At 33.9% G+C, this 57,671-nt stretch carries 49 protein-coding genes, 1 pseudogene and 1 riboswitch (2 of these 51 running past the window's edge); of the genes and pseudogenes, 12 read left to right on the forward strand and 38 right to left on the reverse strand.

Annotation, left to right across the window (positions count from 1 at the left end; translation table 11 throughout):
• Together LPC09_RS12120 and LPC09_RS12125 are read right to left on the reverse strand one after the other, a co-directional pair.
• Nucleotides 1–363 carry the 5' portion of a hypothetical protein gene (locus LPC09_RS12120; RefSeq protein WP_231309583.1) on the reverse strand. 216 nt of this gene lie to the left of the window's left edge, so the window shows 363 of its 579 coding nt (coding positions 1–363); it begins with the start codon at nucleotides 361–363; its stop codon lies off the left edge, out of view.
• Nucleotides 364–499: 136 nt separating this feature from the next.
• Nucleotides 500–661, reverse strand: coding sequence for a hypothetical protein (locus LPC09_RS12125; RefSeq protein ID WP_231309584.1), 162 nt, complete (start codon nucleotides 659–661; stop codon nucleotides 500–502).
• Nucleotides 662–840: 179 nt separating this feature from the next.
• Here LPC09_RS12125 and LPC09_RS12130 point away from each other — a divergent pair, with 179 nt between their 5' ends.
• On the forward strand, nucleotides 841–1,071 hold the full coding sequence (locus LPC09_RS12130) for a SunI/YnzG family protein (protein WP_231309585.1): 231 nt from the start codon (nucleotides 841–843) through the stop codon (nucleotides 1,069–1,071).
• 56 nt (nucleotides 1,072–1,127) lie between these two features.
• Here the strand turns inward: LPC09_RS12130 and LPC09_RS12135 are convergent, their stop codons facing one another.
• The 5 genes from LPC09_RS12135 to LPC09_RS12155 all read right to left on the reverse strand — a co-directional run bounded on the left by LPC09_RS12135 (nucleotide 1,128) and on the right by LPC09_RS12155 (nucleotide 7,332).
• On the reverse strand, nucleotides 1,128–3,854 hold the full coding sequence (locus tag LPC09_RS12135) for an AAA domain-containing protein (RefSeq protein WP_231309586.1): 2,727 nt from the start codon (nucleotides 3,852–3,854) through the stop codon (nucleotides 1,128–1,130).
• Nucleotides 3,812–4,894, reverse strand: coding sequence for a DUF4011 domain-containing protein (locus LPC09_RS12140; RefSeq protein WP_231309587.1), 1,083 nt, complete (start codon nucleotides 4,892–4,894; stop codon nucleotides 3,812–3,814). Before LPC09_RS12140 ends, LPC09_RS12135 begins: the two co-directional genes overlap by 43 nt.
• Nucleotides 4,895–5,157: 263 nt before the next feature.
• The gene (gene mscL / locus LPC09_RS12145) at nucleotides 5,158–5,541 is read right to left on the reverse strand and encodes a large conductance mechanosensitive channel protein MscL (protein WP_231309588.1); all 384 of its coding nucleotides are present in this window, start codon (nucleotides 5,539–5,541) and stop codon (nucleotides 5,158–5,160) included.
• Between the two features lie 215 nt (nucleotides 5,542–5,756).
• Nucleotides 5,757–6,410 carry a DUF1801 domain-containing protein gene (locus tag LPC09_RS12150; RefSeq protein WP_231309589.1) on the reverse strand — a complete coding sequence of 218 codons (654 nt, stop codon included), beginning with the start codon at nucleotides 6,408–6,410 and terminating at the stop codon, nucleotides 5,757–5,759.
• Between the two features lie 172 nt (nucleotides 6,411–6,582).
• On the reverse strand, nucleotides 6,583–7,332 hold the full coding sequence (locus tag LPC09_RS12155) for a hypothetical protein (protein ID WP_231309590.1): 750 nt from the start codon (nucleotides 7,330–7,332) through the stop codon (nucleotides 6,583–6,585).
• 86 nt (nucleotides 7,333–7,418) lie between these two features.
• Nucleotides 7,419–7,501: riboswitch (cyclic di-GMP riboswitch) on the reverse strand.
• A 177-nt stretch (nucleotides 7,502–7,678) separates the two neighbouring features.
• Here LPC09_RS12155 and LPC09_RS12160 point away from each other — a divergent pair.
• A complete protein-coding gene (locus tag LPC09_RS12160) occupies nucleotides 7,679–8,200 on the forward strand; it encodes a hypothetical protein (protein ID WP_231309591.1) in 522 nt (173 codons plus the stop codon).
• An 11-nt stretch (nucleotides 8,201–8,211) separates the two neighbouring features.
• A complete protein-coding gene (locus tag LPC09_RS12165) occupies nucleotides 8,212–9,180 on the forward strand; it encodes a methyl-accepting chemotaxis protein (protein ID WP_231309592.1) in 969 nt (322 codons plus the stop codon).
• A 202-nt stretch (nucleotides 9,181–9,382) separates the two neighbouring features.
• On the opposite strand, the gene LPC09_RS12170 is transcribed toward LPC09_RS12165, so the two are convergent.
• On the reverse strand, nucleotides 9,383–9,559 hold the full coding sequence (locus tag LPC09_RS12170) for a DUF2187 family protein (RefSeq protein WP_231309593.1): 177 nt from the start codon (nucleotides 9,557–9,559) through the stop codon (nucleotides 9,383–9,385).
• 364 nt (nucleotides 9,560–9,923) lie between these two features.
• On the opposite strand from LPC09_RS12170, the gene LPC09_RS12175 reads away from it, so the two are divergent.
• The gene (locus LPC09_RS12175) at nucleotides 9,924–11,180 is read left to right on the forward strand and encodes an ATP-binding protein (RefSeq protein ID WP_269217431.1); all 1,257 of its coding nucleotides are present in this window, start codon (nucleotides 9,924–9,926) and stop codon (nucleotides 11,178–11,180) included.
• Nucleotides 11,181–11,446: 266 nt separating this feature from the next.
• On the opposite strand, the gene LPC09_RS12180 is transcribed toward LPC09_RS12175, so the two are convergent.
• The 8 genes from LPC09_RS12180 to LPC09_RS12215 form a co-directional block, all read right to left on the reverse strand.
• Entirely contained in the window at nucleotides 11,447–14,395 is a 2,949-nt protein-coding gene (locus tag LPC09_RS12180) for a Tn3 family transposase (RefSeq protein WP_066194381.1), read from the reverse strand.
• Between the two features lie 89 nt (nucleotides 14,396–14,484).
• A complete protein-coding gene (locus LPC09_RS12185) occupies nucleotides 14,485–15,051 on the reverse strand; it encodes a recombinase family protein (protein ID WP_066154495.1) in 567 nt (188 codons plus the stop codon).
• Nucleotides 15,052–15,255: 204 nt separating this feature from the next.
• Nucleotides 15,256–16,593 carry a glucose-6-phosphate isomerase gene (locus LPC09_RS12190; RefSeq protein WP_066154493.1) on the reverse strand — a complete coding sequence of 446 codons (1,338 nt, stop codon included), beginning with the start codon at nucleotides 16,591–16,593 and terminating at the stop codon, nucleotides 15,256–15,258.
• Nucleotides 16,594–16,833: 240 nt separating this feature from the next.
• The gene (locus LPC09_RS12195) at nucleotides 16,834–17,325 is read right to left on the reverse strand and encodes a hypothetical protein (protein WP_031538332.1); all 492 of its coding nucleotides are present in this window, start codon (nucleotides 17,323–17,325) and stop codon (nucleotides 16,834–16,836) included.
• Between the two features lie 346 nt (nucleotides 17,326–17,671).
• Entirely contained in the window at nucleotides 17,672–18,565 is an 894-nt protein-coding gene (gene gnd / locus LPC09_RS12200; RefSeq protein ID WP_031538333.1) for a phosphogluconate dehydrogenase (NAD(+)-dependent, decarboxylating), read from the reverse strand.
• Between the two features lie 198 nt (nucleotides 18,566–18,763).
• Nucleotides 18,764–20,236, reverse strand: a complete 1,473-nt coding sequence (zwf, locus tag LPC09_RS12205) for a glucose-6-phosphate dehydrogenase (RefSeq protein WP_066194379.1) — start codon at nucleotides 20,234–20,236, stop codon at nucleotides 18,764–18,766.
• Between the two features lie 96 nt (nucleotides 20,237–20,332).
• Complete coding sequence (locus LPC09_RS12210; protein ID WP_155986760.1) at nucleotides 20,333–20,497, reverse strand: hypothetical protein; 165 nt, start codon at nucleotides 20,495–20,497, stop codon at nucleotides 20,333–20,335.
• A 461-nt stretch (nucleotides 20,498–20,958) separates the two neighbouring features.
• Nucleotides 20,959–21,324, reverse strand: coding sequence for a winged helix-turn-helix transcriptional regulator (locus tag LPC09_RS12215; RefSeq protein ID WP_066194376.1), 366 nt, complete (start codon nucleotides 21,322–21,324; stop codon nucleotides 20,959–20,961).
• Between the two features lie 204 nt (nucleotides 21,325–21,528).
• Here LPC09_RS12215 and hxlA point away from each other — a divergent pair, with 204 nt between their 5' ends.
• The 3 genes and pseudogenes from hxlA (at nucleotide 21,529) to LPC09_RS12230 (ending at nucleotide 24,073) form a co-directional block, all read left to right on the forward strand.
• Nucleotides 21,529–22,161 (forward strand): 3-hexulose-6-phosphate synthase, encoded by a 633-nt coding sequence (gene hxlA, locus LPC09_RS12220; protein ID WP_031538336.1) that lies wholly within the window; start codon nucleotides 21,529–21,531, stop codon nucleotides 22,159–22,161.
• Between the two features lie 8 nt (nucleotides 22,162–22,169).
• Nucleotides 22,170–22,727, forward strand: coding sequence for a 6-phospho-3-hexuloisomerase (gene hxlB / locus LPC09_RS12225; RefSeq protein ID WP_031538337.1), 558 nt, complete (start codon nucleotides 22,170–22,172; stop codon nucleotides 22,725–22,727).
• Nucleotides 22,728–23,085: 358 nt separating this feature from the next.
• A pseudogene (locus LPC09_RS12230) lies at nucleotides 23,086–24,073 on the forward strand (Gfo/Idh/MocA family protein).
• 563 nt (nucleotides 24,074–24,636) lie between these two features.
• Here LPC09_RS12230 and LPC09_RS12235 read toward each other — a convergent pair.
• On the reverse strand, nucleotides 24,637–26,544 hold the full coding sequence (locus tag LPC09_RS12235) for a 3'-5' exonuclease (protein ID WP_231309595.1): 1,908 nt from the start codon (nucleotides 26,542–26,544) through the stop codon (nucleotides 24,637–24,639).
• Nucleotides 26,545–26,723: 179 nt separating this feature from the next.
• On the opposite strand from LPC09_RS12235, the gene LPC09_RS12240 reads away from it, so the two are divergent.
• Nucleotides 26,724–27,077 (forward strand): ABC transporter ATP-binding protein, encoded by a 354-nt coding sequence (locus tag LPC09_RS12240; protein ID WP_231309596.1) that lies wholly within the window; start codon nucleotides 26,724–26,726, stop codon nucleotides 27,075–27,077.
• A 90-nt stretch (nucleotides 27,078–27,167) separates the two neighbouring features.
• On the opposite strand, the gene LPC09_RS12245 is transcribed toward LPC09_RS12240, so the two are convergent.
• The 5 genes from LPC09_RS12245 to LPC09_RS12265 all read right to left on the reverse strand — a co-directional run bounded on the left by LPC09_RS12245 (nucleotide 27,168) and on the right by LPC09_RS12265 (nucleotide 33,609).
• Nucleotides 27,168–27,758, reverse strand: a complete 591-nt coding sequence (locus LPC09_RS12245; RefSeq protein WP_231309597.1) for an ATPase — start codon at nucleotides 27,756–27,758, stop codon at nucleotides 27,168–27,170.
• Nucleotides 27,755–27,949 (reverse strand): hypothetical protein, encoded by a 195-nt coding sequence (locus LPC09_RS12250; protein WP_231309598.1) that lies wholly within the window; start codon nucleotides 27,947–27,949, stop codon nucleotides 27,755–27,757. The genes LPC09_RS12245 and LPC09_RS12250 overlap by 4 nt, the downstream gene beginning before the upstream one ends.
• Before the next feature lie 303 nt (nucleotides 27,950–28,252).
• Complete coding sequence (locus LPC09_RS12255; protein ID WP_231309599.1) at nucleotides 28,253–31,405, reverse strand: DEAD/DEAH box helicase; 3,153 nt, start codon at nucleotides 31,403–31,405, stop codon at nucleotides 28,253–28,255.
• 29 nt (nucleotides 31,406–31,434) lie between these two features.
• Entirely contained in the window at nucleotides 31,435–32,568 is a 1,134-nt protein-coding gene (locus LPC09_RS12260; protein ID WP_231309600.1) for a hypothetical protein, read from the reverse strand.
• Nucleotides 32,569–32,595: 27 nt separating this feature from the next.
• A complete protein-coding gene (locus tag LPC09_RS12265) occupies nucleotides 32,596–33,609 on the reverse strand; it encodes an HNH endonuclease (protein ID WP_231309601.1) in 1,014 nt (337 codons plus the stop codon).
• Between the two features lie 228 nt (nucleotides 33,610–33,837).
• Between LPC09_RS12265 and LPC09_RS12270 the strand changes: the two genes are divergently transcribed.
• Together LPC09_RS12270 and LPC09_RS12275 are read left to right on the forward strand one after the other, a co-directional pair.
• Nucleotides 33,838–34,026, forward strand: a complete 189-nt coding sequence (locus LPC09_RS12270; protein WP_231309602.1) for a DNA modification system-associated small protein — start codon at nucleotides 33,838–33,840, stop codon at nucleotides 34,024–34,026.
• Complete coding sequence (locus LPC09_RS12275) at nucleotides 34,026–35,570, forward strand: AAA family ATPase (protein WP_231309603.1); 1,545 nt, start codon at nucleotides 34,026–34,028, stop codon at nucleotides 35,568–35,570. Before LPC09_RS12270 ends, LPC09_RS12275 begins: the two co-directional genes overlap by 1 nt.
• Here the strand turns inward: LPC09_RS12275 and istB (LPC09_RS12280) are convergent.
• The 5 genes from istB (LPC09_RS12280) to istA (LPC09_RS12300) form a co-directional block, all read right to left on the reverse strand.
• Nucleotides 35,563–36,288, reverse strand: coding sequence for an IS21-like element helper ATPase IstB (gene istB, locus LPC09_RS12280; protein WP_098797386.1), 726 nt, complete (start codon nucleotides 36,286–36,288; stop codon nucleotides 35,563–35,565). The two genes, LPC09_RS12275 and istB (LPC09_RS12280), sit on opposite strands and share 8 nt — an antisense overlap.
• 2 nt (nucleotides 36,289–36,290) lie before the next feature.
• On the reverse strand, nucleotides 36,291–37,016 hold the full coding sequence (locus tag LPC09_RS12285) for a hypothetical protein (RefSeq protein ID WP_231309604.1): 726 nt from the start codon (nucleotides 37,014–37,016) through the stop codon (nucleotides 36,291–36,293).
• Nucleotides 37,017–37,107: 91 nt separating this feature from the next.
• On the reverse strand, nucleotides 37,108–37,866 hold the full coding sequence (gene istB / locus LPC09_RS12290; RefSeq protein ID WP_231307495.1) for an IS21-like element helper ATPase IstB: 759 nt from the start codon (nucleotides 37,864–37,866) through the stop codon (nucleotides 37,108–37,110).
• Nucleotide 37,867: 1 nt separating this feature from the next.
• A complete protein-coding gene (gene istA / locus LPC09_RS12295; RefSeq protein ID WP_231307496.1) occupies nucleotides 37,868–39,382 on the reverse strand; it encodes an IS21 family transposase in 1,515 nt (504 codons plus the stop codon).
• A 138-nt stretch (nucleotides 39,383–39,520) separates the two neighbouring features.
• On the reverse strand, nucleotides 39,521–40,279 hold the full coding sequence (istA, locus tag LPC09_RS12300; protein ID WP_331275801.1) for an IS21 family transposase: 759 nt from the start codon (nucleotides 40,277–40,279) through the stop codon (nucleotides 39,521–39,523).
• Nucleotides 40,280–40,337: 58 nt separating this feature from the next.
• On the opposite strand from istA (LPC09_RS12300), the gene LPC09_RS12305 reads away from it, so the two are divergent.
• Nucleotides 40,338–40,580: a hypothetical protein gene (locus LPC09_RS12305; protein ID WP_231309605.1), complete on the forward strand. Its 243-nt coding sequence runs from the start codon at nucleotides 40,338–40,340 to the stop codon at nucleotides 40,578–40,580.
• Nucleotides 40,573–40,944 (forward strand): hypothetical protein, encoded by a 372-nt coding sequence (locus LPC09_RS12310; protein WP_231309606.1) that lies wholly within the window; start codon nucleotides 40,573–40,575, stop codon nucleotides 40,942–40,944. The genes LPC09_RS12305 and LPC09_RS12310 overlap by 8 nt, the downstream gene beginning before the upstream one ends.
• A gap of 67 nt (nucleotides 40,945–41,011) precedes the next feature.
• Here the strand turns inward: LPC09_RS12310 and LPC09_RS12315 are convergent, their stop codons facing one another.
• From LPC09_RS12315 to LPC09_RS12365, 11 genes are all read right to left on the reverse strand, one after another.
• Nucleotides 41,012–43,042 carry an ATP-binding protein gene (locus tag LPC09_RS12315; RefSeq protein ID WP_231309607.1) on the reverse strand — a complete coding sequence of 677 codons (2,031 nt, stop codon included), beginning with the start codon at nucleotides 43,040–43,042 and terminating at the stop codon, nucleotides 41,012–41,014.
• Entirely contained in the window at nucleotides 43,033–46,167 is a 3,135-nt protein-coding gene (gene dptH, locus LPC09_RS12320) for a DNA phosphorothioation-dependent restriction protein DptH (protein WP_231309608.1), read from the reverse strand. Before dptH ends, LPC09_RS12315 begins: the two co-directional genes overlap by 10 nt.
• The gene (dptG, locus tag LPC09_RS12325; RefSeq protein ID WP_231309609.1) at nucleotides 46,148–47,539 is read right to left on the reverse strand and encodes a DNA phosphorothioation-dependent restriction protein DptG; all 1,392 of its coding nucleotides are present in this window, start codon (nucleotides 47,537–47,539) and stop codon (nucleotides 46,148–46,150) included. Before dptG ends, dptH begins: the two co-directional genes overlap by 20 nt.
• Before the next feature lie 6 nt (nucleotides 47,540–47,545).
• Nucleotides 47,546–48,190 carry a DNA phosphorothioation-dependent restriction protein DptF gene (gene dptF / locus LPC09_RS12330; RefSeq protein ID WP_269217440.1) on the reverse strand — a complete coding sequence of 215 codons (645 nt, stop codon included), beginning with the start codon at nucleotides 48,188–48,190 and terminating at the stop codon, nucleotides 47,546–47,548.
• Nucleotides 48,191–48,216: 26 nt separating this feature from the next.
• Nucleotides 48,217–48,489 carry a GmrSD restriction endonuclease domain-containing protein gene (locus LPC09_RS12335; RefSeq protein WP_231309611.1) on the reverse strand — a complete coding sequence of 91 codons (273 nt, stop codon included), beginning with the start codon at nucleotides 48,487–48,489 and terminating at the stop codon, nucleotides 48,217–48,219.
• Nucleotides 48,490–48,547: 58 nt separating this feature from the next.
• A complete protein-coding gene (locus LPC09_RS12340; protein WP_231309612.1) occupies nucleotides 48,548–51,157 on the reverse strand; it encodes a DEAD/DEAH box helicase in 2,610 nt (869 codons plus the stop codon).
• Nucleotides 51,117–52,379, reverse strand: coding sequence for a hypothetical protein (locus LPC09_RS12345; protein WP_231309613.1), 1,263 nt, complete (start codon nucleotides 52,377–52,379; stop codon nucleotides 51,117–51,119). Before LPC09_RS12345 ends, LPC09_RS12340 begins: the two co-directional genes overlap by 41 nt.
• Nucleotides 52,376–53,050, reverse strand: coding sequence for an OmpA/MotB family protein (locus LPC09_RS12350; protein WP_231309614.1), 675 nt, complete (start codon nucleotides 53,048–53,050; stop codon nucleotides 52,376–52,378). The genes LPC09_RS12345 and LPC09_RS12350 overlap by 4 nt, the downstream gene beginning before the upstream one ends.
• Nucleotides 53,051–53,052: 2 nt before the next feature.
• Nucleotides 53,053–54,993, reverse strand: a complete 1,941-nt coding sequence (locus tag LPC09_RS12355; protein WP_231309615.1) for a MotA/TolQ/ExbB proton channel family protein — start codon at nucleotides 54,991–54,993, stop codon at nucleotides 53,053–53,055.
• Nucleotides 54,994–55,211: 218 nt separating this feature from the next.
• Nucleotides 55,212–56,165, reverse strand: coding sequence for a hypothetical protein (locus LPC09_RS12360; protein WP_231309616.1), 954 nt, complete (start codon nucleotides 56,163–56,165; stop codon nucleotides 55,212–55,214).
• Nucleotides 56,166–56,587: 422 nt separating this feature from the next.
• On the reverse strand, nucleotides 56,588–57,671 hold the end of the coding sequence (locus LPC09_RS12365; protein ID WP_231309617.1) for a HelD family protein. The gene runs 1,226 nt beyond the window's last position; the window shows 1,084 of its 2,310 coding nt (coding positions 1,227–2,310); its start codon lies beyond the right edge, outside the window — the gene reads right to left on this strand; it ends in the stop codon at nucleotides 56,588–56,590.

Consider the following 57,671-nt stretch of genomic DNA (forward strand, 5'->3'; position numbering starts at 1 on the left):
ATCATCTGAATGATCATTTAATTCACCTGTGAGTGCTAAAATGGGACTACTTTTTTTATTAAATTTGTAGATGAATTTTAATGCATATAAAGGTTGATCTTCGAGATTAGTAATCAGATAGGTTTGACCACGTATAGAGAAAAATAGATATTCATTTTCTTCTTTAAAAACTACACATTTTACTTTTAGTAATTTAATAAAACGATTGTGATGAGGCTTTACATCAAGGAAATTTTCTTTCCCTTTTCCCTTACTCTTGCATTCCTTACAAATATGCTGCCGATGTCCTTTGCCACTAAACTTCTCATTAGCACGGTATCGATCACAGCCAAAACAGTAATGCCCATGTTTCTTTTTTCCCATTGTTACAACTCCGACCTATCAATCTTCTTCCTTGAACTTTTTTCTTATTAAGATATTTACTCCTATTGTGTTTTATTATCTATGAATAATCTATCAAAATAAACATAAAAAGAAGCATGAACCGTATTTTCATTAATTAAATTTCATCATTTCCCCAAAATAATTCTGTCTTTTCTTTTTGAATCAGCTCTTTGCTCGGCCTGCTATCAAAGTAACAATCAAATAACATATTAAGTAATTTTATTCTCTCACCATTATCCATTTCTTCAATTGTTTTCATTATTTCATCAGCAGTCATTTTTACCACCTCATATACAGTATTATTTATATACTTTATTTTACAATGAAACAATCATCCAAATACAACTAAATGTGAGTGTTAAAAAAGTAAACCAACGAAACCTTATCATTTTAAAAACGTATAAGTATGTAAAACCAATGATAGTTTATGTTTTGCGCTATAAGGAGATGTAGTTTATGTTAGGTCTAAATATAAAAAAATCAAATAACATAGTGAGTATTAAGTGGCAGTTAACGAAGGTGGAAATCCCGACATCTGAAATTATCGATGTATCTGAGGAAAAAGAAGCTATTAGAATTGGCACACCATACGGAACTACTGATAGAGTAGTAATTAAGACAACGAAAAAGACTTATATTCTTTACACCACAAATCCTACTTCCATCAAAAACAAAATACTGTCATAAAAGGAAAATATAATAGAAAAAAGGCATACAAAGAAATCTTGTATGCCCCCCCAAACCTAAACCATAACTTCCTTCTTCAAACTCTCTTCCTTCACCAACTTCTTCACAAGCTGATCAATCTTTTCGATTTCCGCACTTGAATTCTTCCACCAATTTCGGCTCCAAATTCTCGTAATTTTCCACCCTTTTGTCTCCAAGAATCTTTGTCTATAAACATCTCGCTCTTTGGCAGATGGTGCACTATGGTACATCGCCCCGTCACATTCAATACCGATGATATATTTCTCCGGTTGGTTTGGATGCACAACGGCTAAATCAATTCGATATCCAGACATGCCGATTTGGGTATCAACCTTATATCCTAGTTTTGTTAGAGCTGAGTAGACTTGTTCTTCAAAAGGTGAATCAAATACTAGATTGCTTTCTTGCTTCTTCGTGTTTTGGTTTTCATTGAGCTTTGTTAAAACAGCTTCAATTTCATCCTTTCTTACATGTGATACAGCTTTTGCGTATTCCATGTAGCTTTTAAGGAACTTTGGTCCTTCATTTTTTGTAGAGCTAACGCTAAGTTCGCTTGGTTCGATGCTTGTGACAACGTGAATTTCTTCCTTTGAACGTGTCACCGCAACGTTTAAGCGATTTTCTCCGCCCTGTTGACCGAGTGAACCAAAACGATTATAGACTCTTCCCTCTTGATTTTTCGCATAGGCAATCGAGAAAATAATAATATCTCTTTCGTCCCCTTGGACATTTTCAATGTTTTTCACAAAAACTCGTTCATCCATGTCTCTGCTCATGATTTGCTGGTACAACACACCGAACTGTTGATCTTCTTCTACTTGAGCATCGATGATATCTTGAATTTTATCTTGTTGCTTTGCGTTAAAGGTGATGATTCCAACTGTTTTCGATGGGTGTTGAAGAACTATTTTTTTTAACAAATCAACAACCGCTACTGCTTCCACTTCATTACATTGGTTAATCCAGCGTCCGTCAACTTTATGCCATTGAATCGCTGCTGGCTGACGCAATGGTTCCACGTTTGGTGCGATTTGGATATTTCCATTGTAGTAGGCATGGTTTGAAAAGTTGATTAACTCCTCTGATTTTGATCGGTAATGCCATTGCAGCATTTTTTCAGGCAGTGAACGTTTTGCCAAGTTCAACAGACTTTCCGATTCTTTAAAATCATCAACTTCAGCATCATCTTCGTCGTCTGAGATCACACCTCTAAATAAATTAGAAGGAGGTAATTGCTTTTCATCTCCGGCTACAACCAGTTTCTCAGCTCGAAATGCTGCTGGAAGTCCATTTTCTACTGTACATTGTGATGCTTCATCAAAAATAACAATATCAAATAGTTCCTTTTGCAATGGGAAAATGGCAGAAACTGTTTCAGGTGAAGTTAACCAAATTGGCATAACATCTAAAAGGCCATTTAATGAAAACTCCCGAACGAGTTTTCTTACGGGCCAGATCATTCTTTGCTTCCCAGTTTGATGCTTTAATTCTCTCATCGCTTTACTATTCGATTGCTTAACAGAATTTAATTTTTTCAAAAGGCGATTGATCAGCACTTTTACTGTGAGCTCTCGCTTTTGGAGTAATAGAACTTTAAAATCTTCTCGTACTTTCTCCATTTCTTCTGTTCCAATTTTCGTTAGAATTGGATGCTTTGATTCAATGCCATCAATCCAATGAATAAAAGCTGATTGTCTCACAATATCGACCCATTCATCAGAAAGCTGTTTATGAATGTTGTTAGACGTTTTATCTTTTAGCATATCAATCATTCTTTTAATATTCGGCAAAAACTCATCATACTCACGATCCATGTTCCGCAAATCTTCAAAGTCTTGCAGAATAAATTCATGTTTCTGCTCAATTTCCGTTAAAGGAATATCTCCCTTAGAAATTCTCTCATTATATTTTTTTACTAGTTCATCGTTAAAATAAGCTTGTAATGATTTAATTTCAGTTGACATTTTTTCCGATACTTGAGAAAGGTCAAACAAAATTTTTAAGCTTTCTCTAATTCGTGGCCATTCTTTTGATGAAGTTCCTTTGAATTTTTCACCGTTCAAAAGTTCTTCAACAATCGTTTTTCCAGTAAAAGAAGTCCACCACCATAAACGCAGCTTTTGTAAGGTTCTTTTTTCATCTGGATTCAAATCATCATAAATTTTTTCTAATTTATCGTTAATCAACCAAGTGTATTCTGGAGTAATATCATCTTGATCAAATTCATTTAAATAAGAAATACTTGTCTTTGCTTTTTCAATCACATTTTTTAAAATTTCCACAATCGTCAGTCGATCTTTGAGCTCTAATGTAGCAAATGATTTTCTTTCCTTTAAAGGATAATCATCACTTCCGAATCGGCTGTAATACGTTCCATATGAAAAAATCTTCATTAACACATCATCTAAATTGTCTTTCGTTAAAGAATGAAGAATTTCTTTTAACTCCAAAATCACTTCGATTTCATTAATCGGTTTTCCTAATGAATATAAATCAAACGCCTTATATCCATGAGGCTGCACCTCGTATAAACCCTTTGCGATTGCATTTAACTTTGATTCATATTCTTCTATTTTGGACGAAAGCTGAACCAATTCATTTTCATGGTCACTTGCTAGTTTTTCATCTTCTAGTAACGTGTTTAACTTTTTATACAATGGTTTCCGATCATTTTTTTCATCATGTAATAACGCAACATGTGAGGATAATCCTAGTGCTTCTAAGCGCTGATAAACAACATCAGTGCGGCTCTTTTTTGACAAACTAAAAGCACACGTTTATCTTGAGAAATCGAATTCGCGATTAAGTTCACAATGACCTGCGATTTACCAGTCCCTGGTGGCCCATGAACAACTAAACCACGATTGCGATCTACCTCATTAATAATTTCTTCCTGTGATGCATCTGTATCAAGAACAAAAAACTTCTCTTTTTCCGGCTTCGTCTCTATTTCTTTAGGCGTACTACCTTCGTCAAAATCAGACGTTTTTAAATCCTCACCAGCATTCAGTAATTCACTTAAAATCCCTAAATCAGCCTGTTCATCTTCTGTTGCCAATATCAAATCTTCATAATCCTTTAATAGCGCTGAATTTCCCTGAGGATAATTCCCTAATATCGCCATATTATCTAATTGAAATTGCCCCTTTTGAAATTCCGGAATTTCACTTTGTTTATAATCTTTAAACTTCTCAAGCTCCTGTTGATTGTTCCAAAGAATGTTAAAGGAATACTCTTTTAACCACGTAATTAACTTTAAAAAGTCAATAGATTTCGCTTGCTCTTCTGCTTCATCATAAATTTTCTCGTCAAGATCTAATCCGCTAAATTTTTTGAATGCTAAAATAAGTGTACGATTCAACTGAGGCTCGCCCTCATCAACATCCAGCTTCCACTGCGTACCGTTCACTTTTTCTCTCTCAAGCTTGACTGGATATAAAAACAAAGGAGCGCGTACATATGTTCCATCTAACATACAGCCAGATACGAATGGATATCCTACATACAGATCATATAACCCTGTTTCTTCCTCGATTCCCTTTACATTACGATATAAAGAAGTCAACTTCCCAGATTGAACCAAAGAGTCATCATTAGAAACATCTTGCTTTAACAACACAACATGTCCTTTTCCTTCAACTACTCGATCAACAACCGTTTTGGCATCTACTTTTTGCTTTAACTTATCAATCGAACTAATATCAAAAGCCCATTTATCATATAATTTCAAGGTCCGAATTGACCTGTTGCGTTTACTTAAATCATTTAATCGATCTTTTAATTGAGTTAATTTATCCTTCATCTTTTACCACCTATATTAAAAAATAAAAAATCATCAGTTCTCTGTCTGATGATTTCTATTAAGTCATAACTTAAATTATACCCCCTAAATATTTACAAGGAAAGACGAAATTCGACTTTGGGAAAAGTATGCAAAGAAGTGAAGAAGTTGTTTGTGAGTTTAGGTCTAAAACCGCAAGAAGTGTACTCGCGGTTTTGGGAGTCATATTTCTTTTTTTTGCTTAGTTTCAAGTTAAGGAGAGATAACCCTACTTAATTTTGGTTTTAAGGCTGTTGTTTGTTTTTTAACAAATCTCGGATCTCTGTTAAAAGCTCAATATTCTTATCAACAACAGGCGCTGGCTTGTTCTCTTTTTCTTTCCTATTGACATATTTGTTAATAATTCTTACAAAGAGGAAGATCGAAAAGGCAACTATCAGAAAGTCGACCACATTTTGTAAGAATTGACCATATTTAAGCTCTGCTTCCCCTATTTTTACCGTCAGTTTTGTAAAATCGACTCCACCCATTAAAAGGCCTACTAGTGGCATAATCATGTCATCAACAAGGGATGAAACAATTTTCCCAAACGCTGCCCCAATTACAACCCCAACAGCCAGGTCCAGGACATTTCCTTTCATAGCAAATTTCTTGAATTCATTCCACATACCTTTGTACACCCTTTCTTTTTAGATAGAGGTGATTATACTATGAAGGTGATGTGAAAACCAAATTTGGTAAAATGTGTACCCTAATATTGGAGGCTAAATGAGCCTTTAAAGTAAGAAAGATAACATACTTAGTCACATCATAAAACGCAACATAATAATATTATGTTAACTAAAAACCGAAAAAGTAGAAATCTAACAGAATTCCTACTCTTTCATTTTAAATTCTTATGTGATCCATCACAGTTAGGCATTCTTTTAGAAAGACCACATGTGCAATCAGTTAATCCTTTACCAATTAAAATTCGCTCAATACATTTCATAATCCTTGATACTCTAGTTTTTGATTGTTTTGGTTGAGAAAAATGAAGAATATACGCTCTTTGCCTTCCCGGTGTTAATGCTTCAAAAGCTGTTTTCAAGGCAGGCAGTTCATCAAATTTTTGATGAAGCTCTTCCGGTATAGTAAACTCTGAATGCTCCTTAGTCTTCACTTCTAAACCCGCTTTTTCAACCTCAATAGCTTCCAGGATATAAGCTTTCAAAATAGATTCCATTTCAATAATTTCTTGTAGATTTGTGAACCGAATCTGTCGAGCTGACTGGACATTCTCCGTTTGTTGAATGAGTATTTTCTGCGGATCCTTAAGCAAAGCACCTTTATGAAAGAGAAGTGCACAGTAGTCTCTAAATCCATGGATTAACACAATATTTTTGCCATTTAACGTGTAACAAGGATGCTTCCACTTAAATTCTTCTGTTAACTCAGAGTCCTGAACGATCTCTCGTAGCTTCTCAAACTCTTCCTTCCACTTTTTCGCGGCACTTAAAAATTCATCAACTTTTGGATTTAAATTTGTATTGTTCATTTAGGTATACCCCATTTTAATTTTAGGTCAGTAAAACAGCTAGGATTTCTCACTTTTGAATTTATAACAACACTTCTATTATATCAAGAAAGTAGATAAAATACGGTTGGGTTCGTTCCTTTTCCTTTAGTACATAAAAAAACGAGACTAAAGAATTAGCCTCGCAATTGAACTATGAATTTAAATTATTAGTAGGATTTCCATCCGCATCAGTACGTATGTAACCTCCACCCTCTTCTTCACTCAGATTGACAGAAGTATCTCCATCTCCATCTCTCCAATAACCATCAATCCATACCCCATCACGCCAATGCCCCTCTACGTAATGAGGTTGGACATGGTGAGTTCCGGGCTGTTCTGATGTTTCTATTGAAGGTGCTGCTTCTGCCTGAGCCACATGAGGTTGGACTTGGTGCACATTTGATGATCCTTCTTTTCCTGCATCAGCCACATTTTGCTGATCGGTAACTGAATCAGTACCATCTGCTCCATCGACTAAATCAATCACCCCAACAGCGAGTGTCCCTATTGCCACTGTTTTTCCGATATTTCGTAATCCTTGCTTTACTTTTATGTCATCTCCTTCTTTAATTCCTTCATATGTAGATTTTCCACTATGATAGGTATTTTTAGCAGTTTGATAGACACCCTTTGCTGTTCTACCTATTGAATCCGCCATATCGTTTAACCCTTGATCTTTTTTATGCTTATCTTCTTGAATCAATCCTGATGCCGTATTCCAAGCACCATCTGCAACTTGCCCAACCGTATCACCAGCAAATTCGGAAGCTTTTTTAACCCCATCTCCTACTTCTTTAATAAATTTACTACCTGTTACATCTCCAACAACATTGACTGCCCCACCAATTACAGTTCCTGTTGCTTTACCTGCGAATTTACCAACATCTCTTAAAAATCCCATAAACGTGTTCCTCCTCTATCTTATGTAAGCGAAAAAAAGACCCACCCAAATAGGTGGATCATACCGACGTATCATTCTCCATCTTTTTAGGCGACTCGGCTACCATAGCAGTTGCTTTAGGCCCGTAGTTTTGCGTCCCTACTTTTCAATAGGTTTGCCGTTGTCTAATGATATATATTTTATAGGATAATTTTACTATATAATAGGCGGTTTTTAAATAGAATTTTGCTATCAGACTCTAGATCTTAAAAATAAATGATTAAAAGCACATTTGAACTTGGGAAATAATAAGACCATACGGTATAATAGTAACAGGAAAAAAGACACAGGAGGATCCATAACCTACATGGAAACATCAAGAAATCAAACAGTAGAAAATAACCAATTAGCATCAGAATATGAGAAATTAAGCTCTAAACTCCTTACCATTGCCATACCTGGATTACTACTTTCATGTATTCCCATTGTATTAGCTTTAAGTATCTTTAAGATTGTGCCTTTCAAAACATTTTTTTTAGTCTGTCTAGTGATTCCTATCTTAATTGGTAGTCTTTACCTGACCTATAAAAAGTTTCACACCCTATCAAAAGGAAAGTATTTATTGTCCGCTCTTACATTCTTTATCATCTTTGTGTTTATGTGGTTTATCCCCTCATATGAAATTTGGGCAGCAATACCATTGTATCTATTACTTTCTTTAATCTACTTAAATTCTAAAGTCATGATTTTCGCTACCATTTATTCGTATATTGTTTATACAGCCCATCTTTTCCTTAACCCTTACTTTGAAAAGAACTTAGTGATGGATCAAATTGTGATTTATGTTGTTTTAACGATGCTAGGGGAACTTGCTATTGCATTACTTTAATGGGAAAACGCATGCTTGCAGATGTTAATCAAAATGAAAGTAAAGTCAGGGATTTACTACAAGAAATCTCCAAATCAGTCAATCACATTGAAGGTTTTGGAAAACAATTAACGAAAAACGTTGAAGAAACGAATACAATTTCGAAGGAAATTTCGCTAGGCTTTAACGAGATATCTTCAGGTACCGAGTCACAAGCTGCTGGAATTATGGACATTAATGAAAAAATTGCGAACACGAATGAATTTATTGTAGCTGTATCAGAAAACTCAAATACGTTAAAGGATTTATCGGTATCCACCTCAGATGTAACAAACAAAGCAAATGAAACAATGAAGGAATTAGTATCAAACTTGGAGCAAGTATCACAAGCTCAAGTTCAAACAGATGAATTAATGACATCTTTAGAGGAAAAAAACAAAGAAATCAGCAGCATCTTAAAGGCGATTGAAGACATCGCAACACAAACGAATTTGTTATCATTAAATGCCGCTATTGAAGCAGCAAGAGCCGGAGAACAAGGAAAAAGCTTTGCTGTTGTAGCAGGAGAAGTTCGAAAATTAGCTGGACATGCAAGCTCCTCAGCAACAGAAATCTCAACCATTTTAATGGATATCCAAAACCAAACCAGTGCCGTATCATCTCAAATAAGTACTGGTAAAATAGCCATTGAAAACAGTCAAAAATCAGCCGAAACATCAACACTGTACTTTGATTCTATTAATGAATACATGCTAAATGTACAAAACAAAGCAACCGAAATTCAATCGATGCTAAAAGACTTAGAAAATAATTCACAAGCAATCGGACAAAAAGTCGAAACCATTTCAAGCGTAACACAACAATCCTCTGCTTCTATTGAAGAAATGACTGCTTCACTAGAAATGCAAACAGAGCGTATCGGTGCGATCACTCATAGCTTTGATGATTTGGAAAAAATGATTGAGAGTTTGAATAAGCTGACGAATAATGATGTGGAGTAGGTATTTTTGAGACAGGTTTAAACACTTGTCTCTTTTTTTATATTATTTTTACTATAGAAAAGATGTAGATCATTTAGACTCAAGTCGATTTACGCATAATGCAAAAAAATCCCCATTAAAAGGGGATAAGAAATCTTTCTTTTCTACCGAGTGAATCGATAAAGTATGAATCCTTTAATTAAGAATAATAAGATCAGCTGCTCTATTTCTTTATTTTGTAATTCTTATGATTCACAATTGTTTTAAGTGGTTCATTTTTTTCTTTTGACATACCATAATCGACCATCACAGAATTTTCCCTAACCCCTGATACGACACCTTCATGGGTTTCACCCTCGCGTTTAAAGGAAATTACATCACCAATTTTTGCATTCACCATTCTTATCACCTCGCCTTTTTATCATGTCCAAAAGAGAGAAAAAATAGAATTCATTTTTTTATTTACAATAATGATGGACCTCCCAAGGCTCTTTAATATTTCCTTAACAGTAATACCATATAATATAATAAGCTTTTAGAATAATTTCCTAACATTATATCTTACAATGACCTCTTTCTTAACGTCTTTTATTTCTCCATCCTTTTCTTCAATTTCTTCTTGTATTCCTTCATTTAAGTTGGAAAAAAGTAATAGAAAATCCTGCATTCTATTACCAAGGTTTATGTTATTTGGTAGAATTAACATTATGCCTTAAATCAACAACCCTTGAAATTAAAATACTAATCATGACAGGCGGAGTGATATGTTTGGTTTTCAGGAACTATTATTAAATTTCCTTTTTTTAATTATTTTTATCCTTTTCATACCCATTATTTTAGAGATCCATTACACAAAAATTTCTATTCGAAAGAGATTTTGGTTGCATAATTTATCCTATTCATTAGCTATTCTTAGTTGTATTTGCTTTCCAATACAAATTATGGAAGGATATGTTTTTGATTTACGGTTAGTCGCACTGACATTTGGTGGATTATATGGAGGTATCTATTCGATCCTTACATTAGGTGGGGCCACTGTCATTTTCCGTTTAATTGTTGGCGGGTCAGGTGCAACAGCTACATTAATCGTTGTCATGTTGCTTAGTATCTTGTTAGTTTTATTGTCCAATAGATTTATGAAATCCTCACGAAATAAAAAAGTTATACTTGGCACTACCCTTTCTTTATTAGCTGCTGTCATTGCTTTATTAAATTCAACTTTACTTTTTGGTGCGACTTTGAATATTTTATTTATCATTACTTACATAATCATTACACTAACTTCTACAGCCGTTATCATTTATCTTTATGAAATCTTTAATGAGAGTATCTTAATTAAAAAGCGTTTACTGAGAGCAGAGAAAATGGAAATAGTAAGTCATCTTGCTTCTTCCATTTCACATGAAGTTAGAAATCCATTAACTGTTGTAAAAGGTTTTCTGCAAATAATGCTACAAACTGATTTACCTTTGAAAGAAAGAAATGATTATTTGAATATTTCCATTGATGAGATCAACCGTGCCAATGAAATAATAACGGATTACTTGATTTTTGCAAAACCCTCCCCTGAAAAAGAAAAGGTTCTTAATATAAAAGAAGAGATCCAACGGACCTGCAACCTTATTTCTCCATTAGCCAACATGAAAGGGATTGAGATAGAAACAGAAACACAGGACTTATATTTCAAGGGAGAGGAACAATCTTTTCAACAATGCTTATTAAACATCACAAAAAATTGTATCGAAGCGATGCAAAATACAGGATTGCTTAAAATCAAAACAAAAATGGTTAATCATAATCTTCTGTTAATCATATCTGATACTGGAAAGGGTATGAACAAAGAACAAATTTCTCGTTTAGGAGAACCTTATTTTACGACAAAAGGAAGAGAAGGAACCGGACTTGGTATGATGGTAGCCATTAACATAATTGAATCAATGAATGGCAACCTAAGCGTGGAAAGTGAATTAAATAAAGGAACAAATTTTTATATTTGCTTACCTCTCGTTGAAAATGATTGATGGATAAAAGGAGATGAAGCTCTCCTTTTATTACATTTAGTGGAACTCAGGTTTTTTGATTATTAGAATGTGCTTTTATATCTTTATTGGACAGCTATGACAATTTTATGTTTTCCTGTTGGTCATTCATCGCATGTCTAACAGCTATACTATATTACTAAGTTTCCACTCCAAGTGGGGTACGACCGAGATACATGTAAAAAAGGGTCATAGTATGGTATTGTTTACCATTTATAACCCTTTCTTGCTCTTTACTTTCTTATATACTATACAGGAATATCTCCCTCGATTGGTTGTGGAATATTTTCTAAATCGATCATATAGTCTCCGAAACGTTTTATATGCCTAGTCAGATAAGGGCTAAGCATGACAATATCTTCTTTTGAAAATACATAGCCTTCTTTAGAAAGTTCCCACAAAATAAGTGTTATATCACATACATTTTGGAATATTACTGCGTTGGCAACTAAATCATTATATTTAATTCGCTTTTCTTGTTCTTCTGGATCATTTTCTGAAATGATCCCATCGCCACCAAAAAATAGCCATTTGGAAAAGCCGTTATATGCTTCGACTTTGTTTGTACTAGCACCAATTTGCTCTCTTAGTTTTATATCAGAAATATATTTAAGCAAAAATACAGTTCTTACAATCCTTCCTAATTCCCTAAAAGCTTGATATAATCGGTTTTTTCTACTATAGTTACTTAGTTTTCTAAGTAGTGTAGAGGGTAATATTTTACCAGCTTTTATAGAAAGAACCACTTGGAGCAGATCTTGCCAGTGTGTTTCAATTAGGTCCCAGTCAACGGTATCACTAAACAACTGATCAATGTGGTGATATTTTGTGTCCTTATCAGCCCTGTAAAATTTTAAATCCTTCCAATTTCGAATACGAGGCATTAAATTAATCCCCAATAAATGTGCAAGTGCAAAAACAGGCGTTGATTGACCTTGCGTATCAGCATGTAACGTATCGGGCTGAATGTCTGATTTATTTTTCAGCAAACCATCAATAATATAAACTGCTTCCCAAACTCCACATGGAATGAAGTGACTAAAGAGTGCAATATAAGTATCTGAAACATGATGATATGCAATCCCCCCATAACCTCCGTATCGAATGTGGTATTCAGAGATTAAGTTTTCTTCGTAGAGATCAAATTTTGTTCCATCTGCAGCAGCCGTTTTTCCATCACCCCATAGTCTAGGCAAACTAAATTGATTGTATTGATTTAAAATATTACGAATAGCTTCGTCTATTTTAGATGCATTAATATGTCGCCGATTTACAAATGAAATCATGTGTGGGGTTACTGCTTTTTTCATGTGCTTAGAAGTCTGTGTTGGTCCTAAATTACATCCGTATCCAAAAGAAGTAATGATATAACGTTCCATTGCATTTTCAAGCTTAGGATCTGAACCAGATAATGGTCCAAAATGCCGTGTCCAATTTGTCCAATGTTCTACATTACAAAGAATATCTAAGACATTTCGTTCAGGTAACCGTTGAGAAATAACTACCTCTAACGCCTTACTTGTCTGAGGTTGTTCTTTTCTCATTATTTTTCTCAACGTTGGTTCTCCATTTTCATTAATGATTACCTGGCCGTTATCAGGGTAGTTTAAATCTACTTTTTGTGCAGTATCTCCTAGCCAGAGCTTTAATTGTTGAACAAAATCCCCTGAATTTGAAGAAAAGCCAAGTTCCTTACAGTATTCATCTACCATAGGTTTACACTCATCCCAAGAAAGGAGCTGTTCACGGTAATCAGCAAAATTCTCTGATCCTTTTACACAAAGGTCTCCCGTTTTTAAATCGCTTGCAAGATAGGAAAAAATACAGATTTCAAGGTGTTTACGATGGATTAAGTTATTTTCTTTAGGTACATAAATCGTTTTTTTCCACTGTTCACTAGCAAATGAAAGATCCAAATCTATTTGTAGATTTTCAATTTTTCGGTTCTCATTATCACGTAAAAATTGTAAAGCTTCTAAAAGTGATTGATCCTGTGTGGTTGAATTAATTTCAATCATACTAATCAATCTAAAAAGAGTTTTCCTGTGGCTTTTATAGAACTTCCATAAAAGAGGAAGGTAGTTATTGCCATTATATGATGAAATTGATTCACAATCTTCTTTTAATGCGTCGATACCACCTCTTCTCCCTAATAACTCCCTTATTTTCTGACCAGTCAAGGTATCGTTCTCATTTATACTTGTGGCATTTAAGACTTCCGCCAAAACAGATATAAGATTTTCAGTTTTTGATCTATGTTTTTCTCGAAGAAGTTCTAGCTCCTCTTTGCCTTTGTTATGTATTGTTCTGACTCTTTTGAGAAACATCTCTACCAAACTATCTATAGCTGAAATTTTTGAGCGATAAATCATACAAAGTAGCAGCATATATCTTTTAGCTAAATTAAAGTCTTTTAATTCTGATGCATCAAGCGCTTTTGCTTCTAAAGCGAAGTGTTTAATTTTTAAATTTGGAATATCCTCTAGTAAGCTATCAATTTCTTCTATAAAATCAGTTAACAGAAGTAACCTATTTTGTATTTCTTTCATATGCGAAAGTGTTGCGCTTTTTGGAATTTCTTTTAATAAGTTATATTCAGAAGTCCGATTATCATTTTTAGTAACTAGTAATTGATCTAATTTTCGCTCAATTTCAGGAGTCAATTTTGAAAATACTGAATTAAATAACTGGTGATTCACTAATGTTCTTATACGACGAGCCAATCGATCTAATGTACTAAAAGCAGGTAATTCACACCTTTCTTTTATTAATATTTCAATGGATACGTTGATAAGATCGGCTGGATTGTCCATTACCTGTGTAGCCTTATAAATTGAAGTAGTTGCAATATGTAAGGCTTCTTTTCCATAAGGACGTACATTGAGGTAATCTCTAATTGCTTTTTGATGTCGGTAAATTGATTTACTATTGTAATTCGGTTCAACACTAGCAGAGAGATTCAAACAGGTCCGAATATGAATCATGATCTCTACAGGAATATCTTTCGGTCGAGGAAAGTAACCAAGTCGTTGGAAAGACTTTAACATAACTAATAGACTTAGAACTGAAACAGGTCCTCTAGCAACTTTATGCGCAAATTGGTTTTCTTCAGGTGTAGGGGAGTAAACATCACGAAGTTCTTTTGAAGTAGGACGTTTTTTAAATCTTGGATAAGCCGTACGTTCTATAGATGCCAAATTACCAACTCCATTCAAATTAAGTTGGGGGTGGTGACAGAGTAGCTGCCCTAGTCCGTCACATAATTCCCTAAAAATATAAGAGATTATTAATTTGCTTCTACTAGTTTTCTTTTATTAATCGCTCGATATAATGATCCCTGTGAAAGTCCTGTACCTTCTACAATTTCTTTTACCGAGTATTCTTTACTGTCATACATCCTCAAGGCTATTTCAATTTTCCCTTGATCCACTTTAGGCCTTCCTAGTTTTTTTCCTCTTCTTTTACTCGCTTCTAACCCTTCTTTAACTCTTTCTACAATTAAATTTCTTTCTAACTCTGCGATGACACACATCATTTGAAACATGGCTTTTCCCGTTGATGTTCTTGTATCCATGTTCTCCTTAATAGAAACGAACTTTACACCAGTATCCTCGAATTGCTGAATAATAGAAAGAATATCAAGTGTTTTTCTCCCTAAGCGTGAAATACTTTCTACTACAACGGTATCACCTTTCCTTATTACATCTAGCAATGAGTTAAGTCCATCTCTATCCTTTGTAGTCCCAGTAAATTTCTCTTGAACCATTTTTTCACAGCCGTACTCAGAAAGTAATATAATTTGTCGGTCTAAATTTTGGTCAACTGTCGAAACTCGAGCATAACCGATTATCATAAAGAAGCCTCCTGCACAATTTAATAATCTAATTGTACAAGAGACATCATTTTTGTAAAAGTATTTGGTAAAACTTTTGGTAATTATTTTTGGTAACCTATAAAATTAGTAAAATCAAGCATCAGTATTTCTCATAAATATTGTTACAAAAAATATGGTTTTTGGTAACAATCTTTTTATTAATACAAAACCAATCAGATATAATTATTTTGATAAACGCTCCATGAGAGTAGCTTTTTCTGCTTCAAAACCAGGTTTGTCAAGTAAAGCAAACATATTCTTCTTGTATGCTTCGACTCCAGGCTGGTCAAATGGGTTAACTCCTAATAGATGGCCACTAATCCCACATGCCTTCTCAAAAAAGTAAACCATCTCACCGTAAGTGTATTCATTCATTTCATCCAGTTCAATCACGAGATTAGGTACTTCTCCATCTATATGGGCCATAAGGGTACCCTGAAATGCACTTTTGTTGACTTCATCCATCGTCTTACCTGCCAGGAAGTTTAATCCATCAATATTTTCTGGATCCTCCTGAATAGTCACTTCAATTCGAGGTTTCTTAATCTGTAAAACCGTTTCTAAAAGGTTTCGTCGACCTTCTTGTACATATTGCCCCATGGAATGCAAATCCGTTGAAAAATCAACGGAAGCAGGGAATAGCCCCTTTTGATCTTTTCCTTCACTTTCCCCAAACAGCTGCTTCCACCATTCCGATACGTAGTGAAGGGAGGGCTCATAGTTAACAAGCACTTCAATTGCTTTTCCCTTATTGTAGAGTACATTTCGGACCGCAGCATACTGATAGCTCTCATTTGTCAATAAATCAGGATTGTTGTATTTACGGGCTGCTGCTGCTGCCCCTTCCATCATATGATCAATATCAAGTCCTGCTACGGCAATTGGTAAGAGACCAACTGCTGTTAGCACAGAATACCTTCCACCTACATCATCCGGAATAACAAACGTTTCATATCCTTCTTTGTCCGCGAGCTTTTTTAATACGCCTTTTTCCTGATCAGTAGTGGCAAAAATACGTTTTCTCGCCTCTTCTTTTCCGTATTTTTTCTCCATATAGTCACGAAAAATACGGAAAGCAAGGGCTGGCTCTGTCGTTGTTCCTGATTTGGAAATGACGTTAACAGAGATATCTTTCCCCTCTAATAGTTCAAATAAATGAGATATATAAGTAGAACTGATATTGTGACCGGCAAAATACACTTTTGTCTTATCGTTCATTTGGTTATGAAAGCTATGGGACAAAGCTTCTATAGCTGATCTTGCACCCAAATACGAACCACCAATACCAATTACAACCATTGCGTCTGAATGTTTCTTGATTCTTTCAGCAGCTTGTTTAATTCTTTCAAATTCACTCTTATCATAGTTTAGTGGCAAATCGACCCAACCAAGATAATCAGAGCCGGGGCCTGTTTTTTCATGTAGCATTTTATGAGCCACTTTTACAAATTCACTTAGATTATCTACTTCACTCTTTTTCATAAATGCTAATGCATTGGAGTAATCAAACGAAATAGTCATACATTACTTCCCCTTTCAATCAAATTTAGCTTAGCTGCTTCAATCGGAGATCCTTCTCCGTAAAAAAGATCTCTCGGCATAGTAAAACGTTTCATGTTAGTGCATTCTCCTTTTCTACAGTATATAAGGGAAGTTTTTAAAAACACATTTAAACTCCCCCTTTTCAATTTTGAAAAATCCTTAGTGGGACCGTGTAATTATCAATAGCGTACATTAAAAGACAGTTAGTATTAAGAAAACTCAATGGTCCCTCTCTACATCGGCACTTAGTATGTCTTCTGTTTTGATTTCAAGTAATATTTCCAAGAATCTTATCGTTCCTAATACTTTTCGAGTGTCTCCCTCATTTTGAACATTCTCCATTTTCTTTTGTTGGATCAGTTCACTTATTACTTGCTTGAAAGCATTGGTTTTTATAAGCCATTCTCCAACCAGTAGCTTAGTTGAGTCTCTCTCGTGTTCGGTTTTGACAGCAAATAAACTTTCGGTATCTGTCTCTCTTAACGTGATTGAATTAAAATCTTCGCTCATTTGAATCCGAAAATAATTCCTTTCACTATCATAATATTTTCCGTCCCTTAGAAGAAAATACTCTATCCCTAATACTATTTCATAAAAGGGCTCATTATCTGATGGAGAATGGAGTTCTTTTACTTCGATATTCTTCACCATGTCTAAATAGGTTTCTAAACCATATTGTGTGTTAATGATTTTTGCATCCAATACGTTCATGATGTCACACCTCAATATTGTTTTATTTTTTTGGCTCTGTTAAACTTGTCTGTTGGCTCCAGGTGCTCGCTTTCCGCGGGCGAGCCGGGAGCCTCCTCGGCGCTGTGCGGCTGCGGGGTCTCCCTTGTCATGTTTTTCCCGCAGGACGTTGAATCATCATCCGTGAATAGGCACCGCACGAGAAAATGTGAATGCATTTTCGAGGAGTCTCGCTCCTTCCGCTTCAATCAACATAGTTAGCACTATCAACGACTTAAGTAAATCTACCAATTTTTGGGATATACCAAACTAAAAATCCAATGAATTTCCGGCTCATTTTAACGAAAGACATATACAGCAGATGACTTTATGATTTTTCCACAGCATGTCCGCCAAATTCATTACGAAGGGAAGCTACCACTTTACCTGTAAATGTATCATTGTCTAATGAACGGTAACGCATTAGTAAAGACATAGCGATAACAGGGGTAGCTGTTTGAAGATCCAAAGCGGTTTCAACTGTCCATTTCCCTTCCCCAGAAGAATGCATAATGCCCTTAATTTCATCTAATTTTGCATCTTTAGAAAATGCGCGTTCTGTCAATTCCATGAGCCATGAGCGGATGACAGAACCGTTATTCCACACCCGTGCCACTTTTTCATAGTCAAAATCGAAATCGCTTTTTTCCAGGACTTCGAATCCTTCACCAATGGCGGCCATCATTCCGTATTCTATTCCATTGTGGACCATTTTTAAGAAGTGGCCACTACCAGATTTCCCAGCATATAAATACCCATTATCTACAGCTGTATCTCTAAAAATCGGCTCGACAATGCTCCATGCTTCAGGATCTCCACCAATCATATAACAAGCACCATAGCGAGCACCTTCCATCCCCCCAGAAGTACCGGCATCCATAAAGCTCACTCCAACTTTCTTCAACTGTTCGTAACGACGAATGGATTCCTTATAATGCGAATTACCAGCTTCAATGACGATATCTCCTTCACTTAGAAATGGTGTGATTTCACTAATAACTGAATCAACGACGGAGTGTGGGACCATTATCCAAACAACTCGTGGCTTTTCTAATGATTGAACAAGATCTTGTAAACTGGATGCTCCTTCAACTCCGTATTTTTTAATTTCTTCAATAGTATTTGTATTTAGATCAAACGCCATTACACGGTGTTTATTGTCAATTAAGTTTTTTCCTAAGTTCATACCCATTTTCCCTAATCCAATTAATCCTACTTTCACTTGAGTTTCCTCCTTTAAATTACAAAAAATAGCCTGTATTATTATGCTACCCATTTGTTGTTCTTCATGGTCTCCTTATGGAACCATAAGGATTCAACAAATACTTTAAGTTCCTTGGGTAAATCGCGTAACAATTATCTGTCAAATCCAACCTCGGTTTGCTCTCTTCATACCAATAGCCTTCCAGGGAGGTGCGGATTAAACTCCCCCCCTAGTTTCCCACCATTTAAAACCATCCTCCTCCAATAATTGCGAAGCAGCTTGTGGCCCCATCGAACCGGCTTGATATAGGTGGAGTGGAAGGGCATTTTCCTCAAACGCCTCTAAAACGGGCTGTACCCATTTCCAAGATAATTCAACTTCGTCCCAATGAGCAAAGAAGGTAGAGTCCCCACGCAGAGCATCAAATATTAAGAGTTCATATGCTTCGGGCACGTCTTTTTTACTCGCTGAAAAATCAACAACAATAGGTTCTAATTTTCCATTTATCGGGTTTTTACTATTTAACTGCAACGAAACACCTTCATTAGGACTTACATTAATAACTAATAGATTGGGTTCAGCATTTTGGATTTCATTGGTATACAAATTCTTTAATGGGTTTTTGAATTCAATCACAATCCGCGTTAATTTTTCCGTCATTCTTTTTCCTGTCCGGATATAGAATGGGACCCCGTCCCAGAAGGAATTATCAATCCATAGACGAGCAGCGACGAATGTATCGTTTTTAGAAGAAGCATCAACGCCAGGTTCTTCTAAGTATCTGACTACTGGTGTACCGTTTATTTCACCTGATCCATATTGGCCACGAACGACGTGGATACCTACAGTATTTTTCTGTAATGGTCGCAGAGATTCCATAACTTTTCTTTTCTCATTACGGATATCTTTTGCACTAATCTGTTTTGGGAGATGCATGGCTGTCATCATCAACAGCTGTAGCATATGATTTTGAACCATATCACGAATAGCGCCTGCTTGGTCATAATAACCAGCCCTCTCTTCTACACCAACCGTTTCACTAGCCGTAATTTGCACATTGGCAATAAACCGATTGTTCCAAAGTGATTGCAGCACAGGATTGGCAAATTCCAAGGCTTCAAGGTTTTGAACCATTGGTTTTCCGAGATAATGGTCAATCCGGAAAATTTCATCTTCTTCAAAAGCTTTGCTTAATTTTTCGTTTAAATCTTCAGCAGATTTTAAGTCATACCCAAATGGTTTTTCGATAATCAATCGTTTCCATCCCTTTGTCGAACCTAAGCCACTCTCCTTTATGTTTAAAGCAATTACATCAAAGAATTCAGGAGCAACAGAAAGATAAAACATTCGATTCTCTTCAATACTCTGGTCTTTTTCATTTTGTTGAACGACTTCAACTAACTTCTTATACCCTTCAGCATTCGTGAAATCTAACTGGCAATAACGAAATGCCTTTACAAACTCTTGTTTTTCGGATTTATCATTTATCAAGTGTCTAGAAAAAGTGTATAGCGAGTCTGTTACATGGTTTTGAAAATCAACATCAGACATTTCGTCTATTCCTACACCAATGATCAAAAAAGAATCTGGTAATTTTTGATTCAAATATAAATTAAACAAGGCAGGGTAGATTTTTCGCTTAGCTAAATCCCCAGTTGCCCCAAATAAGACAAACGTCATAGAATCCACTTTTCATTCCTCCACTTTTTCAAAGCATTTTCAAATAGAAAAATGTCTGATTTTCTTCGTTTCCCCTACAAAACAACAAGGATTTTCGCTATTGCGTTATCCTACTTTTGGATGTAAGTTTCGTTTATTTCTCCCAGCTTGTCCGGTAATAATGATATCTCTTAATTGAGAATGTCCACATTTTGGACAGGTTTCATTATTTATGGTGATGATTAGACATCTTTCACAAACTTTTCGCTGCTTAGTTTTGAACCTTTCCATGCGGATCTCTCCTTTCGTAAAAAGCAACAACATGTATAAATTATTAAATGAAGTTTCACTTCATCTCACCATGCTTGTAGCAGTATTCCCTTAAGGTTTGGTAGTATTCTTTAAGCTCGCTATTACTTGAGCAAAATCAGTATATTACGTATGTTATACTTTTGAAAGTACGCACTTTATTAACATATAGATACATTGGTATAACATAGTGTTAAAAATAATACTATAAACTTGAATCCAATACCAAGAGTGAAAAGCCAAGGACAGCGATTATACAAGATTCGCTGCCCTTGGCTTTTTAGTAACTGATTCTTTTATTAAATGTTGTGTTTTTTCAACCTTTTAAATACGTAGAGATATAAAAAAACACGGACAGCATCTTTATTAAGATAGCTAACCGTGGTTTGTTAGTATATGAACTTTTTTACACTTTTTCGAACCCCTAGGAGAAACTCTTTTTTCTACTGAATAGACGATTTGTTTTCTGTTTCTTTTTCCAATACATTCTCAATATAATCTTTACCCCAGTCATACATAGCTTCCAGAATAGGCATCAGACTTCTTCCATACTCAGTGAGTGAGTATTCAACTTTTGGTGGAACGACAGGATAGACTTCACGATGAACAATCAAATGGTCTTCAAGTTCGCGCAATTGATTAACAAGCATTCTTTGAGTGATACCCGGCATGAGGGCCTTTAGTTCACCAAAACGTTTGGTTCCTTCTTTTCCTAGATGCCACAATACCAACATTTTCCATTTTCCACCAATAATCGAAAGAGTCAATTCTTTTTCACAATTAAACACTTTTTCCCCAAGATTCGGCATTCATTTCACCTCCAACCCTTATTATGTCCCATAGTATACTTTTTGTTACTATATGATAAAAAAGTGCATACTTTTAATTTAGTAACATACCCAGTATACTGAGTATCATACCGTTAGTAAATAGCTATCAATTGGATACAATAACACTGTGCAAAAGAAAGCTATACGGCACAATTATACTATTATATAAGGAGCGAGTAATAAATGAAATTACAATTAGCATTAGATCTTGTAGATATTCCAGGAGCCATTGAATTGGTGAAAGAAGTAGAAAATCATATAGATGTTGTAGAAATCGGCACGCCGGTTGTGATTAATGAAGGCCTTAAAGCAGTAAAGGAAGTGAAAGCTGCCTTCCCTAACTTAACTGTATTAGCTGACCTTAAAATCATGGATGCAGCTGGATATGAAGTTAGCCAAGCATCTGCAGCAGGCGCTGACATCATCACCATTCTTGGTACAGCTGAAGACGAGTCCATTAAAGGTGCTGTAGAAGAAGCAAAAAAACAAGGTAAACAAATCCTTGCTGATATGATCGCAGTTAAAGACATTGAAGGTCGTGCGAAAGAACTGGATGAACTAGGAGTAGATTATATCTGCGTTCACACAGGTTATGACCTTCAAGCTGTAGGAAAAAATTCTTTCGAAGACCTTGCAACCATTAAGAGCGTTGTAAAAAATGCGAAAACTGCTATTGCAGGCGGAATCAAATTAGAAACACTTCCAGATGTGATTAAAGTACAACCAGATCTTGTCATCGTAGGTGGCGGTATCACAAGCAAAGACGATAAAAAAGCAGTTGCAGCTAAAATGCAAGAATTAATTAAACAAGGTTAATTATAACTATGAAAACTACTCAATATTTAGCTGAAGTCGTTCAAGAATTAAGTCGGACAGTCGACTTAATCTCTGACGAAGAAGCAGAGAAGTTGGTTAATAAGATTCTGGAATCCAAAAAAATCTTTGTTGCAGGTGCGGGCAGATCTGGATTTATGGGCAAATCTTTCGTGATGAGAATGATGCACATGGGGATCGATGCTTATGTAGTCGGTGAAACTGTAACAGCAAATTTAGAAAAAGGTGATTTGTTGATCATCGGTTCAGGTTCAGGTGAAACGAAAACCTTGGTTTCAATCGCTGAAAAAGCAAAAAGTTTAGGTGGGACGGTCGCAGCTGTAACGATTTCCCCTGACTCCACGATTGGAAAATTAGCTGATATTATCATTAAATTGCCTGGATCACCGAAAGATCAATCTGAAAGTGAATATAAGACCATACAACCAATGGGGTCACTTTTTGAGCAAACGATGTTATTATTTTATGATGCATTGATCTTGCGTTTTATGGAAAAAAAAGGCTTAGACTCTACTAAAATGTACGGCAAACATGCCAATCTCGAATAGAGTACACTTTAAAAAATATGGAAACATCGTAAAGACCGCATTTATTTCTTTTATGAATTGCGGTCTTTACTGCATATTACAAATAACACAGTCCATACAGGAAAGAAAAAATAGCCTCTGATTCAGTCCCTTCTATGGCCGGATCAGAGATCATTATTGGGTGGGGCACAGCCAAGAATTTAGCCATCACTCACAGTATGAGCCCTATTTGGGTTATCACCAATATTTCACTGGTAGGCCCCATGTCTATATAAGTTTTTTTATGGGAAAATAAAATCCTATTGGCGATGAAAAACGCTTCATAAGTGTAGTAAACAAAACTCTTCGTTTTATAAAACAAAGGAATGAGGTTGAATAAATGGTTCGATTCGGCGTAATCGGTACTAATTGGATTACAGAAAGATTACTTGAAGCAGCAAATGATGTAGAAGATTTTAAACTAACTGCTGTTTATTCTCGCACGATTAGTAGAGCAGAAGAATTTGCAAGTAAATATGGAGTAACAAAAATATTTACAAACCTAAAAGAAATGGCAGTTAGTCAAGAAATTGACGCGGTGTACATTGGCTACTCCCAATTCATATCACGCAGAACAAGCTATTTTATTTTTGCAAAATGGCAAACATGTGTTATGTGAAAAGCCACTGGCTGTTAATGCAACCGAAGTAGCGAGGATGATTCAAGCCGCAAAAGATCATAACGCCCTATTAATGGAAGCAATGAAATCAACCTTACTTCCAAACTTCAAGGTCATTCAAGATAATTTACATAAAATTGGTCCTATCCGTAGATACTTTGCAAGCTATTGTCAGTATTCATCTCGTTATGATAAATACAAAGAAGGAATTGTCCTTAATGCCTTCAATCCAGAGTTTGCGAACGGTTCATTAATGGACCTTGGTGTCTATTGTTTGTATCCACTTATTACATTATTTGGTGAACCAAAAGAAGTGAAGGCAACTGGCATTATGCTTGATTCGGGTGTGGATGGTGAAGGTAGCGTCATCTTAAAATATGATGATAAAGATGCGATTGTGATGTATTCCAAAATAACGAACTCTTATTTACCAAGCGAAATTCAAGGCGAAAAAGGAAGTATCATGATTGATAAGATTCATACGGCTGAAAAAGTAGAAATTCACTACACTGACGGCACGGTTGAACAATTAACAGTCGACCAATCTCATCCAGCTATGTATTACGAAGTGAAAGAATTTATTGAATTAATCAACCGAGGAAAAACAGAGTCTGATACTAACTCATATAAAAATTCATACACCACGATACAAGTGTTGGATAAAGTGAGAGATGAAATAGGTCTTGTATATCAAAGTAATCATAAGTGAAAAAACACAAAAACCCCTACAGCGACTTGTATTATTCTCTTGAGAAATTACGAATCTGGCCTGTTTGTCGAAGAATAAAAGAAATCGTTTTAGAACTTACCTAAACTATTTTGCATCCATTCTTTTTTATAAGAGCATTATAGCATTTTCTACCCGGCTAACAAATTTTAAAGGACTTTTGCTTATTATGCAAAGGTTCAATGCTCATTTTTTAAGATGTGTTTCTTCTTATTAATTTGTGATTTAGTTTAAGTATTCCTTAATAGGAGTAGCGACAATGACACTACCCCTATTAGGATCCTACCAACAACCGCACTTTTCTGACCCCACCCTACCCTACAGAGTAAAAAGGGTTGTAAATGTAAAAAAAATCCATGCTATGACCCTTTTTTACAAGTACCTCGGTCGTACCCCCAAGTCGCATTTACAATTATACTGTCTTCAATATAATTTGTTTCTTCAAGAAGTGATAACTAATCCTCTTATGTAAAATGATTAGCTGATATTGTCCAGCTAATCATTCACTTCACTTATTCATTATAAGCTCACAATCATATCACAATTTAATTAGCTTTTTCGATTCCATCGTTTTGTTGTTTTTTTTCTTCAACTACTTCATCCAAATACTGAGTAAACTCCGATTCACCTGAATAAGACAAACATAAATATTCCTGCGCCCTAGTCATTCCAATATAAAATAATGAAACTTCTCTTTCTTTGTTATCAACCAACGGAAAAGGCATAGATTCAATGTTTACAATGAAAACCGCGCGGAAATCCAGGCCTTTGCTACTATCTATGGTACTGATTTTTATTTTTCCATCCTCTTTTTCGTAGGATCTTTTGGAAACATCATTTTCTGTAATCCAATAATATGGCAAATTCTCATCACCTAAAGCTTTTTTGATTGTATCAATAATAGGATGTTGGTGTGTACGTTTTACTCGGTAAAGAATTAACATTTCTTCATACGAAACCTTTTTCTCTTCATTCAATTTCTTAGCTTGGCGAGCAACCAGTCGCATTTCTTCAAAGAAGTTTTTTGCTTTTATAATGCCAGGCTCTGGTCCCTTTCGTTTGGTGCTCTGAGGTGCGATAATCTCTCCCTCTAGTTCACGCTTTACAACCTTATTTTTCAATAAGGAATGTTTTCTATAAAAGTTCCAAGCAAAAGTCACAATTTGATGTGTGTTACGGTAATTAATCGACAATACCTTTGATCTACCTTGAAAGCTTAACCCGGTGTCTTGAAGGTATGAGCGTTTCTTGTTGTAAATAGTTTGTGCCCGATCTTCTACTAAAAGTAAAGATTGTGTTTGTTCGTTAATAAGCAAACTAACTAATCGTAGCCAGTCCGCTTCAAAATCTTGTCCCTCATCTATTAAAACTGCATCATATGTAGGAAGAATAGCTTCTTTCTTTTCCAGCTTTTCAATGACAGATGGAAGTTGATGTTCACTAATTTTTAAATCATGTTTTAACCAAGCATGAAAATTGCGAACGGTAATATGTTTATTTTGAATCGTATTTGTGGCAGGATCAAAATCAAATAAATCTTCAGGTTCGTTTAACATATGGGTGATCATTTGCTGAATGGCATTTGCTAGAGAGATATTGTAGCAAAGTATTAAGATTTTCCAGTCAGGATTTTGCTTTGATAACATTTTAGCCCTACTAGCTAGGATAATTGTTTTGCCGCTTCCAGCTACACCACGAATTAATCGGTTTTTATCACCGATTTGCTTTGCTAAATTTTCCTGATGGAGATCCATTGTTTTAATATCATGAAGCGATAATAAAAGCTGATCTTGATATGGAACAGGCTGTTTAAACTCAGCACTAATTCGAACCTCTGGAAACAAGTGATAACGAATCGCACTTATATCTTCGTTTGAAAGTGGTTCTCTTAAACGAAAGGGAACGACAAACATATTCAAGATTTTCTCCATTAAGACTTCTTCAGAAAATGATTCTTTATCAGGATCAATTTCATCTCTCGTTAAGCAAAGGCTTGGTTCTACAACAGAATAAAGACTATGCTCAATAAAGTCTTTTGAATACATTCTAGTAAACACAACACCATGTCCATAAGGAAACTTCAACTGAAACTTATACTTTCCCTCAAGCTGAATTAAATTTTTATCTTTTTTCAAAGCATTCACAACATGAAACATATTTTCTCTTGCTTGTTTCATTGGACTTTTCACAAAGGTTTGCTCACCAGAAGATGTGACAATTTGCCATTCTTCATGATTAATCTGAAACAATGTATTTTTTGTGTAATCCTTAACCTCTAAAATAACAATACCAAGGTCTGGTCCAATAATAATAAAATCCGGTCTTCTCCCTTGAATATCTGGTTCGTAATAAACAATATAATCATCAGGTAAATAGGTCTTTAGTGTTCGAAATAATAACCTTTCCCCCGCGGTAGCCGTTGATCGAATATTTTCAGGAATTGTAACTGCCATACCAAACGCTCCAAAAAATGTATTTTCATCAATTATACTACAACTAGTTATATAGTCTTACATTTTTTGAGAAATATCGCCCTTTTTCTTACAATTATGATAAAATAAAACAGATTATTCATTGAAATCATCTAGGTAATACAAGATCAGAACCACGCGATAAGAGGAAGTGTAAAAACATGATTAAAGGACTACTGGAGAAATTAAGACAGCCTAAACAAAAATCATCAGCTGAACCAGACAGACAATATATAAGTGAAGATCAAGTACAGGCAATTGTTGATCAACGAATAAAAGAACATGCTTCAGCACTCCAGACTCCAAGTACTGATGATGAAGAACATCTTTTAACGCCAAAACAAATTGACTATGCACTTTCGTTAATTGATAAAGTTAAAGATGAATTTGTGATTGCTATTGATCCAACTAAATTGACTGTTAAGGATTTAAATAGGTTGATTGGTTATAATCGGTATAAGAATAAGGGGACTTTAGTGAATTTAGTGAAAAAGGGTGTTTTAAAAAAAGTATAAGGATTCGTAATGGTGCTTATATCTCTTAAAGAAAAAAGGTAACTTAGAATGCTTTCATTCTAAGTTACCTTTTCTGTCTATATTGACTTTTTAATACAAAAACTGCTCCTTAACAGGAAGTACCCATTGAGGTAAGTTTTGCGCTTCAAATGTGATTGCACCATTATTAATTTCAAGAACAATTTCACCGTCTTCTTGACTGTTATCAACCAGGACAATGTTATCAACCATATGTGCATATTGATATAAATGGTCAAAAGACGTTTTGCTTCTTCTAAGGATATCTTCAGTCGGGATATCATGTCCCCCATTTTTCACCCTCATGGCAACACGCTTAATATTCTGACTAACATCACTCAAAGCTACATAAAACATAGTGATTTCATAGCCCATCTCTTTAGCTTTCTCCATTTGTCGAATAGCATTTCCACCAGCAAGTGTGGTCTCAATTGAGAAATCTTTACCTTCTTTGATATATCTATATACAGATTTTATTACTTCTTTTCCAGCTGTTACCCTTTTGGATTCTGGGTTTGAAGGGTCAATTCTTCTTGCAATTGCGTCTGGATCTAGATTAATATCTACACCAATTTTGTCGATGAGTAGGTTTCTGATGGTGCTTTTTCCACTCCCATTGTTCCCAGCAAACACGTAGAACATAGGTCTGTGGCTATGACTCATGATTGATCCTCATTTGTGAGAGGAACAATATCACCATTGGGGAATTCTTTAACCAGTTTTCCATTCTTTTCGTACACAATATACGTATTATTTACTTTTGCGTCAATTCTTGCACGTTCACCAGTCATCTTCACCCATTTATCAGCCCATGCAAACTTTCTTTTTTGTACATTATTCGGTTCTTCTAACATCAGAAAACACCACCTTAGTAGAGATTATAGCAGATAATAACTACATAAACACCATTCGGATAGATGCATTTTTTTGATAATTCATCAAATTCATCAGTCGAAGTGAAAAATATTAAAAAAGAGCTTGTCAGATTATTTTGCATTGTTTTTTTGAAATCAGCATAGTCGGTATAAGAATAGGGACGGTTAATTAACGATTAAGAAAGCTGTTCTTAAAAAAGGTAATAACAGTGTTTGTCCACTGATTATTAGTAAAAAAGGATTTGGAAAATAAATTTCTAATTCTTTTTTGTAATGGAATTTTTATAAAATATTTTTATTCGCCCTCGGCACCAAGTACGATGGCATTTCCTCATGTAACGCCCAAACAAAACTCACTGGCTTACTGCCAGAATGCTTTACATAATCAACTAACCCTAGAAAAATGAATGAAGATGTCAAACCATACTCTTTCTTGTATTCCCTGACAAACAATGCAAGCTTATGATCAGTTTTCATATGAGTTCGATATCGGTTTGCAGTCTCGCTGCCTTCTGCAACCTTTGACTGTGTTTGCCAATGGAACAATGTCTCATTGATCGCATAGTCATCATAAAGTGTTGATGGAGAAAAATCTTTTTCAGATTTATTAAGAGTAGTAAAGAATACATCAAGGTTTTTCTCTTTAAAATGCTTAACTCCTTCTCTAAAGGATGGACTTGCTTCTTCACTATAATATCCTAATGCAGCTAGCACTTGGGCAGTTGAATAACGGCTATGAACAGTTAAAGGACAAGGAAAATCAAACTCATTTTCAATTTCCATTGTTACAAGTGATGAATACAAATACTCTAGTATTTCGACTATTTCATTCCTAAACTCTTTGATTGAGAGTATGGCCCATAGTCCATCTTCAATTGAAGAAAATCCCTGTTTCTTAGGATGATGTTGATAAAAAGAATAATAAAACATCGCAAGCATTAATCTTTCTTCTTCTGTTTGAGCTGTTTCACCATCAATAAAACGATTATAAAAATCAAGTAGTTTTGCTGAATTGAGATGGAATAAGTTAGGTAGACGACTTGTGATAAACTTTTCATTCTCAACCTCAAAATTCTCTTTAGCGTCAGCATGTACCATCAAGCGAGTGAAGCTTCGGTCTTTACTTTTTCCGTAAAAGTCATAAAGGGATAAATGATAATGCTTTAGAAAATTATTAAGAGTTAGCTTTAATCCTGTATCCTGTTCAAAGTATTTCATTTTTGAAATTAAATTCGCTTTTGTGTTCGCACCTGCTTTAATATTTCTTAAGATATATTCCTTAGCTTGCCTTTCTAGCTGTACAAAGCACCCTTTAGGAAGATTGAAAAATCCATTTTCAACATAATGTTCAATCGAATGCTTTGTTTTTCCTAAAAGTGCTCTAAATTTCTCTTCGAAGTTATAATCTTTATGAGCTTGTCCGATGAAATCGAGAACGGTTAAGCATTCTTTCCCCTCAGCTAGTCGTAGTCCCCTACCGAGCTGTTGTAAAAACACAGTTAAACTTTCAGTTGGCCTCAAAAATAAAATGGTATTAACATCAGGAATATCGACACCCTCATTATATAAATCAACAACAAATATAAATTTGATTTCGCCTCGAGTTAGCATATCTTGCGCCTCATGACGTAGCGTTTGACCCACATTACCATGTAGGGCAAGGGACGGAATTCCCATCTGATTAAAATAGTCAGTCATATATTTAGCATGCTCCACTGAAACACAAAATCCAAGCCCTTTTACATCATCAATTGAGGTGACATACTTATAAACACTTTTAATGATTTGATTACTCCTCATGTCATTAGAAGTATATACATTTTCAAGCTCTTTCACATCATAACCTTTTCTACTCCACTTTAATTTAGAGAGATCTACCAAATCACTTACACAAAAATACTGAAAAGGTGATAGTAATTTTTGATTAACTGCTTCCGTTAATCGCATTTGAGCTGCAACGGTATGATCAAAATAATGAAGAATATCTTTCCCGTCCATTCGTTCAGGTGTTGCCGTCAAACCAAGTAAAATGTTTGGCTGATAATGTTTAAGAAGCTTTTGATAAGATTCAGCAGCGGCATGGTGAAATTCATCAACAATAATATAATCATAAAATTCACTCGTTGTTTTTTCATATAACTTTTTACTGTTAAAGCTTTGAATACTTGTAAATAAAGTATCTAATGATGATGGAACATGGTTACCTACAAGCATTTCACCAAAGTTTGGGTCTTTTAAAATCCCACGAAAGGTATCTAAGCTTTGTTTTAGAATTTCCTCTCTATGAGCTACAAATAAGAACCTTGCTCTATTTCCATTACTTGTATAATATCGTTTGAAATCAAATGCTGATATAACGGTCTTTCCAACCCCTGTAGCCGCAACAACGAGATTTTTATAACGACCAAATACCTTCCGTTCAACCTCTAATTTTTCTAAGATTTCCTTTTGGTAATGAAATGGTCGAATATCAAAGACAAAATTCAAATCTTGGTCAGCTGCTTTCTTCTTTTTAGATAAAGCTTTCCGAAGTAACTCCTGATCTTGCTGATTTCTATAATCAAATGGTTGAAATTCTTTGTCATTCCAATAGCTTTCAAATGTAGCTTCAAATTTTCTAACGATATCAAATGAATCCTTCTCCGTTACCTTCAAATTCCACTCTAGCCCTGAAGTTAACGCAGGGTTTGATAAATTGGAAGAACCAATATATGCAGTCGTAAAGCCTGTATCTCTTTTAAAAAGGTAAGCCTTTGCATGAAGTCTAGTCCGTTCAACATCATAAGAAACCTTGATCACAGTATTAGAGAGCTTACTCAATTCTTCAATCGCTTTAAAATCAGTCGCTTCCATATAAGATGTGGTAATAACTCTTAACTCTCCACCTCGATCAGTAAATTCCCTCAATTCCTCAATGATGCACCGAACGCCACTCCACTTTATAAAAGAAACAAGCATATCAATCTGATTTGAAGTCAAAATCTCTTTCTTTAACTCCCCAAGCATGTTTGGTTCATAATTCGATCCAGTAAATAAAGAGCTTTGGGAAATTGGTGTTACTGGACGAATAACTTCATCCTTTCTAATACTCTTTATAGAATTAAGACGTGAATAAATCGAAGTAAGAACTTCTCCCTCTTCCTCAATTTGTAAGCTTCTAAACTCTTCATCATCTAGCTTCATACTAAGAAGCTCAATAATCTCATTACAGACTTTAATTTGTTGAAATAAAGCTTCAGAATCTTCATTTTGATTTTCTCTAAGGGATTTTAATGCTTTTCTTGTAATTGTAGATATGTAGGAAGAAAGCATTTTTCTAGCTTCCTCAACGTCTAACTTTTCTTTTCCTAGTTCAAATGTATCGTTATCTAGATTTGCTAGTTCATATTTTAATTTCTTATTTATAATTTCTTCGTAGATTCCTTGTTTGAGCATTGTTGCACCTCGGATTGTTTAATCATATATTATATACGTAAACTTCTTACACGTTCTACAGCTTTTCTAATTCCTTCATAACTGATTCTACCGTTTCCAAAGAATGGGGTGGAGAGTAAGAAAATTTCTCTATTATTATGCAGAGTCACTTTAAAAAGAGTATATTCTTCATGGGCGAATTTCCAATTGTCAATCGTCTCAATAACTGAGGAAAAGAAATTGACCATTTTTTCAGTTAATGTTCGGTCATAAGAGACTATAAGACCAACATTTGTACTCTGAATAATGGCGTCCTTAATTAATGAAAACCTTTTTTCGCCAACCTCTTTATAATAATCTTCTACAGTAGACCAAATTGATTTATACGGATCGATATTTCCTTTAGATTGTTTTGGTAAGGGCATAAGTTCACATAGAAAATGATTTGAGTCTTCTCTACCAAATTGCTTGGAATAAAAAATATAATCTTTAATTTCTTCAGTATTTGGTTTATGTCCCTCTAATTCTAATAAAAATGCGACCATATAACGCCATACATTAGGTCCACTAAATGATTCTAACGGTATATTATACAATTCTTCCCACACGTAACGAAAATCCATTTGAGATTTATACCTTTTACGTAACTCCAAGCTTTGTTCAAGCGTTTTTGTTTTATTTCTCCATATCTCCGCTCCACCCTCTTCAATTCCAATAAACCAGGTAGAAGCATTGATATTTCCATAACCAAGCCAGTTATATAAACATGATTGAACCAATTCTAATGAAACCTTTTCAGACTTTGTTTGTGAATCAACGTTTTCATTAAATGATCTTATATATTTTATTTCATTAGGCCTATTATAAGAGTGCGCTTTTATATCTTTATTTGACATCGACTTCATTGCATCTATGATAATTTCATGTAATTCCTCAACCGAGTAATCCTTAATTTTTATCCATCCTTGATTGTCTACTTTATAACCCTTTGTAAAGATCATGTCAGAATCCATATATTTACCGATCACATATCCGTTTCCACTTGGATGTAATTGAGTAGCGAGAGTCTTCCCTCTTTGTAAACTACCAGGATAAACATAATCAACTCTATCATTACTTATAGATTTCTCGAATAATTCATTATATGAACTGAAAATTGTTTTCTTATGTTCAAAGCTTAACATCATATCAACTCCCTGCTTAAGTGACTTCTAACCAAAATGTAACTCTCTGTGACAATTGGGACAAACAGCTATCGCATTATCGGTAGTGTCTTCTCCACCATCTGCTAGTCTTTTTTTATGGTGAACTTCTAGATAAGGACTACCATCTGATGCCCTTTTAAACGGAGCTTCTTTTCCACATTTTTCACAGGTTCCATTTGCTCGAATCAAAACTTCAGCTATAACGTCTGGGTCACGTCTAAAAGCCTTAGTAAGTACTTCATATGTATCTGGATATACAGAATCTCTGTTATCTATGCGTGATAATCTTTCCTGCTTGTTATTCTTCATCGCCTGTTTAACAGCTTGATAGAGTTCTTCCTCATCACTTAAGACTTTGTTTTTCTCTTTTAACATTTGTGCAATAAGTTCAAAATGATTATGCTCAATCTCAAATAATGTCCCCCTATGAAAATGGACTGCCTCACAGTCTTCTAAATTTCGTGAATTTATTAGACTATCCAGTTCTAAACCAAGTTCATAATCACTTATTTTTTGAAATTCTACAGAAATTTCATGATCTTCTTCATACTTGTCTGTTACCTTACAAATAGTGGTGATTGCTCGTACATCACCAATTTCGTATGCTACTGCTAAATCCCCAACAGTAATTTCTCTAAAGCACCGTGGGTTTTTTCGTTTGTTTCCATTCATATTAAGATTTGAAAATGTTTGAGTTGTGCCAAGTTTTTTATTAGTAAAAGTCCATTCATAACTAGTTGAATCAATATTTAACCAGTAAAATCTCTTCTGACTTTTAAATTCAGGAAGTACTACATATTGTCCACGACCAATTCTTTCAAAATATTTCTTATATGTAGGACTATGACCATTTTCACTTGCATTAGGTAAAATAACTCTCATATGCTTTTCGCTTGCGTTTATTTTATTTTCCTCACAAAAAAGTTTTACCTTTTCATATGTAATCGGTTCGAGTATATCCCCAGTAGCAACAGCTTTCACAATTTCATATCCTAAGCCACTATATCCGTGTTTCGCCATGTTGAAACAACTCCTATATTTATCTTCAAGGGTTCTTTATTATAGTTAATTCGACAAAAAAAGAAAGATCCCTTGTAAATTATGGGAATAAATAACCGGGATTGACTTAAGGGGATGATTAAATGGAATTACTTGGATTATGTCGAAATGCTATTTTTATTTGTCAAACCTTGTAAACTCATAGTAAAATTTTATTAGTATATAAACTTTAAAATTAGGGTGATTTAGTTGGGCCATTTACAAGAAAAAGAACTAGAAATATTAGGTCAGATTTGTAAAAAAAATAATTTATCAATAAAATCTGTATATAATTTATTAAAAACTGCTGAAAAATTCTCTTATGAAAATGTTTCTGCAGGAGCAAGAAAGAAAGAGTACCTTGATTTGATAGATTTCTATTTAAAAGGTGGTAAATAATGCTTTTTAAGAATTTAATTTTTGACAATTATAAAACATACTATGGTCATCAAGAACTGGAACTTTATATACCTTCAGAAATAAGAGAAGAAGAACAAAAGAACATTATACTTTTAGGCGGTCTTAATGGAGCTGGTAAAACTACAATCCTTAAGGCAATTTTATATGTCCTTTTTGGAAAACGTGGCATTTCTGAACAGGAGTATAAAAGACAATTTTCGAATGTGATTAATAATACTTTCTTCAACGAAGGAGGTAGAGATTGTTCAGTCACATTAACTTTAGAAACAGACCAAAAGGAAGTTTGGGAACTTAAGGTTAAATGGAGTTTCGATCATCTTAAGAGATTGATAAATGAGAACCGAGATATTACTGTATGGAAACCAGGTGCAAGACATGGTAAACATGCTTCAATAAATAATATTGAGGTATTTTATAGATTTATAGATAAGATAATTCCCTATCATGCATCTCCATTTTTTATTTTTGACGGTGAAGAGATTAAAGACATTATCTTAAGACAGAATAGTAATGAGATGAAGGAATCTATCCATAAATTAACTGGTATGGATGCCTACAATCAATTATTAAAGGATTTAATAGCAATCCAATCTAGCCTTGAACAGGAATTATCTAAATCAGTTAGCAAAAGCAAAATTGGTAATTTAAATAAAGAATTAGAGCAAGCAGATTTAGATATAAGTACATTGACAGAAAGAAAAACGAAGTTCACTCAAGAAATACAAAAAATAGAGAACTTAATTGATAAAACTAAGCAAGTACGAAATGATAAACTTGTTCAAAATTCAAAGTCGCGTGAAGTTGTAATAAAAAAACAATCACGTCTATCAACTGAATTAAACATGCTAAACAAAGAATTTAGTGGAAATTTCAAGGAACATTCAATAATTATTATCCTAAGTGATAAAATAAAGTCTTTAAAAAAGCAATTAAAGAATGAAAGTGACCAAAGATATCAAAAAGTTTTAAAGGAAGCTACTCTAACACCATATAATAACTTTATTAATCAATTACTTAACCAGAACATCAATCCTCCACTTTCGAATGGGCAATTGACTCAGTTAAGAGAATTAGGAGAAGAAATCTGGAAAAAAGAAAATAATGTAAATGTTGATCGCAACACGACTTTCAAGGAAGAGCTACACGATATCTCATCAAATGATTACAGCTATTTTATGAATTTGTCTATAAAGGATACTAATTTTATTTCATCAATTATAAATAAAATGGAAAAGATTAAGAATGATTTAGAATTTATAGAAACTGAAATTAGAAATGCACCAGAATCTGTTGATATATCAGATGAAAATGAAAAAATAGACATACTTGTAAAAAAATCCGGTGAAATTAACGTAAAATATAAATCAATTGTCTCTAAACTTAATAGAGCAAAAGAAACAAAATCTTCAATACTTAACAACCTTACTAGGCTTAACGAGCAAGGTGTATTTTGCAAGAAAAAAATGCAGAGTCGCGCAAGACTTTTTGCAGAGTTTTGCCACCCGATTTCAATACCTATCTAGCCTTAGACAGTGCGTTTGATAGTCTATAACTTCCACCATTGAACGTTAGGACGTGTGCGTGGTGAATTAAACGATCTACTAAAGCAGCTGTTAATCTTGAGTCAATAAATATACGGTTCCATTGACTAAATTCAAGATTCGAAGTAATAATTAAGCTTTTCTGTTCATACCATTCTGCAATTAGTTGAAACAATAGTTCTGATCCTTCCTTACTGAACGGTAGATAGCCCATTTCGTCCAAAATAATTAAATCTACCTTTTCAAACCTTTTTCTAAAGGAAGCCAGTTTATCCTGTTTTAACGCCTGTTCTAATTGTTCAATGAGGAGAGAAACACGATAGAATCTCACCTCATATCCCACTTCACATGCTTTTCTTCCTAATCCTGTTGCTAAATGGGACTTTCCAGTCCCTGGTGATCCAATTAATACGACATTCTGCTTTTGCTTGATAAAGTCTAGGCTCATTAAACCATCTTTATCAATTTGTGTTGGAAATCGGATTCTCTCGTTCCATTCATAATTGCTTAAACTCTTAGAATCTAAGAATTTGGCGTTTTTTATAAGGCGCTGTACCTTTGCTTTATCACGTAAACGAAACTCTTCCTTAAATAACGCTTCTAAATACTGTGTCGGAGAGTCAAATGGAATTGTTTCGTAAATTTCCGAAACATAGGCTAACCTTAATGACTTACACATTGAACGGATAGTGTCGCTCATCATTACTCACCCCTTTCTAGTGGTGCCAAAGAATCATATTCCGACCAATCTAGCCCAAAGGGATTCTCATTCTTCCCAGAAATTAAATCATAAAATTCCTCATTAATTCTCTTCATATCATGTGTTACAAGTAAGTTAACTAATTCTAATAATCTTTCTTTACGAACCACTAAATCATCAACCATTAAGTAATCATTAACTCGACCCGGTAGGTATTTTTGATACCTTGAATAAGGTACTACTCTTGGTTTTCGAATCCAATCTTTGAAGATAGATACCCACGGAATAGCCCGTTTTTTGTTCATGTACGATCTAAAATCTTCTAATAAAATTTCCCCGTCGGGGGAAACAGCTTTAAATTTATCCCAATATAATACGAAATATATAAATGGATAATTTGATGCTTTAGGAATATGTATTAATGTGCTATCAATCTTGGCTTCATTAAACTTATTCACCTTTGCTTCAACTTCTTTAAAGATTGGATAATCTTCCGTTGGCAACTCCAGTAAAAAGTCCTTCTCTATATTCCAGAGGTCCTCAATCATTACTTCTTTTTCATAGTGAAGTCTTTGTCTATCATTTTGGAGCTGTTTACGAAGTGTTTCCGTTAAATCTTCAAAACTATTCATGACTGGAGATGTTGTAAAGAAGTTATATCGAATATTGTTTTTGTCAATATTAATTTGAGCCAGAGTGATCACTTCAAAAGTGAGCCACTTTATCATTTCTAGCCCCCATTACTGGGAGGGATTGGGTGTTTGGAGGTCTTGCCCCGAGGAGGGGCAAGACCTCCAAACACCTCGCGTTCACTCCTGGTTATGCTTTAGTTTCTCCATTTTGTTTCATACTTTGTCTAAATCGATAGGATTCTCCGTTCAGTAAGTGGATGTGTGATCGATGGGTGAGTCGATCGAGAAGGGCAGCTGTCATTTTTTCATCTCCGAAAAGACTAGTCCACTCCGTAAATTCAAGATTGGTAGTAATAATAACGCTTGCACGTTCATACCTACTTGAGAAAAATTGAAATAGGAGCTCTGATCCAATTTTTGAAAAAGGTACATACCCTAGCTCATCTACGATGATCACATCAAATTTGAGCCACTTCTTTTCTAAAGCACCGAGTTTATGCTCGTCATTCGCCATCAGTAATTCTTCTACTAATTTAGACGCTGTAATGAACTTGGTTTTATAACCATTCTTTATCATCTCAATACCGAGTCCTGTAGCTAGATGGGTCTTTCCAGTACCACTATTTCCGAGAAAGAGAATGTTTTCCTTTTTCTCAACGAATTCACCTTTAGCTAGTGTTAAAAAACGATTTCGATTTAGACTAGGCATTAAACTGAAATCATAGGTATCCAAGGTTTTCTGGACTGGAAAGTTTGCTTGTTTTAGTCGCCTCTGTTTTTGATTTTCATCTCTCATTTCTATCTCTACTTCAAGTAAGGCTAACAAATACTCTTCATAGCTAAGGTTACGTTCTTCAGCTTCTCTTGCGAGAGAGCGATACTGTTTGTGAATGGTAGGCATTCTAAGCTGCTTGGTTAAATGATCCACTAGTAATTCTGTTGTCATCTTACTGACCTCCTGTTAATTGTCCATATTGAGCTACATTCGATTTTTTAACTTTATAATCTACTAGATTAGTAGGCGTTTTCTCTTTCGAAAGGTCATGGATTTTGACGTTTGCGTTTGTCAGTTTTTGAATTATTTCATGAACCACTTCATACCTAAATATCTGCGTTTGTTCCGCCTGTTGTAAAGCTTGCGTGAGTTTCTCCATTCCTATCTCCCGATGGAGAAGGAGTAGACGAATAAACTTTCGATCTCCTGCAGCACCTTCTTGTTCACGCATCTTTTGATGGAAACGCCTGAACACTTCTGGTACTTTAGAAGATTGAAAGGCACGGGCATCTCTGACAGCACGTGGTTTCTTTAATAGAGCTTCTAGATAATGATCTAAAACGGTAACCATTTGATTTCTCTCATAGGAACGAGAATGTTCCGCGATCACTTGATTTTGAGCCACAACGATCACACGATCCACAAAAATTTTTGCCCACACAGCTTGACCGACATAGCTACATGGAACAGAGTATTGGTTGGTATCAACGGTTATTAAAGATGTTTTATTTACTTGGCATGAAACAAGCCTACACGCCTCAAAACGGTTCTCTGGCAATGGGTGAAGCTGTTGTTTCTCCTTTTCCCACATAGCTAAAACTGTTTCTTTTGAGTAAGGTACCATTCGTCTATCAGCCTCTTGTAGGCACCATTCTGAAAGGTATTCATTTAATTCCTCTAACGATTGGACTTCTGGTTTAGGTACAAGGGCATTTCTTCTTATATAACCTACTGTCCCTTCAATGCGTCCTTTTTCGTTTCCAGATCGTACATTACAAAATTCTGCTTTGAATAAATAATGAGCCTGGAGAGCGATAAAAGATTCTTGTTCGAGGCGATCACGCCCCTGAAGAATTTTAAGTACAGCTGTTTTTAAATTATCGAAGAGTCCTTCAGTTGGAACGCCTCCAAAAAACTCAAACGCATGAACAAAACCATCTAAGAAAGCTTCTTGTTTTTCATTTAGATAAGCTCTTACAAATCGTAGGCGGCTTGCCGAAAGCTGAATGCAAAAGAGGTAAACACGTTGCGTTCGACCCTGTAGAATAATGTCCGCCTCTCCCCAGTCGAATTGGAATTGGTGGCCGAGTTGAAAATCAAGTGGAATGAAGACTTCCTGTAGTTTCTTTTTACGTTTGGCAACGATTTTTCGAATATTGGATGCGGAACCTTTGAAATCATACTCGTCTTCTAGTCGATTGAAGATTCTCGCAGCTGTATGTTTTTGTTTTCCCCAGCTCTTTAGATCTTCCTCAAGCCATTGATCGATAATCGGCAATACTCGCTTTGTTTCATCAGAATACTGCTTTGTACCATAGACCTTTTGGCGTTGAATGGTTGTAGGAGCTACATTTTGTTTTAAGTATTTACTAACGGTGTTTCTTGAAATACCAAGTTTTTCTGCAATTTGTCTTTGTGATAATCCTTCAACCTCTTTTAAAAATTTGATACGATGAAATTGAGCCATATTGATCATCCTTTTGTTCCTCTTCTCTGATTGATAGTTTGGTCACTTACAATCATAAAAGAGGTTAATTAAATTGGAAATCGTGTGGCTCATTTTTTATGTGATCAAACTATTGAAAAGTGGCTCAAATCTAATTTATCAAATACAAATATAACCTACTTTGTTTTCCACACTACCTTTTTCATGACCACTGCGTGGGTTACACACCTGAACTTCAAATCCATAGTGATTTTGAAATTGGATAAAGGCATCAGTTAATTTTGCCTCTTCAGTTTTTGATCTTACTTTTTTAACAGCCGGAGTTAAATTGTCAATTCTAATTCTCCTAGGAACTCCCCCAGATTGAGTGAATAAGAGTTTCAATCCTTGAAGAAAACATTCTTGATTTTCAGATGGTAATGGGGCAGCGAATGCGGCATTACTATGCGGGTACGACATAACTAAAACATGTGTATCGATAAACTCCCCATCTTTAACAACCTCCATTACCCCGAAGTCTACTTGTGCTTCACTAGGAGGATGTTCCAATCGGTCATGTCCTTTATCTATTTCTTCGTTATGACTATTCTCCCAGTCAGATATAAAGTAACAGACCGTACGATAAGAGCCTTTGAAGCCTAACCCCAGTAGTTCATTAAATATTTGCTTCTTGGTTCGGCGTAACTTTTTCTTTAATTTGCTATCTTCGAATAGCCAATCTGAAACTATTTCTCCCCATTTATCTGTATACATCATTCCATTTGATTGTTTAATCTTAGAATCTGGTAACTGATCCTCGTCAGCATATTTCTTGGCAGTTCTCCAATTAATCCCTAATGTTTCCTTTATCTTTGTTATAGATAAGCCTTTTTTGTTTCTTAGGTGTTTGATACAATTAATATCAGACATTGCTAGCATCCTTTCATGTTCCTCCACTCTGTATTGATTCGACACCATTACAGTAGAGGGACTTGGGGTGGCTGGCAAGTCTTTTTTTTTGCACCTATTAAATAAGTGCGGAACTCTGCATTTTTACTTTGCAAAGCTCTGCACTTCTATTTTGCAATACACAACTGATACAGAAATTACAGAAGAATATATTGATATTATGAAGAAACACTCTTACAAACAATATATGTTAGATTACAATGAGGAAAAAAAATATACGATTGTCAGAGATGGCTATTTTGAATTTGTTGGGGTGGAAAAAAATGTCTAATAGAAGAATGAGCTTATCAGGTTCTGGAAAAGAGATATTAGACCAGATGTCACAATTGCTTGAAATTGAAAGACCACATGGAATCAAGATAGCTCTTGCTAAAGGAATATCAAAATTTGATGGTAATTTTGATATAGATTATAGAGACTCAAAAGATAAATGGAATATCCCCGATAATATTATCAGAGATAGAGAATATCTACTTTTTAAACATTTGATCATTCAAGAAGTACAAAGGCCATTAAATGATGAAGAAATTACACAATTCATGTTATATTTTATTGAATTTGGTTTAAAAACAGTTCAAGAGGAAATTAATAATATGTCATCTATGGAAGATTACCGTATAACAGTATTAGGTTAAAAAGATATTATATTAAGAGGAAACTCAAAGAGGGTGTATCAAACTATTGGTACACCCTCTTCCTTTATTATATTCTTTCAGATAATGGTGATATTTCAACTACACTTACTGTAGGTTTAGATAATTCTCCATTTGGCATAATAACAGGCCCATGAACAATACACTGTCCTTTTTTTAATTCTGAAAGTCTTTTTTCCCAATGTTTTTTTTCTGACTGATCATTCGCAAGGCTTGTTGCAATACTTGAAATCTCCTGTTCTGGAGGAGAAAAGTAAATTTTTTGAGATGAATTTTGCAGTCTCGCTAACTCATCACTATCTAGCTGTGATTTTAAGAATTGTGTAGCATACCAAGCAGACCACCCAAACTTTCGTCCTTCAGTTAATATTCTTGCTGATGGAGATTTTTCTGTATGATCTAAATTTTGTGCTTCATCTAATATTACAGGCATTGGTTTGTTTTTATTTCCATAACGGACTGAATAATTCCATAAATCCCATAAAATAAATTCAGTAATAATAAGTTGAACATCTCTTGGATATCCAGTTAGTTGAATAACAAAAACCTCTCCATCACTATTTATTACATCATTCCATTGTATTGGATTTTTATGGGTAAATGGATTACGGTCAATTAAAGGGCGAATTTGAGAAAGAGCTGTTTTAGAATAATTAGAGCCTTCCTCTTCCATTTCATCTTTTAATTTTAATAAACTCATTTCTTCTCCATATTTTTCTAATCCGCTTAGTGTTGCTTCATAAATAGCGTTTTGTTGTTGAATCCCTAGACTTTTATACACCGCTGAAAACACACTTTTAATTCTCTCTGCTACATCTGTATTTGATTCAGGTAAAGTTAATCCACCGATATCTCTTACATTTTTTTGGAATGGATTTATAGGCAATTGATCACTATAAACAATTCTCTGTTTTAATTTATCTCCTAAAGAATCTACAAATTCCTGCTCAAGTTGGTTTGGAAGAAAACCTTCTGTGTAGTCTACAACGATACTAGGAATTCCCTGTTTTGATTTTTCTAATAAAAGACATTGCATAAAATATGTCTTCCCTTGACCTGACTTACCAGAAATAAGCAGGTGTCTATTTGCAAGTCCTTTATTTCCGTACTCCCAAAAAATTTCTTTGTTTGAATTCTCCGCTTTTCCTAGAAGAATTCGTGAATTTTCTATATTTAAGCTTTGAGTTTTATCTTCTGCCAAACTATTATCAGTTTCAGAAGTAGGAATTATCGTCTCACCATGGTATCCCGGTTCTTGTTCATTCTCATAGTTTTCAGGTGAATCAATAATATTTGTAATATTTTTATTTACTTCCTCTTCTTTACCCTCTTTGTCTTCCGTCTTCTTGTTTAAAGGATTGTAGACATATGATAATAATGCTTCTTTTACAAAATCATTTTCTTTAGTTTGAATCCATTTATGCATGTCTTCAATAGATTGAACTAAACCTAGATATCCATCAGTTTCAGTTAATCCAAGTAAAGTAATTCCTTCATCTAAATAGGCACTTCTATAATAAGCATCACGTTGAAACGAGAGTATTGCACCTTCTCCAATGTATGAGTCTAACTCATCAGATACTTCATATTGGTCCTTATATAACTTTTCAAGAATAAAATCAGATAGGTAATAATCTTTATCATCCCAAAGACCACTTTGTGCTATTTTTTTAGCATTAGAAATAAATAATTGGACAAAAAAGTTTCGATAAAACTTGCTTGTGAATTTCTTTGACTCACTATCAATTATTACCTCTTTAAAAAGTTTTTTTGTATGCTTGACTTGATTTCTTGCTTTATCTAAAACATCATTTTTATTTATCCCTATTTTAACTTCTACTGGATAAAAGTGTATTTTAAGGTCTTCATTTCTTTTTTCTAGACCAATAAGTAATAAATCATCACTATGACTACCCTTAACTCCTAAGTTTTTTGCAGTAAAAACACCTTCAGATTTATTTAAGCTTACAGCCCCTGCTACACGTAATATTTCTTCTAGAGAAACCGGTACCCATAATATATTTTCATTATCGAAATAAGACAATGAGAATTTAATAGCAGAAACTATACTTAAAACCACTCTCCATTAAAAGTATTAAAGGCTTTAATAGTATTTATAACATTTTCATCTGATCCTTCTACATTTTTCTCTTTTAAAAACTCACTAATTACTGAAAAGTACTGATTTGATTTATCTGTTACTGTAATTGCATCATAGCGATTTGAAGAAGAATACTGATCACTATAATGAATTACTACGAGATTTTTTCCATACTCGTTAAAGAATGAAAGATCAACACTTGGATCAACAAATGTTACCCAATAAGATGAGTTGAAAATCTTTTCAAGTGTTTCATCATCAGTAGTAGTGGTACGAGAAAAAATTGCCTCACCTTTATGGTACGCATCATTTCCTTCATTTCGTAAGTTGGCAGCAAGTTCGTTTAAGTAATAAGCTGTTTGTGTAAGGATGTTGTTCTCTTCAATTTCATACGCTTTTGTACCAAATCCACTCCTATAATTCTCTTTACCTTTCATAGATGAGAGTGAAGAATATAGCCCGTTAAGTGATAATCCTGAGTTCATATCTGACATTGGCTGTAATGCAAAACTTTCTTGAGCTTGCATTTTATAAAACGAGATGTGCGCATATTTATAATTATCTCTACTTTTAAAGTAAGATAACTTTTCTCTAATAAACCTTAATATGTCATTTGGTTCCATATCTTTCACTTTTAAGCTTACATTAAAATGGTCTTCAAATTGCTCAATGGTTTCTATTCTAGAAAATAAATCAAATGCACTCTCTTGTTCTTCATTGTACAAAGTTATTTCCACTCTTTTAATTGCGTCTATACCCTTAGCCTTAAGGCGTTTTATCATCCAGTTAATAATGCCTCTAAAAATCTCATGATCATTCACAATATTTATAACATTAATTTGTAATGGAGCTTTTGAATTATCAATAAATAAGTAACTAAAATGATCTTCAAATTGTTGTAATTTATCTTCAATTACTTTAGCTAAATATTGATTGGCATCTGAAACAGATACCTGATTAACTGGTTTAAATGCCATCCACTCAACTGCTGATTGCTGGTAATCTGGTTTATATAATTGTTCTCCATTATTGTATATATAAATGAAAGGAAGTAAGCTCTCAGGTGTTAATCTGTTAAGGATACTATTATCTACTTCTTCACTCGAGAGGTCGTCATTTAATTTTATTTGGTATGCTACAATTAAGGGATGAAATGGAGTTAAATAGACAATATTTGTTCCAATAACAGTTCCAAGTTTAAATAAATCTCTTCCTTTACTCCCTGCTTCATCACGTTCATCAAAGGATTTTATTTCATTTATATATGCTTGAACATAATCTTTTGCTCGTAATTCAAGTTCAGAGTTTAGAAAACATAAACTAGGAATACTATTGATTGTCTTAAAATATGTTATATACCGACTATATGCTTCTCTTAGCTCTTCACTAAGCTTGATATTCTCTTTGGTTAGTTCGTCTGCATCTAACCTTGCACATCTAAACCCTCCGTCGAGCCATGTAGATTCCCAATTAAAAAACTGTCTGTATTCAGCGTGAAAATAATACTCACTATTACCAAATATGAGTTTGTTATTATTTAATTCAAAATTCCTTTGTTTTTCTCTTTTTAGCTTCCAAATCCTTGCACCAGTTATTGGAGTAGACTCAGGTAGTTCATTCTTAAATAATAAGGGAACAACCCCATTTGTATTTAAATCTTCAATATAAAACTGTAATTCATCTTCATCATTAAAAGCTTCAGGTTGAGGTAATAATAAAAGTTGTTCATCTCTGTCAAACTTAATTATTTGGTTATTTTCAGTTATTTCTATTTCTTTTCTATTAAAACCTTGTCCAACAGAAAGTTGACTTTCATTTGTGTTTATTTCAATAAAATTAAGTTTTGAGTTAACCATATAAGTTGTTTTAAATGGTTCTAATAAATCTGCTTCAATTGGTAAAATGACAATTGAAAATTCAGCTCCTAGAGATGCCTTATTATCGTGTTTGTAAGAAAACTTTGCAAAAGTAGGATTTGTTTCATTTGCCGTTAAGGTTAATTGTATGTTTGTATTTCCTACTTTTTCAGTTATTAAGCTTTTATATGTGTTCTGTACCTTAAAGAATTCTTTATAAAGTTTTTTATCCTTCCCACCTTCAAAAGTAAAAGAAACTTGAATATTAATCTCTTCTTTTTTGTGGGGATTAAATATAATGATATGCCTTTTACGATTTCCCGCACTAGTTTCTTTTTCAGCCTTATCCCAGAACGCTAAATTATCTTTTACAGTAACTTCTTTAAGAAGGACTTTTGTTTTTTTCTTTAAAAATAAATAATCCTCATGGAATTTGTTTACCTGAGAAAAAGGTACTTCTGTCCACTCTTCTTGTTTTAATTTGGTTATACCTTCAGAAGAAAAGTTTTTTTCAAGCTCTTCCTCTGCATTTAAGCCAAAATCATGAATCCTTCTTACATTATCAAATAAATCCCTGTTTAGATTTAATCTTTCTTTTAACCGATTCCCAGTAAAGGTCGATAGATCTTCATCCTTGAACAATCCAAATTTTTTATAATCAACACTATCAATTGTCCCTTTGGCAAGTGTTGAGAAAATATCTTCAAAATCAAAGAAAGTAATTTGTTGAAGAGCTAGTTCTTTAATTAATCGATCTATATTATCAAATAAAATAATTTTCTCTACTTTGCTTAGAACACTGTCTTCAATATCATCTTTTATTTTTTTATATAGGGTATTAGGATGTAATGGCATCCCTTCTTTTTGCAGGTCACTACTTCCACCAAGTATTGAGTCTAATTGTTCAGAGACTATACTTAATAATGCCGTATTTTTCCATACACCTTTTTGTTCTCCCACTTGGTTTCTTAAAGTTACTAAAAAATCAGGCTTAACAGTTTCAGATGTAGAAGCTATTACTAATTTAATACCATTAACTTCAATATTAAAGGTTTTATACGGTTCACCAAGCTCATGTTTATACGTAAATTCAGCTACATTTTCTTGATTATATAAAGTTGATATTAAATCTTTTACATCTTCATCTTTATCAAGATGTAAGTAATAACGGTCGCCTGCTTTTACGGATGTTTCTTTAAAATACTGTAGTATTATTTCTACTATATAATTATAAAATTGGTTTGACATACTGAGCATCACCACTATCACTTTTTTTATCAATTAAGTTTTGTGAATCTAATAAATCAATAATTTCCTTTTTCGAATACCGGTCGAAAATAACACCTCTAAGTTCAAATTCGTCAAATAACTGATTTAAAGGTATTCGCTTATCCTTCACACAGACTGCTGTTAACATCAACAATGATTCATGGTTTAGATTTAGGATAGGACCTAAGCTTCCCCTGTTTTTAAGAAACAGGTTGGCTCCTAAATCCTCGATATTTTGTCCAAACTTTATACATACTTCTGTGCTCATTCCTTCTTTTAGACAATTAAAGAGTATTTGAAATGCCTCAGAAATTGTTGATGAATTGTCTTTATTTTCAAGTCCTCTCCATTCGCAATAAGTTGCAATCCAATTCTTTAAACTAGTTAGAAAAACTTGTTCAGAAGAATCTTGAACATACTCATTTAATTGAACATAGTTCATGAATGGTAATTTCCCAAAACTATTTTCAGGATTAAATGTATTATGGCTTAGTTGAGACATTGTGTGTATATGGACAAATAAGTTACTTTCTTTTTCTCTAACCCTTTTAAAACCTTCTAATTCATCAGCAGGTTTTCTTCTTTTATTTAAAGACTCCCATTCTAACCCAAAAAATAAAGGATCAACTTTTGAGTAATCTGCCTTATCAAATCTATCGAACTTCAACACTAATTGACATGCATAGATAAAGGTATAGAAATGTGTTAACAATGAAAAAGTTTTTAGAAAATAATCTTTATGGTGACTCAAAAAAATTAAATCCTCTTGATATAGTTGAGTTAGGCAAGGCAATAAAGGTTTGTATTGTTTTGTATAGCTTTCTGATTTAAGATCTTCTAAATTGTCTATTATTAACTCAGTTAATATATCGTCTCCACTCTTATCATTAAAAATCTGTTTTATGTCATTATGATCTTGAACAAAAACATCCATCATGAATTGTGCATATTTTCGTAATTCATTTTCATTACTACTATTAGAGAATGGTATGTAATTGAATAAAAATGGATGAATAGGATTTATTCTTTTTTCTTTATTATATAAATACTGCTCAATAAATCGTTTCAAATCATATTCTATATCGCTATTTTCACATTCAACTTCAGAAACAATTTGTTCAATAAAAGGATTGTCCTCTTCAAATAGCGCATCAGGATCTTTCTTAACTTTATTTAATTTTAAGTCACATATCCGACGAATATATTCTCCAAGTGTATCATTAAAATGTTCACGGATAACCCTTGTCCTTTTTGATAAAAAAGGGATAACATCCATAGTTTGTCCTACATCATGCTTATTTTTCTTTTTTAGTAAATCTTCTAAGTATTCAACATTTAAAACCTTTTCCATGAATAATTACTCCCTTTCAAAAACAAAAGCACCAAAATCGTCTTTTTTAAGCTTGTAAAAACGATTGTCGTTTGGAAAATGGACCAACATTTCTTCCTTCTTATTTCCAAAACTCATAACCTTTTCAATGAATTCTACAAACTTAATAGCTTCTTCATAATCTTTTTTATTTGGACAATATCCTTCTTGAACTCTTAGTAGTAACTGATATAAGGGAAAATCAATGTCTAAGAAGATTGTATTATTCGGATCGCCATTATGGTGAGCCATTGAAATATTAGATCTAAATGACTCTAATATCTCATTACTATTGAATTTTAGATGTTCGATTGATGGCCTTAAATTTAATGATTGTGCTAATCGGAACTTTCCATTAGGATTATTAATATAGATATAATTTTTAACAGGTGATCCTTTCCATTTAAATAGTGCATCCTTTACTTCATCATAATAATCCCTTATGCCACGTCTATTTCCAGAATTAAAAAAGTATAAATTCTTAGCAAAATCTCTATATACTTTGTCATAAATATCTTCTGCAAAATCTGAATTTGTTAGATAAGCAAGTCGAATTATTGCTTCTGACAACTTATTCATCGTATATTCTGACAAATCAGGGTTACTTAAAAATAAATCTAGCCATTTAGTGATATTAAGTCAATTATTTTAAATTATATTCAATCAGATAAGTCAAAAAAAATCCCTGTCTCATCCTTTGTTAAGAGTAATGTTCCAAAAAAATGAGGTTTATGGTTCATTCTTATTGTATAATCATGTCCAAAAGAATCTGTTACAGTTTGTTTAAAATCAACCCATAATTGCTCAAGTTCATTATCTGTCCAAGCATAATTCCTTTGATAATCTGGTACTCTAAACTTTTTATTACCGGAGGTCAAAAATGTCTTTAAAGTATGTTCTTTTGCACTAAAAAAATCAATTGGTTCAATCATTTTTCCTACTCCTCTCAAAAATAATGTTTCAAAAAAATTTTACGAAAAAAATCACGAGTTAATTTATTAATTTATTTAAAACCATTTCCTGAATCTCCTTCGTATTAAACGGAACAATTACATTCTCTGCCAATTCCCTTTTATCTTCTAGCAATTGATGCATTAATTCTTCAACAGTACCTTGCGGGAAGTTATCATTATCCGTAGTAATTATCTGATAGACATAGACATCTTTCTGTTGTCCAATTCGATACGCTCGATCTGTTGCTTGATTTTCAACAGCTGGATTCCACCATCTGGTATAGTGAATGACATGGTTTGCACTTGTAATAGTTAAACCTACACCTGCAGCTTTTGGTGATAATAGGATAATCCCGAATCCAGGTGATTGATTAAAGGCTTGAACGACTGCTTGTCTGTTTTTCGTATCTCCATCAATGACAGGCACTGAAATTCTATATTTCTGCATGAAGATTCTTTTAAAGATGGAATGTAGTTTTCTAAATTCTGTAAAGATTAGTACTTTTTCATCTTTGGCTTTGACCTCTTCAACGATTTCTAGTAGTTTATTAAATTTAGGAATTTCTTTTATTTCTAACTCTTCATATTTTGGTATAACGACTCCAGGATGTCCGTATAATTGACGGAGTCTCATTAACATATTTAAAATCGCAATTTGCCCTGTTTCTTTTGTTTCTAACATGGAGTTAGAGATGGATTTTTGTGTTCTTGATGCTTCTACATAAAATGGTGCTGTTAAATACTTCTTCGGTAACCGTTTATCTAGTACTTCACTTTTCGTTCTTCTCATATAAAACGGTTGAATGGCTTTTAATAATCCATCGTAATCTCCTGATTCAGCAAATCTTTCTCTAAATTGACGTAATGAACTTAGTTCCCCTGGTTGCACAAAGTCCATGATTGACCATAGTTCATCTAAACTATTTTCAACTGGGGTTCCTGTCATCGCTAATCGGAAGTCTGATTGCATAGCACGAAGAGCTCTTGATCGTTGACTTGAATGTGATTTTACATTTTGGGCTTCATCACAAATGATCGACTTGAACTTTACTTTGCCTAATAGTAGTTGATCAATTTTTAATGTGTCATAACTAGTGAAGACTAGATCATAACCATCAATGACTTGAGAAGACTTAATTCTACCGCTTCCTCTGTGAATATATATACTGTTCGATAAAGAAGGCGCGAATTTCTTTATTTCTTCCATCCAGTTTTCAATAAGCGCAATCGGAAGGACCACTAGGGTTGGTTTTAACATATTACGAGATTGCTGGTGTAATAGAAATGAGATCACCTGAATCGTTTTCCCTAATCCCATGTCATCTGCTAGTAATCCACCAATTCCCTTTTTTTCTAAATGACATAACCACTGAAAACCTTCAAGCTGATGTGGGAATAAGTCTGCTTTTAGTGATTCAGGTACTTGAAATTCTTCTAGTGCTAATTCATTTTTTGTATCTATTGAGTAATCAAGTTCTTGTTCATTATCTTTAATATCAAGGACATACTTATTACTCAATTTAGCTTCTTCATCAGCTGGAATGTCTAAGAGGTTTTTTCTTAATGTTGGATCAAGGTAAATCCATTTTCCTTCGTGTTCAACATACTGTTGATCAGGGTATTGTTCCATTAAGCCGCTAAGAAACTCTTCGTCATACGGAACATACTGGCCCGTTTCTGAATCAAACCATTGGAAACCAGATCCACCTGTGTTGTATGGTGCCACTCGCTCTATTGAAACCAATCCCCTTACACGATCTGAGAAGGTTTCAAGATCGAACTGATAATCATGTTCCGGCAGAACCGCCGATGGATTTTCAAAAAATAATGGAACTTCTTCACCTGTGATATGTCTCTTCTGTGATAACTTCTCCATATCTTCTTGAACAGCTTGTGTTTTCACATATCGATTTCTTTTTATGCCTTCTTTGAAACTTGTAACAGTAGATGGAGAGTTTAAATGAAGAGTCTCTTGTTCATTTACTCCAGAAGGAATTAATTCGATATGATCATGGTTATGAACCTTAATATCGATATCGTATTTGCCGACAACATGATAATTTTCTGTTTCTAAGAAATTCTCTAGTTGGATCCCTGCTTCTTTAGCTAATTGCTGGGAAATCCCGATCTTCTGATATCCATTTTCATACTCTTCCCGCATTGCTTTTTTCAATTTATATATGTTTTCTGGAAGTAGGTGGAGGCCATTTTCAATTTCATATAATGCACCATATTGCTTCCCGATTCGATCTATATTTTTCCCTTCATTATTATGAAGTCGTATTGACAGATCAGCCTCATCTGCTAAGGATTTTAGGGAAAGTTCTCCGGATAGTTGATCTGGATTGATCGGTAACCCTAAATTAGATAAAATATCTACTCCATCTTCCTCTTTGAGTACATCATAGTAACTTTCATACGGAAGAAATGAGTTTTCAACTATACCTAGTTCATAGAGCTCTTCCCATGCTACATATTTCATAAAACCTTCAAGTCGATAACAATCTTCAATTTGTTCTTTCGTTAATGGGACTTCTAATGGTTGAACATTTTTACCTTCAATTAATTCAAATAAAATTTGTACACCAGTTTCTTTAGGTACAAAGTTAACCTTCATCTCTTTCTGCTTCTTTTTGAAGAAGAGCATCTCTGTCTACCTCCCAACCAAGTTCATCACTTAGCCAATCATCAAATTTACTTTGCCAATCACCTACATGTCTCAACCAACCACCAGAGACGATTTCCCATTTATCCATTAATTCGCTTCTTTTCACTTCTTTAGGAGGTATCCATGACCCATCTAGTCTCTCTTTTTCTGCTAACATTTTATCTACTTTAGGTTGGAAATGTTTGTTAAAGGTACTTGTTTTATAAATATATACAGCTCCCGTACCTAGTACTTCTATTACTACCACATCTGAAAAATACATAATTAATGTTGATTTTCCATCTGTTACAACTACATCTTCTAGATTAACAATAAACTTCTCCCAATACTGAAATCGTTCATGATCCTTATTAACCTGTCCAAAGAAGTCTTTTATCTCAAGTTTTAATATCCAATTTGCAAATCGCTTCTTCTCTTCTTCACCAACATACTTCCAAAGCATTGGTTTACGTCGATAAGTCTTTAACTTCTCAAAAACCAGCTTCCCTAAATCTTTCACCTGGTTTAATTGACAATTCCTAATTAATCCATCTGCCATCTTTTGTTGCTCTTCATTTGTTGCTTCTTTAAAGTATTTTTTATAAAGTTCTTTTTCTTTAATAAAGAAATCTTGATCAGCAAAGTTGAAGACATCCATTAATACGAGTTTATATAATGGAAAGTTTTCGGTTAAGTAAAATGACTCTAGAACACTTAGAAAGTCATTTTCACTATAATAAGCCTTTTCTGCTAAGTGATGAACTGGGTCTTTGCTTAAGAGAAAATCACGCCACTCTATTGATTGCTCATTGTTAAAACGTTTCTCAATCCGATCTCTATGAGAAACATAAGAGTACTTCATTACATTCCAAATTTCATCAAGATTACACGTTTGATAGACGGTATCAACAAGTACTCTAAACGTTCTTTTGTCAGTAGCAGCATTATTCTGCATGATCTTAATTAACCCTTTTTTCGCTTCATCATTGAGTTCATCTGAATATAAATTAGGAACTAAAAGTTTTTGTCTTCGAGAGAGTTTCTCACTCCATTGAACAAATTCTTCTACTTTAGCAGTTTTCACAGATTCAAACTTTTTTATTAATGTTTCAATATCAGATTCATATTTTGTATTAGGATCTTCAATTACATGAGATAAAACCTGATTACGATTATCCCGCAACCAGGTTTTTAATGATGTTGGTTGATATTCATATCTCATTTATCCTTCACCAACTCTTCAATCGCTTTTATTGCCTCATCGTCTTTCAGTCTGAATAAAAACTCAACACGTCTTGAACGGTCAGGATCATATTCACCTTTGTCGTTTGTTAAAGGTTGATTAAAACTTCTCCCATTTGCTGTAATATATTTTTGTGATAGTGACTTTTCTTTAAAATCAGGAAAATCTTTACTATAGATATATTCTAATACTGAATACGCTCTGTCTTGTGATAATGCCATATTGTACATATAATCACCTTTTTTATCTGTGTGTCCTTCTATCATGACGCTAGAAATCTCATCTTTAAAGCGATCTTGTAAAAGAATTCCTAAATAGGCTGGGATAAATTCTTTCAAAAACCCTTCACCTTTTGCAGAAATTTCTGATGAATTTGATTCAAATAGAACACTACCTGGAAAGCGAATCGCACCTGTTTGTTGGTCAATTTCGATCGCCATATTTGATTCTTTAAAAGCTTCTGTTAAGGCTTTTATAATCTCTGTTTTCACATTGACTACTTCTTCAATTTCTTTTTCTTTTTGCTCTAGTAATTCACGATAATCAAGAATAACTAATGTTAAAAGTAGAGCAAAAACCATTAACATGGCACTCATTAAATCGGCATAAGACATCCAATAGTTGACTTGTTCTTTTTTCCGATATCTCACTCTTATGCGCCTGCCTTCGCCTTACTAATTTCTTCTGATAAGTCTTCTAACGTATCGATGAAGTCTTTTTGAACATCACTGAATTGGTAAACCAACTGACTTACTTGTTTTACAGCATTTGTTAATGTTTCATCGAAGTGGTGATATGTTTTTGAAAGACCGTTATCAACGTTCTCACTAAAGTCCTTTACTGATGTGTTAAGTGTTTCTCTAGTTTGCTCAAATTGTTCTCTTGTTGTAGTCCAGCTTGTTTTCATCACATCTAGTTGATTTGTCATTTCGTTCATATAAGACTTCGTTGTAGCAAGAGCTTCTTCTACTGTCTTATTCGTATTTGTTTTCATTTCAACTAGTTCTGGTAATAATTCGTTTTGTAACTGCTGCATCTGACTTAATTGTTCTTTTAAAGAATGAATGTTACCAACAACATCTTTTAATTCAGGTGCAACTGGTGTTAAATATTCAACTACCTCTTTTACATTTTGTAATAAGGTGTCTGATTCTTTCATCATAGTAGATTGAGTGACTAATGACTGAGAGAAACGATCTGTCATATCTTTAAATGAGGTACTTAAACTCTTGGAAACAGTAATTACTTCATCCATTAGATTTTCGTATTTAGTTTCTATAGCAGAATTGAATTCTTTAAACCGCTCTGTAAGTCCGTCGTACTTTTCCGCAAGGGATTGATTGCTTTTCATCACTTCTTGCTGAACCGGTAGCTGTTCTTGTGTTAAATGTTGAATTTGTTGGAATGCTCCACTTAATCCTTCCATGAAAGATGAAGCCTCTTTATAGCTACTTCTCATTTGATCGAGCTCAGATGTCATATTTTCAAATTGAGCAAACATCTTTTCCGTTCTTTCAAGTGTTGTTGATTGCGTTTGTTCAGAACTAGCAAATTTCTCAACAACTGTATTTACTGTTTGCATCATTTGTTGTTGAAGGTCTTTTGTATCACTGATGATGTTTGTAAATTGAGAAATAGATTGTTGTGTTCCACCTGTAATTTGTTCAACAAGTCGATCAGATATATCATTACTGTTAGACTTTGAAAATTCAATTTGTGTTTCTAATAATTTAGATTGCGTTTCTACACCTGATTGCAGTTTTGAAAACTGATCGTTCAGAGCTCCAAATGCATTTGATACTTGTCCATTTGATTCACGAATTGTTGATACAATTGGCTGCATAGCCTTTTCCAGTGCATCCGTTAATAAAGTCTTTAAATGATCAGCCTGACTTCTTGAAATCTTTTCTAATCGATTTAAGAACAGCTCTTCATCATCCGTACTTAATAGGTAATCCAGCTTCTCTGAATGCCAATCGATCTTTTTATCAAGCTGGCTACTAATTACTCGGTCAAATAAGGTCCATGCAAGAGATAAGAAGACACCAAAAACTGATGAATAAAATGCAACTTTCATCCCATCAAGTAATCCACTAATTCCTGTACGAAGTGCATCTGTATCACCCATGTTTAAATCTGCTAATCCCGTTGATAAACCAATAAATGTCCCTAACACACCAATACTTACATTAATTCCTGCTCCGACATCCATTAAAGGACGATATCCCATATGATAATGCATCACATCAAACCCAAAGAAAGGCTCAACACGGATGCGTTCATCTTCATTTTTTTCTGACACCCTGTTGTAATATCTTGACCATAAATCCTTATAACGCGAGCCCTTAATAATTGAGAAGAGATCATTTATCTCCTGATCAATTTCATGTGCCTGTTTATTAGAACCACGATTTATTTCACTTAGATTCTTTTTTAACCGGTCCATAACTCTCATTTCTTTTACTATTCGTGTAGTTTGAAAGAAACATAGAATAAAGAAAAGAAATAATTGAAAAACTAAAAATATATTTGTAAAGCCCTCTACACCCATAGAACTAATATTTTGGAATAAATCTTCAAAAATACTAAACAAATTGACCCATCCTCTACTATAAAATGACTATTTCTATTTTATAGTAAAAACACTATACCGAACTTGTTTTCGACAAAAACAGACATGGATTTTTATTTCCTGACTAGGAAAATAATGTTTTACACTGAAAAGGCCATATTTTTTTATAATAATGGCCTTTTGTTTCTTTATTTGTTATATAGTCCCAATTGTGAAGAACCAAAAGAAGGGATCCATCTTCACTCACTACTGAGCATTTGTGTTATTTTTATAGTCTGTAGCTCTTTTTGAATATTGCTTATTGACGTAATACTACTCTTGGATCGTTGAGCTAATTCGTTTGGTAGCTTTTGGATATTCTCTATAGACGTCTCTAAATCCTTTTCTAAACTTTCATTTGCCTCAATTTCAGAACTGCCTTCATTTTCCTTCCAAAACTGAAGTACATCTAGCGTATTCTCCCCCATTTCCTGTATTGAATTAATAATCGATCTAGTCTTATTTACGGTAATTAAAACACTTGAAGATAGCTCAAGAACTTTATGAGCTTCTATAGTAGTATTCCTTAAGTCTTCAATCTGATAAATCAAATTTGAGTTTAACTCTTGTTCAATTTGCAATAACTGTTCAATGCTTTTTTCTTTTTGATATTTTTCAAATAATAAATTTATATTTTGATAAGAATCACTCAGCTCTTGTTTAATAACTGTTAAGTTCTCCAAGCGAAATAATATGCTATCAATTTCATCTAGTTGAATCTTTGCTAAAGCTAAATTAGTAGTTATGTTACCTACAACAGGAAAATCAACAAAAGTGTTGACTCCTCTAACGACGGTAATTGCTGAGTCAAATTTGCCTATTGCATCCCTTATAGGAGCTAAATTTTCATTTAACCACTCAACATTTTTAACTAATAAATTTATATCCTGATTGTATTTATCTAGGTCGTTAATTATTTTTGGTAGTTCCTTTTCTATTACTTTTAACGAATTATTTCTAGCTTCATTTACTTCGTTTTTCATAGTATTTAACTCTGTTGGGTCACCAACACTATTGTTGACAACTATTTGACTAGCAGTATATCCTACTAAACCTGAAATTAACATTGATGAAATAATTGTAATTGGAAACAAATATCTATGAAATGCCTGTTTCTGGTTAGATACGGCCCTCTTCTTCTTCTCCACTTCCATATGCAGCTCCTACCTCCTAAATTTCGGAAATTTTTTGTGATTATAACCAAAGTTGACCTATACCCCAATATTTTAATATGTCGAATTATCGACCTTAAATATTATACGACGTTTTTCTTAAGAGATTTTTGTCATAATACTTGCGAATAATTAAATATACTTTTATTTAGTTTAGGACTTGAAAAAGGTCTTATTTAGTGGTTCAATAAATTATTTGTGCTATCTGGATCAGAAAAGTAGCATTTTTTAAAGGAAGTATTTCAGAGTGTTGGGTATACAATAATGAAAGATTCATCCGTTCCTGTATGTAGATTCTTTTACAAAAGAGAAATTATTTATTGCGTAGTATCTAGTCTAATATGACTTTACAAAAAAACCTCTTCCAAACATAAAGTTTAAAAGAGGAATTTCTATCAATTATTTTATAAAATATCATCGAATTCCATCGATACTTTAGGCTTTTCTTGTACAATTCCTTCTAGTAATGGAGATAAAGAATCTTGATAAAATACTTTAACTTCTTGTTGTGCACGTGTTAATAATACATACATTAGCCTTGCATGCAATTCATCCTTTGGAAAATTATCTTCGTTTGCATTAACAATGATCACAGCATCAAACTCCATGCCCTTACAGTAATAAGAAGCCAATACTGAGACAAAGCCTTGTTTGATCTCTTGATCAGGATTAACATATGTCGCATCTTGGTTAAATTGATTCTTTAAATATTCTGCTAAGCTGATTGCCTTTTTTTCATCTTTGTGGATGACTGCAATTCGTTTGTATCTGGTTTTCCACTCATTAATGGTTTGAGCTAAATTCTCAAGTAAGTTTCTTCCTGATGAAACCTCTACGAATGAAACTGCTGGACCACTTCTATTTAATGGCGTAATTGGATTATGGTCTTCCCCATAGTGATTTGCTAATACCACATTGGCAACTTCAATAATTTCTTTTGTTGAACGATAACTTGTATCCAAAGTGAGCATTACATGTTCTTCGTTATGAAAGGCTCTATCCATTAAATTCTCCCAATTGTATTGTCCATAATTGAGAAAAATTGATTGTTCTTTATCTCCAAGAATTGTAACTGTTTTTGTTAGCTTCTGTAAAACAGTATAGTGAATATAGCTTAGGTCTTGTCCCTCATCTATTACGATATGTGCAAACTTTTCCGGAAGTTCAAAAAGTGATAGAAAGATATAGTATATTGGCGCGATATCAAAATACGTTACTTCTTTTAACGAATATCCTTTAAAGAGTTCCAAGGTTTCATCATTAAGTTCATGTTTAAACATGTCAAGCATATCAGATGATAACAGTTGTTTATAAATTTGATATGGATTCTGTATCTCCATGACTTTCTTCCATCTCGTTATTTCCGATTTATGCTCTCTTTTCAATTCCTTTATTTTATACTCTCTCACACGAATAATTTGCTCTTGAACAGTCTTTACTTCAGTGTCGAGAAGACCACCATCATTTAAAAGAAAGTTGTTTGTTAAA

Origin of the sequence: Metabacillus sp. B2-18, assembly GCF_021117275.1 — a bacterium.
GTDB lineage: Bacteria > Bacillota > Bacilli > Bacillales > Bacillaceae > Metabacillus.

Coding starts and splice junctions, on each gene's coding strand:
- LPC09_RS12165 (WP_231309592.1), top strand. CDS start 8,212: ATGCTTGCAGATGTTAATCAAAATGAAAGTAAAGTCAGGGATTTACTA.
- LPC09_RS12185 (WP_066154495.1), bottom strand. CDS start 15,051: ATGATAATCGGTTATGCTCGAGTTTCGACAGTTGACCAAAATTTAGAC.
- LPC09_RS12260 (WP_231309600.1), bottom strand. CDS start 32,568: ATGTTAAGCTTTGAACATAAGAAAACAATTTTCAGTTCATATAATGAA.
- LPC09_RS12345 (WP_231309613.1), bottom strand. CDS start 52,379: ATGAGATATGAATATCAACCAACATCATTAAAAACCTGGTTGCGGGAT.
- LPC09_RS12150 (WP_231309589.1), bottom strand. CDS start 6,410: ATGAACAATACAAATTTAAATCCAAAAGTTGATGAATTTTTAAGTGCC.
- LPC09_RS12285 (WP_231309604.1), bottom strand. CDS start 37,016: ATGATAAAGTGGCTCACTTTTGAAGTGATCACTCTGGCTCAAATTAAT.
- LPC09_RS12140 (WP_231309587.1), bottom strand. CDS start 4,894: ATGAAGGATAAATTAACTCAATTAAAAGATCGATTAAATGATTTAAGT.
- dptH (WP_231309608.1), bottom strand. CDS start 46,167: ATGTCAAACCAATTTTATAATTATATAGTAGAAATAATACTACAGTAT.
- LPC09_RS12310 (WP_231309606.1), top strand. CDS start 40,573: ATGTCTAATAGAAGAATGAGCTTATCAGGTTCTGGAAAAGAGATATTA.
- LPC09_RS12255 (WP_231309599.1), bottom strand. CDS start 31,405: ATGCTCAAACAAGGAATCTACGAAGAAATTATAAATAAGAAATTAAAA.
- LPC09_RS12245 (WP_231309597.1), bottom strand. CDS start 27,758: ATGAGTCATAGCCACAGACCTATGTTCTACGTGTTTGCTGGGAACAAT.
- LPC09_RS12240 (WP_231309596.1), top strand. CDS start 26,724: ATGATTAAAGGACTACTGGAGAAATTAAGACAGCCTAAACAAAAATCA.
- LPC09_RS12335 (WP_231309611.1), bottom strand. CDS start 48,489: ATGATTGAACCAATTGATTTTTTTAGTGCAAAAGAACATACTTTAAAG.
- LPC09_RS12360 (WP_231309616.1), bottom strand. CDS start 56,165: ATGGAAGTGGAGAAGAAGAAGAGGGCCGTATCTAACCAGAAACAGGCA.
- dptG (WP_231309609.1), bottom strand. CDS start 47,539: ATGGAAAAGGTTTTAAATGTTGAATACTTAGAAGATTTACTAAAAAAG.
- LPC09_RS12170 (WP_231309593.1), bottom strand. CDS start 9,559: ATGGTGAATGCAAAAATTGGTGATGTAATTTCCTTTAAACGCGAGGGT.
- LPC09_RS12155 (WP_231309590.1), bottom strand. CDS start 7,332: ATGGGATTTTTAAGAGATGTTGGTAAATTCGCAGGTAAAGCAACAGGA.
- LPC09_RS12265 (WP_231309601.1), bottom strand. CDS start 33,609: ATGGCGAAACACGGATATAGTGGCTTAGGATATGAAATTGTGAAAGCT.
- LPC09_RS12125 (WP_231309584.1), bottom strand. CDS start 661: ATGACTGCTGATGAAATAATGAAAACAATTGAAGAAATGGATAATGGT.
- LPC09_RS12130 (WP_231309585.1), top strand. CDS start 841: ATGTTAGGTCTAAATATAAAAAAATCAAATAACATAGTGAGTATTAAG.
- hxlB (WP_031538337.1), top strand. CDS start 22,170: ATGAAAACTACTCAATATTTAGCTGAAGTCGTTCAAGAATTAAGTCGG.
- istA (WP_331275801.1), bottom strand. CDS start 40,279: ATGCTAGCAATGTCTGATATTAATTGTATCAAACACCTAAGAAACAAA.
- LPC09_RS12190 (WP_066154493.1), bottom strand. CDS start 16,593: ATGACTATTTCGTTTGATTACTCCAATGCATTAGCATTTATGAAAAAG.
- LPC09_RS12275 (WP_231309603.1), top strand. CDS start 34,026: ATGCTTTTTAAGAATTTAATTTTTGACAATTATAAAACATACTATGGT.
- istB (WP_098797386.1), bottom strand. CDS start 36,288: ATGAGCGACACTATCCGTTCAATGTGTAAGTCATTAAGGTTAGCCTAT.
- LPC09_RS12250 (WP_231309598.1), bottom strand. CDS start 27,949: ATGTTAGAAGAACCGAATAATGTACAAAAAAGAAAGTTTGCATGGGCT.
- LPC09_RS12210 (WP_155986760.1), bottom strand. CDS start 20,497: ATGGAAAGGTTCAAAACTAAGCAGCGAAAAGTTTGTGAAAGATGTCTA.
- hxlA (WP_031538336.1), top strand. CDS start 21,529: ATGAAATTACAATTAGCATTAGATCTTGTAGATATTCCAGGAGCCATT.
- LPC09_RS12175 (WP_269217431.1), top strand. CDS start 9,924: ATGTTTGGTTTTCAGGAACTATTATTAAATTTCCTTTTTTTAATTATT.
- istB (WP_231307495.1), bottom strand. CDS start 37,866: ATGACAACAGAATTACTAGTGGATCATTTAACCAAGCAGCTTAGAATG.
- istA (WP_231307496.1), bottom strand. CDS start 39,382: ATGGCTCAATTTCATCGTATCAAATTTTTAAAAGAGGTTGAAGGATTA.
- LPC09_RS12235 (WP_231309595.1), bottom strand. CDS start 26,544: ATGGCAGTTACAATTCCTGAAAATATTCGATCAACGGCTACCGCGGGG.
- LPC09_RS12195 (WP_031538332.1), bottom strand. CDS start 17,325: ATGAACGTATTGGATGCAAAAATCATTAACACACAATATGGTTTAGAA.
- LPC09_RS12215 (WP_066194376.1), bottom strand. CDS start 21,324: ATGCCGAATCTTGGGGAAAAAGTGTTTAATTGTGAAAAAGAATTGACT.
- LPC09_RS12160 (WP_231309591.1), top strand. CDS start 7,679: ATGGAAACATCAAGAAATCAAACAGTAGAAAATAACCAATTAGCATCA.
- LPC09_RS12340 (WP_231309612.1), bottom strand. CDS start 51,157: ATGCTCTTCTTCAAAAAGAAGCAGAAAGAGATGAAGGTTAACTTTGTA.
- mscL (WP_231309588.1), bottom strand. CDS start 5,541: ATGTGGAATGAATTCAAGAAATTTGCTATGAAAGGAAATGTCCTGGAC.